Origin of the sequence: Pseudomonas sp. Yb2C2 (assembly GCF_052112325.1) — a bacterium.
Classification (GTDB): domain Bacteria; phylum Pseudomonadota; class Gammaproteobacteria; order Pseudomonadales; family Pseudomonadaceae; genus Aquipseudomonas; species Aquipseudomonas marginalis.
This window is the reverse complement of sequence record NZ_JAVAJK010000004.1, coordinates 167,797-225,467: the sequence shown is the minus strand read 5'-3', so window position 1 is coordinate 225,467 and position 57,671 is coordinate 167,797. Positions and strand designations below refer to the sequence as shown.

At 60.6% G+C, this 57,671-nt stretch carries 45 protein-coding genes and 1 pseudogene (2 of these 46 only partly in view); 23 read left to right on the top strand and 23 right to left on the bottom strand.

Annotated elements, in window-relative coordinates:
* From Q8X51_RS07290 to Q8X51_RS07280, 3 genes and pseudogenes are all read left to right on the top strand, one after another.
* A pseudogene (locus tag Q8X51_RS07290) lies at positions 1-852 on the top strand (HAMP domain-containing protein); its annotated part reaches 288 nt to the left of the window's first position; the annotation flags it as partial.
* Between the two features lie 117 nt (positions 853-969).
* On the top strand, positions 970-1,710 hold the full coding sequence (locus Q8X51_RS07285) for a methyl-accepting chemotaxis protein (RefSeq protein WP_407694969.1): 741 nt from the start codon (positions 970-972) through the stop codon (positions 1,708-1,710).
* A gap of 126 nt (positions 1,711-1,836) precedes the next feature.
* Positions 1,837-2,268 (top strand): hypothetical protein, encoded by a 432-nt coding sequence (locus Q8X51_RS07280; RefSeq protein WP_065924091.1) that lies wholly within the window; start codon positions 1,837-1,839, stop codon positions 2,266-2,268.
* On the opposite strand, the gene Q8X51_RS07275 is transcribed toward Q8X51_RS07280, so the two are convergent.
* Both Q8X51_RS07275 and cra read right to left on the bottom strand, forming a co-directional pair.
* Positions 2,215-2,991 (bottom strand): TatD family hydrolase, encoded by a 777-nt coding sequence (locus tag Q8X51_RS07275; protein WP_407693118.1) that lies wholly within the window; start codon positions 2,989-2,991, stop codon positions 2,215-2,217. The two genes, Q8X51_RS07280 and Q8X51_RS07275, sit on opposite strands and share 54 nt — an antisense overlap.
* 2 nt (positions 2,992-2,993) lie before the next feature.
* On the bottom strand, positions 2,994-3,989 hold the full coding sequence (cra, locus tag Q8X51_RS07270) for a catabolite repressor/activator (protein WP_065924093.1): 996 nt from the start codon (positions 3,987-3,989) through the stop codon (positions 2,994-2,996).
* 294 nt (positions 3,990-4,283) lie between these two features.
* Between cra and ptsP the strand changes: the two genes are divergently transcribed.
* Genes ptsP through Q8X51_RS07250 form a run of 4 tightly spaced genes read left to right on the top strand, consistent with a single transcriptional unit; the run spans position 4,284 to position 11,376 of the window.
* Entirely contained in the window at positions 4,284-7,142 is a 2,859-nt protein-coding gene (ptsP, locus tag Q8X51_RS07265) for a phosphoenolpyruvate--protein phosphotransferase (protein WP_137212604.1), read from the top strand.
* Positions 7,143-8,063 (top strand): 1-phosphofructokinase, encoded by a 921-nt coding sequence (pfkB, locus tag Q8X51_RS07260; RefSeq protein WP_407693119.1) that lies wholly within the window; start codon positions 7,143-7,145, stop codon positions 8,061-8,063. It begins immediately after the preceding gene.
* 11 nt (positions 8,064-8,074) lie between these two features.
* Positions 8,075-9,790: a PTS fructose-like transporter subunit IIB gene (locus Q8X51_RS07255; RefSeq protein ID WP_323145749.1), complete on the top strand. Its 1,716-nt coding sequence runs from the start codon at positions 8,075-8,077 to the stop codon at positions 9,788-9,790.
* Positions 9,791-9,834: 44 nt separating this feature from the next.
* Positions 9,835-11,376 (top strand): alkaline phosphatase D family protein, encoded by a 1,542-nt coding sequence (locus Q8X51_RS07250; RefSeq protein WP_407693120.1) that lies wholly within the window; start codon positions 9,835-9,837, stop codon positions 11,374-11,376.
* 289 nt (positions 11,377-11,665) lie between these two features.
* Here the strand turns inward: Q8X51_RS07250 and Q8X51_RS07245 are convergent, their stop codons facing one another.
* Positions 11,666-14,191: a PepSY domain-containing protein gene (locus Q8X51_RS07245; protein ID WP_407693121.1), complete on the bottom strand. Its 2,526-nt coding sequence runs from the start codon at positions 14,189-14,191 to the stop codon at positions 11,666-11,668.
* A gap of 132 nt (positions 14,192-14,323) precedes the next feature.
* Positions 14,324-16,627, bottom strand: a complete 2,304-nt coding sequence (locus Q8X51_RS07240) for a TonB-dependent receptor (protein ID WP_407693122.1) — start codon at positions 16,625-16,627, stop codon at positions 14,324-14,326.
* Between the two features lie 206 nt (positions 16,628-16,833).
* On the opposite strand from Q8X51_RS07240, the gene Q8X51_RS07235 reads away from it, so the two are divergent.
* A complete protein-coding gene (locus tag Q8X51_RS07235; RefSeq protein ID WP_065947104.1) occupies positions 16,834-17,514 on the top strand; it encodes a Fe2+-dependent dioxygenase in 681 nt (226 codons plus the stop codon).
* A 1-nt stretch (position 17,515) separates the two neighbouring features.
* Complete coding sequence (locus Q8X51_RS07230) at positions 17,516-18,265, top strand: tetratricopeptide repeat protein (RefSeq protein ID WP_074843877.1); 750 nt, start codon at positions 17,516-17,518, stop codon at positions 18,263-18,265.
* Positions 18,266-18,314: 49 nt separating this feature from the next.
* On the opposite strand, the gene Q8X51_RS07225 is transcribed toward Q8X51_RS07230, so the two are convergent.
* From Q8X51_RS07225 to Q8X51_RS07205, 5 genes are all read right to left on the bottom strand, one after another.
* Entirely contained in the window at positions 18,315-19,478 is a 1,164-nt protein-coding gene (locus Q8X51_RS07225) for a type III PLP-dependent enzyme (RefSeq protein ID WP_014716890.1), read from the bottom strand.
* Between the two features lie 472 nt (positions 19,479-19,950).
* A complete protein-coding gene (locus Q8X51_RS07220) occupies positions 19,951-21,108 on the bottom strand; it encodes an osmoprotectant ABC transporter ATP-binding protein OsmV (RefSeq protein WP_053131666.1) in 1,158 nt (385 codons plus the stop codon).
* Positions 21,105-21,758 (bottom strand): ABC transporter permease, encoded by a 654-nt coding sequence (locus Q8X51_RS07215; protein ID WP_027604864.1) that lies wholly within the window; start codon positions 21,756-21,758, stop codon positions 21,105-21,107. Before Q8X51_RS07215 ends, Q8X51_RS07220 begins: the two co-directional genes overlap by 4 nt.
* 12 nt (positions 21,759-21,770) lie before the next feature.
* Complete coding sequence (locus Q8X51_RS07210) at positions 21,771-22,664, bottom strand: glycine betaine ABC transporter substrate-binding protein (RefSeq protein ID WP_074843879.1); 894 nt, start codon at positions 22,662-22,664, stop codon at positions 21,771-21,773.
* A 20-nt stretch (positions 22,665-22,684) separates the two neighbouring features.
* Positions 22,685-23,437 (bottom strand): ABC transporter permease, encoded by a 753-nt coding sequence (locus Q8X51_RS07205; RefSeq protein WP_244653856.1) that lies wholly within the window; start codon positions 23,435-23,437, stop codon positions 22,685-22,687.
* 295 nt (positions 23,438-23,732) lie between these two features.
* Between Q8X51_RS07205 and Q8X51_RS07200 the strand changes: the two genes are divergently transcribed.
* Both Q8X51_RS07200 and Q8X51_RS07195 read left to right on the top strand, forming a co-directional pair.
* Positions 23,733-25,316, top strand: coding sequence for a peptide chain release factor 3 (locus Q8X51_RS07200; protein ID WP_137212595.1), 1,584 nt, complete (start codon positions 23,733-23,735; stop codon positions 25,314-25,316).
* Between the two features lie 132 nt (positions 25,317-25,448).
* On the top strand, positions 25,449-25,694 hold the full coding sequence (locus Q8X51_RS07195) for a hypothetical protein (RefSeq protein WP_065924323.1): 246 nt from the start codon (positions 25,449-25,451) through the stop codon (positions 25,692-25,694).
* Between the two features lie 208 nt (positions 25,695-25,902).
* On the opposite strand, the gene Q8X51_RS07190 is transcribed toward Q8X51_RS07195, so the two are convergent.
* The 11 genes from Q8X51_RS07190 to Q8X51_RS07140 all read right to left on the bottom strand — a co-directional run bounded on the left by Q8X51_RS07190 (position 25,903) and on the right by Q8X51_RS07140 (position 42,806).
* The gene (locus tag Q8X51_RS07190) at positions 25,903-26,874 is read right to left on the bottom strand and encodes a peptide ABC transporter ATP-binding protein (RefSeq protein ID WP_017138288.1); all 972 of its coding nucleotides are present in this window, start codon (positions 26,872-26,874) and stop codon (positions 25,903-25,905) included.
* Positions 26,874-27,842: an ABC transporter ATP-binding protein gene (locus tag Q8X51_RS07185; protein WP_065938502.1), complete on the bottom strand. Its 969-nt coding sequence runs from the start codon at positions 27,840-27,842 to the stop codon at positions 26,874-26,876. Before Q8X51_RS07185 ends, Q8X51_RS07190 begins: the two co-directional genes overlap by 1 nt.
* A 10-nt stretch (positions 27,843-27,852) precedes the next feature.
* Positions 27,853-28,764 carry an ABC transporter permease subunit gene (locus Q8X51_RS07180; RefSeq protein ID WP_027604858.1) on the bottom strand — a complete coding sequence of 304 codons (912 nt, stop codon included), beginning with the start codon at positions 28,762-28,764 and terminating at the stop codon, positions 27,853-27,855.
* Between the two features lie 10 nt (positions 28,765-28,774).
* The gene (locus Q8X51_RS07175) at positions 28,775-29,785 is read right to left on the bottom strand and encodes an ABC transporter permease subunit (protein ID WP_003215992.1); all 1,011 of its coding nucleotides are present in this window, start codon (positions 29,783-29,785) and stop codon (positions 28,775-28,777) included.
* 76 nt (positions 29,786-29,861) lie between these two features.
* The gene (locus tag Q8X51_RS07170; RefSeq protein ID WP_027604857.1) at positions 29,862-31,457 is read right to left on the bottom strand and encodes an ABC transporter substrate-binding protein; all 1,596 of its coding nucleotides are present in this window, start codon (positions 31,455-31,457) and stop codon (positions 29,862-29,864) included.
* A gap of 80 nt (positions 31,458-31,537) precedes the next feature.
* On the bottom strand, positions 31,538-32,935 hold the full coding sequence (locus Q8X51_RS07165) for an OprD family porin (protein ID WP_407693123.1): 1,398 nt from the start codon (positions 32,933-32,935) through the stop codon (positions 31,538-31,540).
* A gap of 171 nt (positions 32,936-33,106) precedes the next feature.
* A complete protein-coding gene (locus Q8X51_RS07160; RefSeq protein WP_407693124.1) occupies positions 33,107-34,711 on the bottom strand; it encodes an ABC transporter substrate-binding protein in 1,605 nt (534 codons plus the stop codon).
* Between the two features lie 304 nt (positions 34,712-35,015).
* A complete protein-coding gene (locus Q8X51_RS07155; RefSeq protein ID WP_027604854.1) occupies positions 35,016-36,644 on the bottom strand; it encodes an ABC transporter substrate-binding protein in 1,629 nt (542 codons plus the stop codon).
* 258 nt (positions 36,645-36,902) lie between these two features.
* The gene (locus Q8X51_RS07150) at positions 36,903-38,504 is read right to left on the bottom strand and encodes an ABC transporter substrate-binding protein (protein WP_074843883.1); all 1,602 of its coding nucleotides are present in this window, start codon (positions 38,502-38,504) and stop codon (positions 36,903-36,905) included.
* A 95-nt stretch (positions 38,505-38,599) separates the two neighbouring features.
* Entirely contained in the window at positions 38,600-41,905 is a 3,306-nt protein-coding gene (locus Q8X51_RS07145; RefSeq protein ID WP_407693125.1) for a dermonecrotic toxin domain-containing protein, read from the bottom strand.
* A gap of 190 nt (positions 41,906-42,095) precedes the next feature.
* The gene (locus Q8X51_RS07140) at positions 42,096-42,806 is read right to left on the bottom strand and encodes an SIMPL domain-containing protein (protein ID WP_065924316.1); all 711 of its coding nucleotides are present in this window, start codon (positions 42,804-42,806) and stop codon (positions 42,096-42,098) included.
* 248 nt (positions 42,807-43,054) lie between these two features.
* On the opposite strand from Q8X51_RS07140, the gene Q8X51_RS07135 reads away from it, so the two are divergent.
* The 3 genes from Q8X51_RS07135 to Q8X51_RS07125 all read left to right on the top strand — a co-directional run bounded on the left by Q8X51_RS07135 (position 43,055) and on the right by Q8X51_RS07125 (position 46,692).
* On the top strand, positions 43,055-44,317 hold the full coding sequence (locus Q8X51_RS07135) for an ATP-binding protein (protein ID WP_027604851.1): 1,263 nt from the start codon (positions 43,055-43,057) through the stop codon (positions 44,315-44,317).
* Positions 44,310-44,870, top strand: a complete 561-nt coding sequence (locus tag Q8X51_RS07130; RefSeq protein WP_010565532.1) for a response regulator transcription factor — start codon at positions 44,310-44,312, stop codon at positions 44,868-44,870. The genes Q8X51_RS07135 and Q8X51_RS07130 overlap by 8 nt, the downstream gene beginning before the upstream one ends.
* Before the next feature lie 97 nt (positions 44,871-44,967).
* Positions 44,968-46,692 carry an ABC transporter ATP-binding protein/permease gene (locus tag Q8X51_RS07125; RefSeq protein ID WP_065924315.1) on the top strand — a complete coding sequence of 575 codons (1,725 nt, stop codon included), beginning with the start codon at positions 44,968-44,970 and terminating at the stop codon, positions 46,690-46,692.
* Between the two features lie 114 nt (positions 46,693-46,806).
* On the opposite strand, the gene Q8X51_RS07120 is transcribed toward Q8X51_RS07125, so the two are convergent.
* A complete protein-coding gene (locus Q8X51_RS07120) occupies positions 46,807-47,244 on the bottom strand; it encodes a YhcB family protein (protein ID WP_003171734.1) in 438 nt (145 codons plus the stop codon).
* Between the two features lie 147 nt (positions 47,245-47,391).
* Here Q8X51_RS07120 and Q8X51_RS07115 point away from each other — a divergent pair, with 147 nt between their 5' ends.
* The 3 genes from Q8X51_RS07115 to zapE all read left to right on the top strand — a co-directional run bounded on the left by Q8X51_RS07115 (position 47,392) and on the right by zapE (position 50,575).
* A complete protein-coding gene (locus Q8X51_RS07115; protein ID WP_065924314.1) occupies positions 47,392-48,021 on the top strand; it encodes an alpha/beta hydrolase in 630 nt (209 codons plus the stop codon).
* A gap of 24 nt (positions 48,022-48,045) precedes the next feature.
* Positions 48,046-49,401: a tryptophan--tRNA ligase gene (locus Q8X51_RS07110; RefSeq protein ID WP_065924313.1), complete on the top strand. Its 1,356-nt coding sequence runs from the start codon at positions 48,046-48,048 to the stop codon at positions 49,399-49,401.
* Positions 49,402-49,480: 79 nt separating this feature from the next.
* Positions 49,481-50,575, top strand: coding sequence for a cell division protein ZapE (gene zapE / locus Q8X51_RS07105; protein ID WP_053131627.1), 1,095 nt, complete (start codon positions 49,481-49,483; stop codon positions 50,573-50,575).
* 130 nt (positions 50,576-50,705) lie between these two features.
* Here the strand turns inward: zapE and Q8X51_RS07100 are convergent, their stop codons facing one another.
* Positions 50,706-51,626, bottom strand: a complete 921-nt coding sequence (locus Q8X51_RS07100) for a GlxA family transcriptional regulator (RefSeq protein ID WP_169899207.1) — start codon at positions 51,624-51,626, stop codon at positions 50,706-50,708.
* 220 nt (positions 51,627-51,846) lie between these two features.
* On the opposite strand from Q8X51_RS07100, the gene Q8X51_RS07095 reads away from it, so the two are divergent.
* On the top strand, positions 51,847-52,983 hold the full coding sequence (locus Q8X51_RS07095) for an acyl-CoA dehydrogenase family protein (protein ID WP_065924312.1): 1,137 nt from the start codon (positions 51,847-51,849) through the stop codon (positions 52,981-52,983).
* Positions 52,984-53,043: 60 nt separating this feature from the next.
* Here Q8X51_RS07095 and Q8X51_RS07090 read toward each other — a convergent pair whose 3' ends face one another.
* Positions 53,044-54,084, bottom strand: a complete 1,041-nt coding sequence (locus tag Q8X51_RS07090) for an NADP(H)-dependent aldo-keto reductase (protein ID WP_065924311.1) — start codon at positions 54,082-54,084, stop codon at positions 53,044-53,046.
* A gap of 248 nt (positions 54,085-54,332) precedes the next feature.
* On the opposite strand from Q8X51_RS07090, the gene rplM reads away from it, so the two are divergent.
* The 5 genes from rplM to Q8X51_RS07065 form a co-directional block, all read left to right on the top strand.
* Positions 54,333-54,761: a 50S ribosomal protein L13 gene (gene rplM, locus Q8X51_RS07085; RefSeq protein WP_003171742.1), complete on the top strand. Its 429-nt coding sequence runs from the start codon at positions 54,333-54,335 to the stop codon at positions 54,759-54,761.
* Positions 54,762-54,775: 14 nt separating this feature from the next.
* Positions 54,776-55,168 (top strand): 30S ribosomal protein S9, encoded by a 393-nt coding sequence (gene rpsI / locus Q8X51_RS07080; RefSeq protein ID WP_003171743.1) that lies wholly within the window; start codon positions 54,776-54,778, stop codon positions 55,166-55,168.
* Positions 55,169-55,434: 266 nt separating this feature from the next.
* Positions 55,435-56,028, top strand: coding sequence for a ubiquinol-cytochrome c reductase iron-sulfur subunit (petA, locus tag Q8X51_RS07075; protein ID WP_027604843.1), 594 nt, complete (start codon positions 55,435-55,437; stop codon positions 56,026-56,028).
* Positions 56,028-57,239 carry a cytochrome b gene (locus Q8X51_RS07070; RefSeq protein WP_003171746.1) on the top strand — a complete coding sequence of 404 codons (1,212 nt, stop codon included), beginning with the start codon at positions 56,028-56,030 and terminating at the stop codon, positions 57,237-57,239. The genes petA and Q8X51_RS07070 overlap by 1 nt, the downstream gene beginning before the upstream one ends.
* On the top strand, positions 57,239-57,671 hold the 5' portion of the coding sequence (locus tag Q8X51_RS07065; protein ID WP_027604842.1) for a cytochrome c1. It continues 347 nt past the right edge of the window; the window shows 433 of its 780 coding nt (coding positions 1-433); its start codon is at positions 57,239-57,241; its stop codon lies off the right edge, out of view. The genes Q8X51_RS07070 and Q8X51_RS07065 overlap by 1 nt, the downstream gene beginning before the upstream one ends.

Here is a 57,671-nt window from a genome sequence, read left to right as displayed (position 1 = left end):
CAACGCCTCAACCCGATGGCTGCCGAACCTGAGCAAATCGCTGCCTTTGAAGGTAAGCGTGACGAACTGATCACGGCCTTCCAGGCCCAGCAACAGGAAAGCTCGCTGCAGAGCAAAAGTGCGTTGATCGGCAAGTTGCTCAACAAGGCACAGATGCTCAGCCAGATCATTGCCAGCCAGTCCGGCTTGAGCCGCGACCCCCAGAGTGACTTGCGCCAGCTCAGCGAGCTGATCACCAGTGTCACCCCGCAGGTCACCCAGACCCTGGGAGAAGGCCGGGCGATGGGGGCCTACTCCCTGGGCCAGGGTTTTCTCAACTCATCTTCCAGTACCCGCTTCGACGAACTGCTGCAACAGTTGGAAAAGCTCCAGGCCGAATACGCCTTGAAATTGCAGGACGTCCTGGGCTCCAGCAACGCCGCGCACGCGGCGCTCGACAGCCTGGCCAAGGCCAGCAACGCCAGCCTCAAGCACGGCAGTGAATTGTTTGAAGAGCAGGTGGTGATGGCCGAAACCCTTGACGCGCCGTGGCAGGGTTTCTATGACAGCGTCAGCCAATTGATGGAGCACACCTATCAGCTCGATGACGCCACCCTGACGTTCCTCGGGCAGCAGCTGGAGCAGCGCCTGGCGCAGAACCGTACGCACATGGTGGTGCTGGTCTCGGCGCTGACGGCGGTGTTTTTGCTGATCTTCTACCTGTATGCAGGGTTCTACGCGTCTACTCGCACCACGTTACGGCGCCTGGGGGCGATGATGGACAAGGTGGCCGCCGGCGACATGACCGTTACCTTTGTTGCCCAAAGCCGCGATGAGTTGGGCGACCTCGGCCAAGTGTTCAACGGCACCGTGGCGAAAATCCATGATTTGATCGAGCGCGTCGGGCATACCGTCAGCCAGGTCGAGTTGCAGGCCGGCCAAGTGGAAACGGTCTCGGCCCGGAGCAATCAGGCGGTCTCTGGCCAGCGCATGCAGATTGAGCAGGTGGCGACGGCCATGAACCAAATGTCCTCCACCGCCCAGGAAGTGGCGCGCAGTGCCGCGGCGGCGGTCAGCAGTGCCCACAGCGTCAACGATGAAACCGTCAATGGCCGTGGCCTGGTGCAATCCCAGCAGGGCAGCATTGCGCGGCTGGCCTCGGAGATCGACCAGTCGGTTAGGGTGATCAACCAGTTGGCCACCGACAGCCAGTCCATCAGCAGCGTCCTGGAGGTGATCAAGAGCATCGCCGAGCAGACCAACCTGCTGGCACTCAATGCGGCCATCGAGGCCGCACGGGCGGGTGAGCAGGGACGCGGCTTTGCCGTGGTGGCCGACGAGGTGCGAACCCTGGCCCGGCGGACCCAGCATTCCACCGAAAAAATCGAGCAAATGATCAGCCGCCTGCACAGCGGCGTGGCCGCAGCCGTGAAGGCCATGGGCACCAGCCATGAAATGGCCAGCGGCACTGTGGAACAGTCGGACAAGGTCCAGCAAGCCCTGGAAAATATCCTCGGTGCCGTGGGCATGATCGTCGATCAGAATCAGCAGATCGCCGCAGCGGTGGAGCAGCAGACCGCCGTCGCCCATGACATCGACCAGAATATCGTCGAAATCAATCGTGCCGGCGAGCATGCCGCCCAAGGCGCGCATCAGACTGAAGCGGCGAGCCGGCAGCTGTCGATACAGGTGATCGAGTTGAAGCAACTGATCGGGGCCTTTCGTGTGTAAGGCGGTGGTGTAGGATTGGTCTTGGGTTGGTGTAGTGCCTGTCCTGATTTCCTGAAGTACCTTTTTTGCGCGGGTGAATGAGTGAAAATTTGTGTCACTCAATCAAGGTCCAAGGGAGGCATGACAATGACCACTGCAGTCGGCGTCAAGGGGCACTGCGCCCATTGCGACATCACGTTCGAACTCAAGCCTTGGCAGTTAAATGCCATCGCCATTGAAGAACCCTTTGATTGCCCGTATTGCCAGCGCGTCCTGGAGCTGAACTGCCCCCGGCAGTTGCGACATTTCAAGGCGCTGGACCATTGGGCGCTGGTACGCCCGAGCATGGCCGTGCTGACGTGCGTGGTGCTGATCGTGGCGCTGGTGACGGAGTGGATTGGCCTGATCAGTGTGGTCGGGCAGCTCAACGTGTCATTGATGGTGCTGCTGGTGCACTTCCTGGTGCTGCGCTATGTCCGTCATCGGCAGCGAATGACCTTGAACCTGCAAGCGGTGACCCCGGTACTACCAATTGAACAGCTCGCACGCATTGCGTGTGCTCGCCTCGGCCAGCGCTAGGGGGCTGGTGCCCATGCGCTCGGCCAGGGCGGTGCAGATCGCCGGCAGGTGCTGCGGGCTGTTGCGCTGGCCCGGGTACATGGCCGGCGCCATGTCGGGGGCGTCGGTTTCCAGTACGACCGCGTTCAACGGCAGCTGTGCCAGCACTTTATGCATGCGCAGGGCCTGGGGCCATGTGGCTGCGCCGCCCAGGCCGAGCTTGAACCCGAGCTTGATGTATTCGTGGGCTTCTTCCCGGCTGCCGGCAAACGCGTGGATGATGCCGCCCCGTGGCAGGCGGATGCGCTTGAGCGTGGCGATCACGGCCGCGTGGGCGCGGCGTACGTGGAGCAGCGCCGGCAGTTGGAAGTCCACCGCCAGTTTGAGCTGGGCTTCGAACAGGCCTTGCTGGCCTTCGCGATCCAGCTGTTCAACAAAGTAATCCAGGCCGATCTCACCTACCGCGCAGAGCTGTCGATGGCCGTGGAGGCGGGTCAACCAGTCTCCCAACTCCGTCAGGTCGGCGGGCTTGTGCTCATCAAGGTACACCGGATGCAGGCCAAAGGCCGCGAACAAGCCGGCATCCGCCTGCACCAGATCCCACAGCCGCTGCCAGTTCTGCTGATACACCCCCAACACCACCATGCGCCGCACGCCCAACTCACGGCTGTGGGCGAGGACTTCCCGGCGATCGCTGTCGAAGTCCGGGAAGTCCAGGTGGGTGTGGGTGTCGATCAGCTCCACGTTCAGGCCTCGTGGATACGCTGCTTGAAGGTCCGGCCGATGGCGTGCACGCCCGGTTGGTACTGTTCTTCTTCAATGGCGGCCAGGGCCAGGCGCAGGGCGGTGTCGGCAATCAGCTGATGTTGCTGGGCCATGGCGTTGACCGGCAGCGGCAGGAAGTCCAGCAACTGGGTGTCACCAAACGTGCCCAGGCGCAGCGGGCGTGACTTGAGCGGGAAGTCATGCAGTGCGTCGAACACGCCTTGCAGCAGCACGTAGGACGTGGTCACCAAGGCGTCAGGCAAGTGCCCCAGTTGATGCAGAAGTTGCTCCATCAGCTGTCGGCCACAGTCGCGGCTGAAGGCTTCGCCGTGTTCGACGATGACCTCGCCGGTGAAACCGTCAAGCGCTTCACGGAAGCCAGCCGCACGCTCCTGGCTGATGCTCAGCTCGGGCCGCGCGCCAATCAGCACGATCTGCTTGGGCAACGGTTGCAGCAAGCTGCTGGTCAGTTGCTGGCAGGCCTGGCGGTCGTCGCTGACCACCGAGCAGAACTGGTCCGCCCCCATCACCCGGTCGATGGCAATCACCGGCAAACCCTTGGCTTGCAGCTCGCGGTAACTGTCATCGCTGGCCGGCAGGCAGCTGGCGACGAACAGCGCGTCGCAACGGCGGGCGCGGAACAGTTGCAGCAGTTGGCGCTCGCTCTCGGCTTCATCGTCTGAACTGGCGATCAGCAACTGATAGCCGCGGGCCCGTGCACCTTGCTCCAGCAGCTTGGCGATGCGTGCGTAACTGGGGTTTTCCAGATCCGGGAGGATGAACCCCAGGGTACGGGTATGCCGGCTGCGCAGCCCGGCGGCCTGGGGGTTGGGCGTAAAGCCATGGGCTTCAACCACAGCACGCACGCGCTCGACGGTCGCGCTGCTGATGCGTTGCTGTGCGGCTTTGCCATTGATGACATAGCTGGCGGTGGTCACGGACACACCGGCCAGACGTGCGATATCACTGAGTTTCAAACCGGGATTTCCTTGTTTTTTGGAGCTCGCCCCGACATTTTGTCCAATCGTAACCGATTCCTGCACACGACTAATGTCTCAGCTCAAGTGCCGAGTGGTCCTTCAAGGATGCGCAATTAACGCGTAACCTGCCATAAATTCTAGATTAAACGTTTCAGCCAGCGTATTTTTACGACGTTAGCCACTGAGTGCCTACTGCCAATTGACTACTCAGTCAGCTGTCCCGGAACACCATTACACTGTTTTATTCAAAACAATACCTAGTGCGTCCATCGCACTAACTAGGAGAACGGCATGCTTGAGCTCACTGTAGAGCAGATTTCCATGGGCCAGGTGGCTGTGGATAAATCTGCTGCCCTGCACCTGCTCGCTGACAAACTGGTGGCTGATGGGCTGGTCGCCGAGGGGTATCTCAGCGGCTTGCAAGCCCGTGAAGCCCAAGGCTCGACCTTTCTTGGCCAAGGTATTGCCATCCCCCATGGCACCCCCGAAACCCGCGACCAGGTGTTTTCCACTGGCGTGCGCCTGTTGCAGTTCCCCGAAGGCGTGGACTGGGGCGATGGGCAGATTGTGTACCTGGCCATTGGTATTGCCGCCAAATCCGACGAACACCTGCGCCTGCTGCAACTGCTCACCCGCGCCCTCGGTGAAACCGACCTGGGCCAGGCGCTGCGTCGCGCCGGCACGGCTGAAGCCTTGCTGAAACTGCTGCAGGGCGCACCCCAGGAGCTGGCGCTGGACGCGCAGATGATCAGCCTGGGCGTGTCTGCCGATGACTTCGAAGAGCTTGTCTGGAGAGGCGCACGCCTGCTGCGCCAGGCCGATTGCGTCAGCAATGGGTTTGCCGCAGTGCTGCAACAGGTCGATGCGTTGCCCCTGGGTGATGGCCTGTGGTGGCTGCACAGCGAGCAGACGGTCAAGCGCCCGGGCCTGGCGTTTGTTACGCCCGACAAGCCCATGCGCTATCTCGGCCAGCCCCTTAACGGCCTGTTCTGCCTGGCCAGCCTGGGTGAAGCCCATCAGGCCTTGCTTGAACGCTTGTGCGCCTTGTTGATTGAAGGCCGTGGCCAGGAATTGGGGCGCGCCACCAGCAGCCGCGCGGTGCTCGAAGTGCTCGGCGGTGAGCTGCCACCTGACTGGCCCAGCGCCCGCATCACCCTGGCTAACGCCCACGGCCTGCACGCACGGCCGGCGAAGATCCTCGCGCAATTGGCCAAAAGTTTTGAAGGCGACATCCGCGTGCGCATCGTTGACGGCCCGGTAGGCGCCGTGTCGGTGAAGAGCCTGAGCAAGCTGCTGAGCCTTGGCGCCCGGCGTGGCCAGGTGCTGGAATTTGTTGCTGAACCGACGATTGCCGGCGATGCGTTGCCCGCGCTGCTGGCCGCCGTCGAAGAGGGCCTGGGCGAAGAGGTCGAGCCACTGCCGACCGTGAGCGCACAGCCCGAAGCCCTTGATATTGCGCCAGTGATCAGCGCGCCACAGGCCGGCAGCCAGCTCCAGGCCATCGCCGCGGCGCCGGGCATTGCCATTGGCCCTGCACATATCCAGATTCAACAGGTGTTCGATTACCCCTTGCGCGGCGAGTCCTCGGCCATTGAGCGCCAGCGCCTGCAAGATGCCCTGGCCGATGTGCGCCGGGATATCCAGGGCCTGATCGAACGCAGCCAGGCCAAAGCCATCCGCGAGATTTTCATCACCCACCAGGAAATGCTCGACGACCCGGAACTCACCGACGAAGTCGACACCCGTCTCAAGCAAGGTGAAAGCGCACAAGCGGCGTGGATGAGCGTGATCGAAGCCGCCGCCAAGCAGCAGGAATCGTTGCAGGATGCCTTGCTTGCCGAGCGCGCCGCCGACCTGCGCGACATCGGTCGCCGGGTGCTGGCGCAATTGTGCGGCGTTGAAACCGCCCAGGAACCGAGCGAGGCCTACATCCTGGTGATGGACGAAGTCGGCCCTTCCGACGTCGCGCGCCTGGACCCGGCCCGCGTCGCCGGCATCCTCACCGCCCGCGGCGGCGCGACGGCCCACAGCGCTATTGTCGCGCGGGCCCTCGGTATTCCCGCGTTGGTCGGTGCCGGCCCGGCGGTATTGCTGCTGGCCGCCGGCACGCCGTTGTTGCTGGATGGCCAGCGCGGTCGCCTGCATGTAGACCCCGATGCAGCCACCCTGCAACGTGCCACCGTCGAGCGCGATACCCGTGAGCAACGCTTGCAGGCCGCCTCGGCCCAGCGCCACGAACCGGCGCTGACCCGTGATGGTCACGCCGTGGAAGTGTTCGCCAATATCGGCGAAAGCGCCGGTGTGGCCAGCGCCGTGGAGCAGGGCGCCGAAGGCATTGGTTTGCTGCGCACCGAACTGATTTTCATGGCCCACCCCCAAGCCCCGGACGAAGCCACCCAGGAAGCCGAGTACCGCCGTGTGCTCGACGGCCTCGGTGGCCGCCCGCTGGTGGTGCGCACCCTCGATGTGGGCGGCGACAAACCGCTGCCGTATTGGCCGATTGCCGAGGAAGAAAACCCCTTCCTCGGCGTACGCGGTATTCGCCTGACCCTGCAACGCCCGCAGATCATGGAAGCGCAATTGCGCGCACTGCTGCGCTCGGCGGATAACCGCCCGTTGCGCATCATGTTCCCCATGGTCGGCAGCGTGGATGAATGGCGTGCCGCCCGCGACATGACCGAACGCCTGCGCCTGGAAATCCCGGTGGCCGACCTGCAACTGGGGATCATGATCGAAGTGCCGTCCGCCGCACTGTTGGCGCCGGTGCTGGCCAAGGAAGTGGACTTCTTCAGTGTCGGCACCAACGACCTGACCCAGTACACCCTGGCCATCGACCGTGGCCACCCGACCTTGTCGGCCCAGGCCGATGGCCTGCACCCGGCGGTATTGCAACTGATCGACATCACCGTGCGTGCGGCCCATGCCCATGGCAAATGGGTCGGCGTGTGCGGCGAACTGGCGGCGGACCCGCTGGCGGTGCCGGTGCTGGTCGGCCTGGGTGTGGATGAGTTGAGCGTGTCGGCCCGCAGCATTCCCGAAGTGAAGGCGCGGGTGCGTGAATTCAGTCTGAGCGAGGCCCAGGGCCTGGCGCAAAAAGCACTGGCGGTGGGTTCGCCCGCCGAAGTGCGTGCCCTTGTGGAGGCCGTGTAGATGGCAAGGATTCTGACCCTGACGCTGAACCCGGCGTTGGACCTGACGGTACGCCTGGCGCGCCTGGAACCGGGTGAAGTCAACCGCAGCGAAACCCTGCTCACCCATGCCGCCGGCAAGGGCGTGAATGTGGCGCAAGTCTTGGCCGACCTGGGCCATCAAGTGACCGTGGGCGGTTTTCTCGGCGAGGACAATCCCCAAGCCTTCGAGGCGCTGATTGCACAACGTGGTTTTGCCGACGCGTTTATCCGCGTGCCCGGCGAAACCCGCAGCAATATCAAGATTGCCGAGCAAAACGGCCGGGTCACCGACATCAATGCGCCGGGGCCGTTGGTCAGTGAGCAGGCGCAGCAAGCGTTGCTCGACCAATTGACGCGCATTGCGCCGGGCCATGATGCGGTGGTCGTCGCCGGCAGCTTGCCGTGTGGCGTCAGCCCGCAGTGGTTGCAGGGGCTGTTGGAACACCTGAAGCGTCTGGGCTTGAAAGTCGCCCTGGACACCAGCGGCGAGGCGCTGCGTGCCGGTCTCAAGGCGGCCCCGTGGTTGATCAAACCCAATACCGAAGAGCTCGCCGATGCCCTGGGCAATGCCACCAACGTCATCAGCCAACTGCATCAGCAGGGTGTTGAACATGTGGTCGTCTCCGACGGTGCCGCGGGCGTGAGCTGGTACAGCCGGGCCACCACCCTGCATGCCACGCCGCCCAAGGTGACGGTGGCCAGTACGGTAGGTGCCGGCGATTCGCTGCTGGCCGGGATGCTCCATGGTTTGCTTGAGTCTGAAGCGCCTGAACAAACCCTGCGTCGCGCCACGGCAATTGCCGCCATGGCGGTGACACAGATCGGTTTCGGCATCCGCGACGCCGCGCAGTTGGCGCGTCTTGAAAGCGGCGTCGCTGTACGCCCGCTGACAGAACAATAAGAGGGATTGTCATGAAGTTAGCCATTGTTACTGCCTGCCCCAACGGCATGGTCACCAGTGTGCTGTGCGCCCGCTTGTTGGACGCCGCCGCTCAACGCCAGGGCTGGAGCACCAGCGTCGAGGTGGTGGATGTACAGCGCCCGGAGCGCCAGTTGTCCCAGGCCACCATCGACGCCGCCGAATGGGTGTTGCTGGTCAGCAGCACGGCGGTGGATATGCAGCGGTTTGTCGGCAAGCGGGTGTTCCAGAGCACACCGGCCCAGGCGCTGGCGGATGTCGAGGCGGTGTTGCGCCGGGGCGCTGAAGAAGCCCAAGAGTATGTCGTCAGCCAGGCAGCGGCTGCGTCGAAGCATGCCCCGCGCATCGTCGCGATTACCGCATGCCCGACCGGCGTGGCCCATACCTTCATGGCCGCCGAAGCCTTGCAACAGACCGCCAAGCGCCTGGGCTATGACTTGCAGGTCGAGACCCAGGGCTCGGTCGGTGCGCGTACGCCGTTGAGCCCCGAGGCCATCGCCAATGCCGACGTGGTGCTGCTGGCGGCCGACATCGAAGTGGCCACCGAGCGTTTCGCCGGCAAGAAGATCTACCGTTGCGGCACCGGTATTGCGCTCAAGCAATCCGAGGCCATCCTCAACAAGGCCCTGGCCGAAGGCGCGGTGGAAAGTGCGGGCAGCGGTGCCGTGGCCAAGAAAGAAAAAACCGGCGTCTACAAACACCTGCTGACCGGTGTGTCGTTCATGTTGCCGATGGTGGTGGCGGGCGGTTTGCTGATCGCCTTGTCATTCGTGTTCGGCATCCATGCGTTTGAGCAGGAAGGCACGTTGGCGGCCGCGCTGAAAACCGTCGGCGACCGCGCCTTTATGCTGATGGTGCCGTTGCTGGCGGGTTACATCGCTTACTCGATTGCCGACCGTCCGGGCATTGCCCCCGGCATGATTGGTGGCCTGCTGGCGGGTACGCTGGGGGCCGGTTTTATCGGCGGGATCTTCGCCGGGTTTCTCGCCGGTTATTGCGTCAAGCTGATCACCCGTGTGGTGAAGTTGCCGCAGAGCCTGGAAGCACTCAAGCCGATCCTGATCATTCCGCTGCTGGCAAGCCTGTTCACGGGCCTGGCGATGATCTACCTGGTGGGACCGCCGGTGGCGCGCATGCTCACGGGCCTGACCGATTTTCTCGCGACCATGGGCACCACCAATGCGGTGCTGCTGGGCATCCTGTTGGGCGGCATGATGTGTGTCGACCTGGGCGGGCCGATCAACAAGGCGGCGTATGCGTTTTCCGTCGGCTTGCTGGCGGCACAGAGCGGCGCACCGATGGCCGCGACCATGGCGGCGGGCATGGTGCCGCCAATCGGCATGGGCATCGCCACGTTCCTGGCGCGACGCAAGTTCGCCCAGACCGAACGCGAGGCCGGCAAGGCCGCGATGATCCTGGGCATGTGCTTTATCTCCGAGGGCGCGATCCCGTTTGCCGCCAAGGACCCGCTGCGCGTGATCCCGGCCAGCATCGCCGGTGGCGCGTTGACCGGGGCGCTGTCGATGTACTTCGGCTGCAAACTGGCGGCGCCCCACGGCGGCCTGTTTGTGCTGGTGATCCCGAATGCGATGAACCATGCGCTGCTGTACCTGCTGGCAATCGTTGCCGGTAGCCTGCTGACCGGTTTGGTGTATGCGCTGATCAAGCGTCCGGAAGTGGTGGAGCTTGCTGTCGCACCGGTGTCATAAGCGCATGCTTTAGTGGCCCTTTTGATACTCAAGAGGGCACCTGCATGAGCCACTTCGATCTCGGCCGTCGCCGTGTGATGCAAGCCGTCGGCGCCGGTCTGCTGCTGCCGGGCCTGGCCCCGGCGGTGATCGCGTCGATCAAGGACCGGCCGCAACTCACCGACGGCGTGCAGTCCGGCGACCTGCTCGGTGATCGCGCGATGATCTGGAGCCGCAGCGACCGCCCGGCGCGCATGGTGGTGGAGTGGGACACCCGCAGCGTGTTCAGCAACCCGCGCAAATTCGTCTCGTCCCTGGCCGACAACCGCACCGACTTTACCGCCCGCGTCGAACTCACCGGGCTGCCCGCCGACCAGGCGATTTTCTACCGCGTGCACTTTGAGGACGCCCAGACCGGCGTCGCCAGCGAGCCGTGGTTCGGCCACCTGCGCAGCGTGCCGCAACAACGCCGCGACATCCGGTTTGTGTGGAGCGGCGACACCGTCGGCCAAGGCTTTGGCATCAACCCGGACATCGGCGGTATGCGCATCTACGAAGCCATGCGCCTGCGCCTGCCGGACTTCTTTATCCACAGCGGCGACACCATCTACGCCGACGGCCCGGTGCCCGCGCAGTTGCCCACCGAGGGCGGGCGCATCTGGCGCAATATCACCACCGAAGCCAAGAGCAAGGTCGCCGAAACCCTCGACGAGTATCGCGGCAACTACCGCTACAACCTGCTGGACGAAAACGTGCGTCGCTTCAATGCCGAGGTGCCGCAGATCTGGCAGTGGGATGACCATGAAGTGGTGAATAACTGGTCGCCCGGCAAGCAACTTGACGAGCGCTACCAGACCAAGGACATCAACACCTTGGTGAGCCGCGCACGCCAGGCCTGGCTTGAGTATTCACCCATGCGCCGGCAAAGCGCAGACGGCGGCGGGCGGATTTATCGCACGCTCAGTTATGGCCCGTTGCTGGATGTATTCGTGCTCGACATGCGCAGCTATCGCGGCCCCAACGATGACAACCTGGGCGGTGAAAAACCCTTCCTCGGCCGCGAGCAGTTGGACTGGCTCAAGCGCGAACTCAAGGTCTCCCAGGCGCAGTGGAAGGTGATCGCCGCCGACATGCCCATCGGCCTCGGCGTGCCCGACGGCGAAGTCAGCCCCGGCGTGCCGCGCTGGGAAGCCATCGCCAATAATGATCCAGGCCCGGCGCAAGGCCGCGAGCTGGAAATCGCCGAATTACTCGGCTTTCTGCGCGCGCAAAAGGTACGCAACCATGTGTGGTTGACGGCGGATGTGCATTACTGCGCGGCCCATCACTACCACCCGGATCGGGCGGCGTTCCAGGATTTCGAGCCGTTCTGGGAGTTTGTCGCCGGGCCTCTGAATGCGGGCAGCTTCGGTCCGAATCCCTTGGATAAAACCTTTGGCCCTGAGGTGGTGTTCGAGAAGGCCCCGCCTGCGCAGAACACCTCGCCGTTTGCCGGGTTTCAGTTTTTTGGCGAAGTGCAGATTGACGGGCAGACAGCGGAGTTGACCGTGATTTTGCGCGACCTGGATGGGGTCTCGGTATTCGAACAGAAGCTGCAACCGGTCTGACCTGAAATGCAATGCAAATGTGGGAGGGGGCTTGTCCTAATGCCAGTCAGTTAAGGAGGAACACTGTAACTGTGGTGAGCGGGCTTGCCCCGCGTTGGGCTGCGCAGCAGCCCCAAAACACAGCCCCGGACCTGCCTGGCACACTGCAGCGCTCTTATTGGGGCTGCTGCGCAGCCCAACGCGGGCGGTGCGACGATTCGACAAGCCCGCTCGCCACAGGTTACTGTTTGCCCGTTCTATCTCTTAACTGATCGGCATTAGGACAAGCCCCCTCCCACATTGGATCACATCAGTAGACATCCCGGCGGTAGCGCCCCTGTTCGATCAAGCGCTCCACTGCTTCACTCCCGAGGATGTCGACCAGCGCCTGGTCCACGCCCGTCGCCATCCCCTGCAAGCTGCCGCACACATAAATCGCCGCGCCGTCCGCGAGCCATTTACGCAGGACATCGGCGGATTCACGCAGGCGATCCTGCACGTAGATTTTCTCCTCCTGATCCCGGGAAAACGCCAGGTCCAGCAGGGCCAGGTCACCACTGGCCAGCCAGCCTTGCAGCTCGTCCCGGCACAGGTAGTCGTGGGCGATGGTGCGTTCGCCGAACAGCAGCCAGTTGCGCTGCTGGCCATCGGCAATGCGCGCCTTGAGCAAGCTGCGCAAACCGGCCAGGCCGGTGCCGTTACCCAGCAGGATCAATGGCACCGGCGCCTCCGGCAGGTGGAAGCCACTGTTACGGCGCAAGCGCAGGCTGATCGCCGAACCAATGGCCGCATGCTCGGTGAGCCAGCCCGAGCCCACACCCAGGCTGCCGTCGGGGTGGCGTTCCTGGCGCACGATCAATTCCAGCAAGCCGTCGCTGGCGATCGAGGCGATGGAGTATTCGCGCATGCCCAGGGGCGCGAGCGCGTTCACCAGCGCTTGAGCGTGCAGGCCGACCAGGTGCGCCCGGTTGTCCGGCAGTTGGCGGGTCGCAAGGGCCTGGTTGAGTGTGTGTGGCAGGCCGTCGATCAGCACGCCGTCGGTGCCGATCAGCCCCAGGCCTTCGAGGAAGTGCTCGATGGCCCACGGGCAATTGCGCGGCAGGATTTCCACCAGGTCGCCGGCCAGCCAGTTTTGTTTCGATGGCGATGTGAGGCCCAGCAGGTAGACGTCCGAGCTGGCGCTGCCGGGGTTGAGCAGGGTGCGCTGGCTCAGCGTCCAGTTTTCATACTGGGCGGTCGGCCAGGCGGCGGCGGGTGCCTGGCCCGTCAGCTGTCCAAGCTGTTGTTGCCAGTGCAGCAGGGCGGCACTGTCGCCGCTGTCCACTTCCACCGGCGCGAACAGTGGGTTACCGCCCTGGTGGGTCAGCCAGAAATGCAGGCGCCGGGCAAAGCCACAGAAGTGTTGGTACTGGCGATCACCCAGGGCCAGTACCGAGTAGTTCAGGCCTTTGAGTGACAGATCCTGGCCGAGCACGCTGCGCTCGAAACTGCGGGCGCTGTCGGGCGCTTCGCCGTCGCCGAAGGTGCTGACTACGAACAGCGCATTTTCCGACTGGCGCAAGTCGTCCTGGCTGACACTGCCCAGAGGCTGCACCTTCACCGGCAGGCCGGCCGCCTGCAATTGCCCGGCGGTCTGCCAGGCCAGTTGCTCGGCAAACCCGCTCTGGCTGGCAAAGCCGATCAGCCAGGCCGGGGCATCACTGTGGTTGGCACTGAGGCCTTTGCGCGCGTCGCGCACCTGGCGCTTTTTGCGGCGACGGTCCAGGTACAGCAGCCAGCCGGTGATGAAGAACAGCGGCATGAGCAGCGAGCTGACAGTGAGGATAATGCGCCCCGCCAGGCCGAAATAACTGCCGGTGTGCAGCGCGTAGATGCTGGTGAGTAACTGCGACTTGAAAGTTTTGCCGGCGTACGTGTCATGGGATTTGACCTCGCCGGTGGCCGGGTCCAGGTTGATCTGGTTCAGTGCGCGGTCGTGGGGGGAGTCTTTGAGCAGGTAATAGACGATGGCGGGTTGCCCGGCGACGGCTGGCATGCGGATGTTATAGGCACTCAAGCCTGGGCCGGCGTTGCTGTAGATGCTGCTCCAGATCGCGTCGTAGTTGGCCACCGGTGCCGGGCCTGCGGGCGGTGGGCCGCGCTTGCGCATCCGTTCATTCTGCGGCGCGTCGGACAGCAGTTTGGTCAGGCCCTGGCTGTACCAGTCGTAGGACCAGGACAGGCCGGTCAGCGCCGCCAGCAGGTAGGCCAGCAGGCACCAGGTGCCGAACACCGAATGCAAATCCCAGTTGAAGCTGCGGCCCTTTTTGCGCCAGTCCAGCGTCAGCCAGGCACGCCAGTTGGCGACCTGGCGCGGCCAGCGCAGGTACAGGCCGGACAGGCAGAAGAACACCAGGATCAGCGTGCAGGCGCCGGTGAGCTGCCGGCCGGTTTCGCCCATGGCCAGGAAACGGTGCAGTTGCAGGATAAAGCCGAGTACATCCTGGCCGACCGCGTCGCCCATGTAGTCGCCGGTGTAGGGGTCGAAATAGCGCATCTGGCCACGGCGCTCGCCCGGCGGCGGGGTGAAGAACACGCGGGCGGCATTGCCGCTTTCGCTTTCCACCCACAGCATGGACACGGCCTTGCCTTCGGTGGCTTCCAGCTTGCGCACCAGCTCGGCGGGCGGCAGCACGCCGGCTTCGCGTTTCTCCACGCTCAACACGCTCGGGTTGAGCGCCCGCAGAATCTCATCCTGAAACGAGACCGCAGCCCCGGTGATCCCCATCAAGGCCAGCACCAGCCCGGCAGTGATGCCGAAGAACCAGTGCAACTGGAACAGGGTTTTCTTCAACACGTCGGACCGCCTCGTCTATCTGAATATGTAGGGCACGGCGCGCATTATGCCGTGGGTTGTCGAGAAACATTCTGTTTGACATGCAAAAGCCCCACGCATCCGATGCGTGGGGCTTTGTGGGCTGCTGACCGTTTAGAAGTGGAAGCTTGTGGACAGCAGCGCCGTGCGGCCCGCCGCCTGGTTGGCGAAGTGCGAGGCGTAGGCTTTGTCGTAATAGGTCTTGTCTGTCAGGTTCTGCACGTTCAATTGCAGGTCGACGTTTTTGCTCAGCTTATAGCTGGCCATGGCGTCGTAGCGGGTGTAGGAGGGCACATACACGGTGTTGGCCGCATCGCCGTAAACCTGATCGACGTAGAACGCGCCACCGCCGATGGTCAGCTTCGGGGTCACGTTATAGGTGGTCCACAGGCTGAACGAGTTCTCCGGCGTGTTGGGCATTTGGTTGCCTTTGTTGGAACCGGCCTGGACGACGCCCTGGCGGTTGCCGTTTTTGCCTGGGTCAACCAGTTCGGCTTTCAGGTAGCTGTAGCCGGCGAATACTTGCCACTGTTCGGTGATCTTGCCGCTGGCGGACAGTTCCAGGCCATCGACCCGCGACTCGCCTGCCGTTTCGTAGGTGTTGGAGTCCACCAGGATGCGGGTGTTTTTCTTCTCGGTACGGAACACTGCGGCAGACAGGGACAGACGGTTGTGGAACAGGTCCCACTTGGTGCCCAGCTCGTAGTTGACGGTTTCTTCGGGCTTGAGGTCGCTGGTGTTGATGCCGGTAGGAATCGCATTGCTGTCGACTCCTTCGCCCACCAGTCCACCTGCCGGTGAGGCCGAGGTCGCGTAGGAGGTGTAGATGCTGCCGTTCTCCAAAGGCTTCCAGACCAGGCCGGCCTGCCAGTTGAAGAACTGGCTGTCGTCCTTGACCTTGCTGCGCGCCCTGACCGTCGAGGTTGGTACGGCGTTGGTGTTGGCTTCGGTGTCGAAGGTGTCGTAGCGCAGGCCGACGTTCAGCAGCCATTTCGGATCGAGTTCGATGGTGTCGAAGACGTAGGCGGCACGGCTGGTGGCCTTGGTGTTGGTGCCGTTGTAATTGCGCGCGATGCTGCCGGTCCAGGCGTCGTCCGGATTCGGGTTGCTCAGCGAGGTGCACTGTCCACCGCGGCCGCCGCCGGCCACGGTGCACGTCGGGTTGCTGTTCGGTGTGACGGTGTAACCGCTGACGCGGGTTTCTTCGCCGGTGAATTCCAGGCCGGTGGAGTAGCTGTGCTTGAAGCCAAGCGCCTGGAAATTGCCGAACAGATCTGTCTGGTTGGTGGTGGTCGTGGTGGTGGAGACGCGAGTGTTCGCGCGACGCCACACGGTGCCGAAACGGTTGACGTTGCGTTGGCTATCGTCCGGCTGCGTGAGCACGTAGTCCTGGCCGGTGCTGCCATGGCGCAGGGTGTTTTTCAGCGTCATGTCGTCGTTCAGGTCGTGCTCGATGGAGAACGTGCTGATGTCCGCGCGGGTCTTGCGGAAGTCGCGGTCCTTGAGACCGTAGAAGTTATTGCTGTCGCCGCCGTCGGTGGGTTTGTCGTGCACGTGAGTGGTGGCGGTCGAAGAGCTGTAGCCATACGGAATGCCCGAGTCCGGCAGGTCATTGCTTTCCATATGGTAGTAGCTGAGGTTGACGCGGGTCGGCGTGCCCAGGCCGAAGGTCAGCGATGGGGCCACGCCCCAGCGGTCGTAATTGACCGCGTCACGGCCAGCCACGTTCTGTTCGTGGCTCATCAGGTTCAGGCGGAACGCGGCGCTGTCGTCGAGGAACTGACGGTTCACGTCGAGTATATAGCGGCGGGTCTGGTCGGAACCGTAAGTGAAGCCGCCGTTGGTGAAGTCCCGGGCTTGCGGGGTCTTGCTCACCAGGTTGAGGCTGCCACCGGCCGAGCCACGACCGCCGAAGGAGGAGTTCGGGCCTTTGCTGACTTCGATGGACTCGATGTCGAAAATCTCACGGCTCTGGCCGCCGGTGTCGCGCACGCCGTCCAGGTAGGTGTCGCCCTGGGCGTCGAAACCACGGATGAATGGACGGTCGCCCTGCGGGTTGCCGCCTTCGCCGGCGCCGAAGGTAATCCCCGGTACGGTGCGCAGGGCATCCTGCAGCGAGGTGGCGGCGGTGTCCTTGAGGACTTGTTGTGGCACCACGGTCACCGAGCGCGGCGTGTCCACCAACGGCGCGGTGTATTTTTGCGACGAGGCTTTTTCGACCTGGTACGCGGTGTTGTCCTGTTCTTCGCCGGTGATGCTGGTGGCGCCGAGGGCGATGCTGTTGCGCTGGCCTTTTTGTTCAGTGTCTTCGGCCGCCTGCGCCAGATGGGCGACAGAGCTGGCGCTGAGCGCAACGCCGATGGCCGAAGCCAGCATACGGGGTGAGCCAACAGGTGTTTTTGTGGTGGTGCGCGACATGACGTGTCCTTTCCCCAAGGAGGTGAGGCGGCGGAATATAGGGCGAACAAGACTTTCTATCAATTGCGATACATTACTATTCGCACTGAATTTACATTCTTTACACTTTTGCCTTACGGTTTTTACGTTCTCGTTCGTCTCCGGCGTTTTACAGGGAGGATAAGAATCAATACCATTGGCGCCTCTTTGCCTACAGGTATTGCCCCATGCTGCTGCACATTCCCGGCCTGTTCTCTCGCGAGGAAGTGCAGCGCATCCGCCACGCCCTGGAAACCGCCGATTGGGCCGATGGCAAAATCACCGCCGGGCACCAGTCCGCCAAAGCCAAGCACAACCTGCAATTGCCCGAAGGCCACCCGCTGGCCAAGGAGATCGGCGCGGCAATGCTCGAACGGTTGTGGAAAAATCCTCTGTTTATGTCAGCGGCGTTACCGCACAAGGTCTTCCCGCCGCTGCTCAATTGCTACACGGCTGGTGGCAGCTTCGATTTCCATATCGACAATGCCGTGCGCCAGGCCAGGGGCAGCCATGAACGGGTGCGCACGGACCTGTCGTCCACGCTGTTCTTCAGCGACCCGGACGACTATGACGGCGGCGAACTGGAGATCCAGGACACTTTCGGCCTGCAGCGCGTGAAGTTGCCGGCCGGCGATATGGTGCTGTATCCAGGCTCCAGCCTGCACAAAGTCAACGCCGTGACCCGAGGTGCGCGCTATGCCGCGTTTTTCTGGACCCAAAGCCTGGTGCGTGAAGACAGCCAGCGTACGCTGCTGTTCGAGATGGACGGCGCCATCCAGCAATTGAGCCGTGATGTCCCCGACCACCCAGGGCTGATCCAGCTCACCGGCACCTATCACAACCTGTTGCGTCGCTGGGTCGAGGTCTGACATGGGCTTTTTATTGCGCCGCGAAGAAGTGCTCAACGTTGAGCAATTGCAGGGCATGCTCGACGACTCGCCGGTGCGCGCGGCCCAGGCGATTCTGATCGCGGCCAAGGAGGGCGTGGTGGATGCCCAGGCCTTGCTCGGGCAAATCCTGCTGGAAGGCCGCGGTATTGCGCGCGACGAAGCGCTGGCGCTGCGGTGGTTCCAGATTGCGGCGCGGGGCGGGCATTTAATGGCGCGCAATATGGCCGGGCGTTGCCTTGAGCATGGCTGGGGGTGTGCCATCGACGAAGCGGCGGCTGCGCGGGAATATCGTTTGGCGGCAGACGCGGGATTGGATTGGGGCCAGTACAACTATGCCAATCTGCTGGCGACGGGCCGGGGTGTTGCCGAGAACCCGCAGCACGCGCTGGCCCTGTATCGGCAAGCCGCAGAACAGGGGCATGCCAAGTCGATGAACCTGCTGGGGCGCTACCTGGAAGACGCTCAGGTTTGCCCGAGGGACCTGGAGGCGGCTGTGGAGTGGTATCGACGCTCAGCCGAGGCCGGGGATTTTCGCGGGCAGTTCAGTTACGCGGCGGTGTTGGCCGACAGGGGCCAGGTCGAGGCGGCGCTGGAGTGGTTGCGCAAGGCGCTGGCGGGCGGAAATCTCAAGTTCCTGCGAACAGCCCACAAGGCCTTGGCGGCGGCGAGTGATCCGCGGGTTCGAGCGCTGGCCGAGGCCTTCCGCCAACGGGCCGCGAGCCTTGCCTGAGGCATAAAAAAACCCATGACATGTCATGGGCTTCTTGTGTGCGGCCGTCTTACACGTAGAACGACTTCAACGGCGGAAAGCCATTGAACTCAACCGCGCTGTAGCTGGTGGTATAGGCACCGGTCGACAGCCAGTACAAGCGATCACCGATCGCCAGGTTCAGCGGCAGGCCGTACTTGTAGTTTTCGTACATGATGTCGGCGCTGTCGCAGGTCGGGCCGGCGATGACCACTTCTTCCATCTCGCCTTTCTTCTCGGTCCAGATCGGGAACTTGATGGCTTCGTCCATGGTTTCGATCAGGCCGGAGAACTTGCCCACATCCGTGTACACCCAACGCTCGACGGCGGTACGGGATTTACGTGCAACCAATACCACTTCACTGACCAGGATGCCGGCGTTGGCGATCAGCGAACGGCCTGGCTCGAGGATGATTTCCGGCAGGTCATCGCCGAAGTCTTCCTTGAGGAAGCGGATGATTTCTTCGGCGTAGGTTTCCAGGCTGTTGGTGCGGGTGATGTAGTTGGCCGGGAAGCCGCCGCCCATGTTGATCAGCTTGAGGTGGATGCCGTCTTCTTCCTTCAGGCGCTCGAAGATCACCTTGACCTTGGCGATTGCCGCGTCCCACACGCTGATGTCGCGTTGCTGCGAGCCAACGTGGAACGAAATGCCGTAGGGCACCAGGCCGAGGTCACGAGCGAGGATCAGCAGGTCCATGGCCATGTCGGTCTGGCAGCCGAATTTGCGCGACAGAGGCCAGTCAGCCGTGGTCGAGCCTTCGGTGAGGATACGTACATACACTTTCGACCCCGGCGCGGCCTTGGCGATATTGCGCAGGTCGGCTTCGGAGTCGGTGGAGAACAGGCGCACGCCCTTCTCGTAGAAGTAGCGGATGTCCTTGGATTTCTTGATGGTGTTGCCGTAGCTGATACGGTCGGCGCTGACGCCGCGGTCCATGACCTTGTCCAGCTCGTAGATCGAGGCGATATCGAAGCTCGAGCCTTTGTCTTTCAACAGGTCGATGATCTCGACGGCCGGGTTGGCCTTGACCGCGTAATACACCTTGGCGAATTCGAAACCGGCGCGCAGGTCATCGTAGGCCTGGCTGATCATCGCGGTGTCGATCACCACGAACGGGGTTTCCTGTTTGTCGGCGAACGCCTTCATTTTGTCAAAAGTGGCGCGCGCGAAATAATCTTCGACGTTGATCGACATGCTGGGAACTCCTAAGGGCAAACTAAATTGATCAATGGGTGCAAATGAACGTCCTCCGTATCCCCACTTTGGTTCGCCTACTTCCCAAGGCATGTCGCCGAAAGCAAAAAGGCCATGGGAATAGTCGCTTCCCTTGGCCTTGCTGTCTCGTCGTCAGTACTTGAGCCGGATGGATCGTTTCCAGCATGGACGTTCGGCGCGAACTTTAGGACGTGAGGGGCCATAGATCAACTAAAAATGTCGCGTTTTTGCACGCGTTCGTCGCGCGATGGCGTGCAGCTACTTATGTAACCGACAGGTGTGACGGATTGATGTTCCCCTCTGAGTGGTAATCGAGGCGATTTCCCTGACTCACCGAAGGGGAAATGTGGGAGGGGGCTTGCTCCCGATGGCGGTGTGTCAGTCACTTCATCTGTCACTGATCTACCGCTATCGGGAGCAAGCCCCCTCCCACATTTTTTACCGCGTTGTGTCAGGCCAGTGCGGTCTCGGCAGGCGACACGATGCTGGTCTTGCCTCCACGGGACTTACCGGAACTCAGGTACTCGGCAATCGACTCCTGGGTCACTTCACCCAGGAACACCCGTTCCGCATCCATCACCGGCAACCACGAGCGGTTGAACTCGTACATGCGCGACAACAGGATGCGCAAATGCTCGTCATACGCCGCCGTGGCGTTGAACTCGCGCAGGTACTGGCCGCAAGTGCCGGTCTGACGGTGCAGGTCGCGACGTCGTACATAGCCCAGCGCTTTGTTCTCGGCACAGGTGACGACCACATAACGGCGGTCGGTTTCGTCCATCAGCTCCAGGGCCTCGGCCACCGGAGTCTCTGGGCTCACCGATGGGGCGTTGTCCGCCGCATCTTCAGCCTTCACCAGCAACAGGCGCTTGAGGGTGCTGTCCTGGCCCACGAAGTTGCTGACGAACTCGTCGGCCGGATGGGCCAGCAGGGTGTCCGGGTGGTCGATCTGCAGCAGCTTGCCAGCGCGGAAGATGGCGATCTTGTCACCCAGCTTGATGGCTTCGTCGATGTCGTGGCTGACCATGATCACGGTCTTGTTCAGCGCACGTTGCATCTCGAAGAACTCGTTCTGGATCATCTCGCGGTTGATCGGGTCGACCGCGCCGAACGGCTCATCCATCAGCAGCAGCGGGGCGTCGGCCGCCAGTGCGCGGATCACACCGATACGCTGCTGCTGGCCGCCGGACAATTCACGCGGGTAGCGGTGCAGATACTGCTTGGGTTCCAGCTTGATCATGCTCATCAACTCGCGGGCGCGGTCGTGGCATTTCTGCTTGTCCCAGCCCAGCAGCTTGGGAACGACCACGATATTTTCCTCGATGGTCATGTTCGGGAACAGGCCGATCTGCTGGATCACGTAGCCGATGTTGCGACGCAAGGTCACTTCATCGAGGTCGGTGGTGTCTTCGCCGTTGATCAGGATCTTGCCCGAGGTCGGCTTGATCAGGCGGTTGATCATTTTCAGCGTGGTGCTCTTGCCGCAGCCCGAAGGGCCGAGGAATACGCAAATCTCGCCTTCGTTGACGGTCAGGCTTACGTCGTTCACGGCCGAAACAGTTTTGCCGTTGCTTTGAAAAGTCTTGGTCAGGTTTTGAAGTTCGATCATTTGAGCAGTCCTTTTGGAGTCAGCGAGCGTTGCAGCCATTGCAGAAGCAGGTCGGCGAAGATGGCCAGGAGACTGACCAGCACGGCGCCAACGATCAGCATCGACATGTCGCTGCGGCTGATGGAAGCCAGAATAAGTACACCCAGGCCACCGGCACCGATGGTGGCGGCGATGGTCATAACGCCGATGTTCATCACCACGGCGGTACGCACACCGGCGAGGATCACCGGCACGGCGATGGGCAACTCGACCATGCGCAGGCGCTGGCCGAAGGTCATGCCGATGCCTTTGGCGGCTTCGCGAATACCCGGTTCAACGCCGGTGAGGGCCAGGTAGGTGTTACGCATGATCGGCAGCAGGGAGTAGAGGAACACGGCGGTGATCGCCGGCATCGGCCCCAGGCCCTGGCCGAATTTTGAGTAGAACGGCAGCAGCAGGCCGAACAGGGCGATGGACGGTACGGTCAGCAGCACCGTGGCGCTGGCTTGCAGGGGGCCGGCGAGGGTCGGGAAGCGGGTCATCAGCACGCCGAGGGGCACGCCGACGACAATCGCCAGGATGACCGCGATACCGACTAGGGTGATGTGCTGCCAGGTCAGGTGCAGGACCTGGGCCCAATCAAGATGGGAAAAGGCGTTCAGGAATTCCATGTCTTCTCCTTCTTAGTTGATCGGATGTTGGCGCAGGAAATCGGCGGCAACAGCGGAGGGGCTTTCATGGTCGACGTCGACCCGCGCGTTCAGCTGACGCATGGTTTCGTCGTCGAACAGATTGGCCAGCGGCTTGAGCTCAGCAGCCAATTGCGGGTGCTTGTCGAGGTATTCCTGACGTACCACCGGCGCGGCGGTGTAGTCCGGGAAGTAGTGCATGTCATCCGCCAGCAGCTTGAGCTTGAAGGCGTTCAGACGACCGTCAGTGGTGTAGACCAGGCCCGCAAACACCTGGCCATTACGCAGGGCGGTGTAGACCAGACCGGCGTCCATCTGCCGGGTGTTTTTGCGCGTGAGGTTCATGTCGTACAGCTTGACCATGCCGGCCAGGCCGTCGGAGCGGTTGGCGAACTCGGTGTCCAGGGCCACCAGGCGGTGTTCCTTGGTATCTGCCGCCATGGCCTTGGTGAGGTCGCTGATGCTGTTGATCTCGGGATGTTCTTCAGCGACTTTCTCCGGCAGTGCCAGGGCGTAGGTGTTACTGAAGCGCGACGGCGACAGCCAGACCAGGCCTTTTTTCGCGTCGAGTTCTTTCACTCGGGCGTAGGACTGTTCGCTGTCGAGCTTCTCATCGACATGGTTGTAGGCCACGAGCGACACGCCGGTGTATTCCCAGATCAGGTCCAGTTGCCCGCTTTCCTGGGCACTGCGCGCCAGGTTGCTGCCCAGGCCGCCGGTCACCCGGGTGTCATAGCCCTTGGTGCGCAGGTACTGGGAGGTGATTTCGGCCAGCAGGGTCTGTTCGGTGAACACCCGCGCGCCAATGCGGATCACGGGTTTTTCGGCAGCTTGCGCAAAACCTGCAAACAGCAGGACGCAGCTCAGTATCAAGGTGATTTTTTTCATGTGTATTCCTTTGCCAAGCCTTAAGACGGACGCAACCCGCGTTCCAGCCAGAGGCGGCTGGCCATGGTCACCAGGCCGTCGAGCAGCAACGCCAGCAACGCGGTGCATGCGGCACCCAGCAGCAATTGCGGCTGATTGTTCAGGGCGATGCCGGGGAAAATCAGGCTGCCCAGGCTGTTGGCACCAATCAGGAACGCCAGCGGCGCGGTACCCACGTTGATCGCCAGGGCCACGCGCACACCGCCGATGATGATCGGCACGGCGTTGGGCAATTCGACGCGAAACAGCACCTGGCGCGGGGTCATGCCGATGCCGGTGGCGGCTTCTTTCAGCGAGCCTTGAACGTTTTTGAGGCCTTCGTAGGTGTTGCGCACGATGGGCAACAAGGAGGCGAGGAACAGCGCGAAGATGGCCGGGCCACTGCCGATGCCGAGGACGCCGAGGGCGATGGCCAGTACGGCCAGGGGCGGGACGGTGTTGCCGATGTTGAAGATCTGCATGAAGCGTTCTGCGCGCCCGACCATGTTTGGTCGGCTAAGCAGGATACCGGCGGGGATGCCCACGACGAGGGCGGCCAGCATGGAGACTAGAACCAGGATCAAATGAGCTTGCAGGTAAAACAACAAATCGTCGCGGTACAGTTCGATCGTGTTGATGCCGATCCAGTGGACCAGCAGGGCCAGGAGAGCGACGACAACCACTCCTCCTATCAGCCCTTTGCCATAGCGAATAGCCACAGGCGGACTCCTTTTTTCTTTTGTCGGCGAACACATTTCCGAGCGGCAGTGCCGTTCCTGGCTGTCGGCAAATGTGGTCGCGAAAAGCAGCTCGCCAATACCGGCAACGCGGTATCAAATCGAGCCATGAGCGCAGCCTCGTCAGGCTAACTTGCTGATTTATCAGCCCCTGTTACGAGTGCGGTAGCAGGGGAGTGGACGTCTCTACCTTTTAAAAGGTTCCATACTTGGCAGCATTTAGCCACCCCCAATGGGGTGAACGGTGGTCCGGCACCTGCGGTTTGCGCTATACTCGCCGCCCTTTTTTGACTCACCTGCCAGGCGATTTCCCATGACCCACCAGGCCGCCGAAGTCGCGAAACGCCGCACTTTCGCCATTATTTCCCACCCCGATGCCGGTAAAACCACCATCACCGAGAAGCTCCTGCTGATGGGCAAGGCGATCGCAGTGGCCGGCACGGTGAAATCGCGCAAATCCGACCGCCATGCCACCTCCGACTGGATGGAAATGGAAAAACAACGGGGTATTTCCATTACCACGTCGGTCATGCAGTTCCCGTATCGCGACCACATGGTCAACCTGCTCGACACTCCGGGCCACGAAGACTTCTCCGAAGACACCTACCGCACCCTGACTGCGGTGGACTCGGCACTGATGGTCCTCGACGGCGGTAAAGGCGTCGAGCCACGTACCATTGCGCTGATGGACGTATGCCGGCTGCGTGATACGCCGATTGTCAGCTTCATCAACAAACTCGACCGTGATATCCGCGACCCGATCGAATTGCTGGATGAAATCGAAGCCGTCCTGAAGATCAAGGCTGCGCCGATCACCTGGCCGATCGGTTGCTATCGCGACTTCAAGGGCGTGTACCACCTGGCCGATGACTACATCATTGTCTACACCGCCGGCCATGGTCACGAACGTACCGATGTGAAAATCATCGAGAAGCTCGACTCCGACGAAGCCCGCGCCCACCTGGGTGACGAGTACGACCGCTTTGTCGACCAACTGGAACTGGTGCAGGGCGCCTGTCACGAGTTCAACCAGCAGGAATTCCTCGACGGCCAGCTGACCCCGGTGTTCTTCGGGACCGCCCTGGGCAACTTCGGTGTCGACCATGTGCTCGACGCTGTCGTGAACTGGGCGCCAAAGCCCCTTGCCCGTGTCGCCAACGAGCGCACCGTGGAACCGGTGGAAGAAAAATTCACCGGCTTCGTGTTCAAGATCCAGGCGAACATGGACCCCAAGCACCGCGACCGTATTGCTTTCATGCGCATCTGCTCGGGCCGCTACGAAAAAGGCATGAAGATGCGCCACGTGCGCACCGGCAAGGACGTGCGCATCGGCGACGCCCTGACGTTCTTCTCCTCCGAGCGTGAACAGCTCGAAGAAGCCTACGCCGGCGACATCATCGGCCTGCACAACCACGGCACCATCCAGATCGGCGACACCTTCACCGAAGGCGAAGCGCTGGGCTTCACCGGTATCCCGCACTTCGCCCCGGAACTGTTCCGCCGCGTGCGCCTGCGTGACCCGCTGAAATCCAAGCAATTGCGCCAAGGCCTGCAGCAACTGGCGGAAGAGGGCGCCACCCAGGTGTTCTTCCCCGAGCGCAGCAACGACATCATCCTCGGCGCCGTGGGTGTGCTGCAGTTCGATGTGGTCGCCAGCCGCTTGAAAGAGGAATACAAGGTCGAATGCTCCTACGAGCCGATCACCGTGTACTCCGCGCGCTGGATCGATTGCAGCGATAAGAAGAAGTTGGAAGAGTTCTCCAACAAGGCTGTGGAAAACCTTGCAGTCGACGGCGGTGGTCACCTGACCTACCTGGCCCCGACCCGGGTCAACCTGGCGCTGATGGAAGAGCGCTGGCCGGATGTGAAATTCCGCGCGACCCGCGAGCACCACTAAGGTCTGAGCGCCGAAAACAAAATGTGGTAGGGGGCTTGCCCCCTCCCCACATTTTTTCTCCACAAGGCGTTAGATTGGCGAGAACCCGGCATCGGGTCTAGCGTTTATCTACCGACTGCAAAGGAGATCACCGTGCGAAATGCTCAACGCGTCATTCCCCTGGTGTTGCTGGCCGTCCTGGGGCTGACGTCCCTTCCGGCACTGGCGGGCGCAGGAGCGCCGCAGTGGAAAGACACCGGCCCGGTCACCAAGAAAAAGCAGAACGAGGTCAACTCCGGCAGTTGGCAACCCCAGGCCCAGCCTGCGCCCAAGGAAGATGCAGAAAACCCCTATAACGAAGGGGAAGACAGCGAAACCTATGACGACGGCGACAGTTAACCGTGGCCAAAAGAAAGCCCCTCCCACCAAGCTGATGCGCAACCTGACGGGAAGGGCTGTAGAACGCTGTATCACTGCTTACACATTTTTAATCTGATGTTCCGTAGCAGCTGCCGAGCCTTGGCGAGGCTGCGTTCGCGGTGTGTCTGACATACCGCTGACGCAGCCTCGCCAAGGCTCGGCAGCTGCTACGTGGCAGATGTTTTACTCAAGCAACGAACTGCTCCGCGTAGTGGCAAGCCACCTGACGGTTATCCAGCGCGCGCAACTGCGGTTCCTCGCTGCTGCAACGTGCCGTCGCATACGGGCAACGCTTGTGGAACGCGCAGCCAGGCGGCGGGTTCAGTGGGTTGGGCAACTCGCCAACGATTTTGATCTTCGGTTTGTTCGGATCCGGATGAATGGTCGGGGTGGCCGAGAGGAGCGCCTGGGTGTACGGATGCAGGGGGCGGGCGTAGATGTCTTCCTTGGGGCCCACTTCCACCGGGCGACCGAGGTACATCACCATCACATCGTCGGCGACGTGCTGCACCACCGCCAGGTTGTGGGAGATGAACACGTAGGCGGTGTTGAATTCCTGCTGCAGGTCCATGAACAGGTTGAGCACCTGGGCCTGGATCGACACGTCCAGCGCCGAAGTGGGTTCATCCGCCACCAGCACTTTCGGTTGCAGCATCATTGCGCGCGCCAGGGCAATGCGCTGACGCTGGCCACCGGAGAACATGTGCGGGTAGCGCTGGTAATGCTCAGGGCGCAGGCCCACTTGCTTCATCATCGCCTGCACTTTCTCGCGGCGTTCGGCGGCGGACAGGTTGGTGTTGATCAGCAGCGGCTCGCCCAGTTGATCACCAACCTTCTGGCGTGGGTTCAACGAGGCATACGGGCTCTGGAACACCATCTGCACGTCTTTGCGCAATTGCTTGCGCTGGGCCTTGTCGGCACCGGCGACTTCCTGGCCGGCGATTTTCAACGAGCCCGAGGATGGCTCTTCAATCAGCGTCAGCGCACGGGCCAGGGTGGATTTGCCGCAACCTGACTCGCCTACAACCGCGAGGGTCTTGCCGGCTTCCAGTTCAAACGACACACCATTAAGCGCGCGTACCAGCGCATGGCCCTTGAACAGGCCACGGGATACTTCGTAATGCCGGGTCAGGTCGCGGGCAGTAAGAACGACGGCCATTACGCCACCTCCTGGTTCAAGGGGTAGAAGCAGCGCGCAAGGCTGTTGCTTTTCGGATCAAGGCCGGGCCGCTGGGCACGGCAGCTTTCCTGCACATACGGGCAGCGTGGCGACAGCAGGCAACCCTGCGGGCGGTCATAGCGGCCGGGCACGATACCCGGCAGCGTGGCCAGGCGCGTGGCGCCGAGGCTGTGCTCGGGGATCGCCTTGAGCAGCGCTTCGCTGTACGGGTGCGCCGGGATATCGAACAACTGCGGCACCTGGCCGACTTCCACGGCTTGTCCGGCGTACATCACGCACACGCGCTGGGCGGTTTCAGCCACCACTGCCAGGTCGTGGGTGATCAGTACCAGGCCCATGTTCTGCTCTTTTTGCAGGGCCAGGAGCAGGTCCATGATCTGCGCTTGAATGGTGACGTCCAATGCCGTGGTCGGTTCGTCGGCGATCAGCAACTTCGGCTCGCCGGCAATCGCCATGGCGATTGCCACACGCTGGCTCATACCGCCGGACAACTGGTGCGGGTAGGCGTCCATACGGCTGGCGGCGCCTGGGATCTCGACTTTTTCCAACAGCTCGATGGCGCGCTTGCGGGCTTGCTTGCCGGACATTTTCAGGTGCAGGCGCAGCACTTCTTCGATCTGGAAACCCACGGTGTAGCTAGGGTTCAGCGCGGTCATCGGGTCCTGGAACACCATCGCCAGGTCTTTGCCGACGATCTGGCGGCGCTGGCGGTTGCTCAGCTTGAGCATGTCCTTGCCGTCGAAGTTCAGGGCGTCGGCGGTTACGATGCCAGGGTGCTCGATCAGCCCCATCAGCGCCATCATGGTCACGGATTTACCCGAGCCCGACTCGCCAACGATGGCCAGGACTTCGCCCTTGTCGACGGCAATATCGAGGCCATCGACCACCGGCACGGCGGTCTTGTCGCCGAAGCGGACGTTGAGATTCTTGATTTCTAACAGTGACATGGGAATCTCCTCAGGCGGCGTTCTTGAGTTTCGGGTCCAGCGCGTCGCGCAGGCCGTCACCCATCAAGTTGATTGCCAGCACGCTGAGCAAAATGGTCAGGCCAGGCAGGCTCACCACCCACCAGGCGCGTTCGATGTAGTCACGGGCCGAAGCCAGCATGGTGCCCCACTCGGGGGTTGGCGGTTGTACGCCAAGGCCAAGGAAGCCCAGGGCCGCGGCATCGAGGATCGCCGAAGAGAAACTCAGGGTCGCCTGCACGATCAGCGGTGCCATGCAGTTAGGCAGCACGGTGATGAACATCAGGCGGGGCAGGCCGGCACCGGCGAGGCGGGCGGCAGTCACGTAGTCACGGTTCAGCTCGCCCATCACCGCAGCGCGGGTCAGACGTACGTAGGAAGGCAGCGACACGATGGCGATGGCGATCACGGTGTTGATCAGGCCAGGGCCGAGGATCGCGACAATGGCGACAGCCAGCAGCAGCGAGGGCAGGGCCAGCATGATGTCCATCAGGCGCATGATGGTCGGCCCAAGCAGGCGCGGGAAGAAACCGGCGAACAGACCCAGCAGGATGCCCGGGATCAGCGACATCACTACCGACGACAAGCCGATCAGCAACGAGAGGCGCGAGCCCTGGATCAGACGCGAGAGCAGGTCGCGGCCCAGTTCGTCGGTGCCGAGCAGGAACTGGATCTGCCCGCCTTCCAGCCACGACGGTGGGGTCAGCAGGAAATCGCGGTATTGCTCGCTCGGGTTATGCGGCGCTACCCAGGGGGCGAAGATCGCGCAGAACACGATCAGCAACATGAACAGCAGGCCGGCAACCGCGCCCTTGTTCTTGGAAAAGGCTTGCCAGAATTCTTTGTACGGCGACGGGTACAGCAGGCTTTGATCGACTGCTGACACTTGAGTAGGTGTGGTCATGGTCATGATCTCAGCGCTGGTGACGGATGCGTGGGTTGGCGAAGCCGTAGAGGATGTCCACCACGAAATTCACCAGGATCACCAGACAGGCGATCAGCAGGATGCCGTTTTGCACCACCGGGTAGTCCCGCGCGCCAATAGCTTCGATCAGCCATTTGCCGATGCCGGGCCACGAGAAGATGGTTTCGGTCAGGACCGCACCGGCCAGCAGGGTGCCGACTTGCAGGCCGACCACGGTGAGTACCGGGATCAACGCGTTACGCAGGCCGTGCACGAACACCACGCGCGCTGGCGACAGGCCTTTGGCCTTGGCGGTACGGATGTAGTCTTCGCGCAGCACCTCGAGCATGGATGAACGGGTCATCCGCGCGATCACTGCCAACGGGATGGTGCCGAGCACGATGGCCGGCAGGATCAGGTGGTGCAGCGCATCCCAGAACGCGTCCGGCTCGTCAGCCAGCAGGGTGTCGATCAGCATGAAGCCGGTGCGCGGCTCGATGTCGTAGAGCAGGTCTATTCGCCCGGAAACCGGGGTCCAGCCCAGGCTCACCGAGAAGAACATGATCAGGATCAGGCCCCACCAGAAGATCGGCATCGAATAGCCCGCCAGGGAGATGCCCATCACCCCATGGTCGAACAGGGATCCTCGCTTGAGTGCCGCGATCACCCCGGCCAACAGGCCCAGGATGCCGGCGAACAACAGGGCGGCCATGGACAGTTCCAGGGTCGCCGGGAAGAGGGCGGTGAACTCGGTCCACACGCTGGTGCGGGTACGCAGGGATTCGCCAAGGTCGCCGTGGGCGAGCTTGCCGACGTAGTCCAGGTATTGCGCGTACAGCGGCTTGTTAAGGCCAAGGCGTTCCATTGCCTGTGCGTGCATCTCGGGGTCGACGCGCCGCTCGCCCATCATGACTTCGACAGGGTCGCCAGGGATCATGCGTATCAACGCAAACGTGAGCAACGTGATGCCGAAAAACGTGGGGATCAATAACCCCAGTCGGCGGGCAATAAAACTAAACATCTTGTGGTGTACCTCAATCAGCCGGTTAGGCAGGTTCGGCACCGTCCTGGTGGGCGGTGCCGAGCGTTTCTCTTATTTACTTCACCTGGGTGGTGGCGAAGTTATTGTTCGTCAGAGGGCTTTGGGTATAACCCTCGACGTTCTTGCGCATGGCGGTGAACATTTTCGGGTACGCCATGGGAATCCACGGTTGGTCCTTGTCGAAAACCTCCAGGGCTTGTTGATAGAGTGCGGCCCGCTGCTGGGGTTCAGCGTCGGCGCGGGCCTTATCGATCAAGTCCTGAAACTCTTTGTTACACCAGCGGGCGTAGTTTTCGCCGTTTTTCGCTGCATCGCAACTCAGGTTCGGCGTAAGGAAGTTATCCGGATCGCCGTTGTCACCGGCCCAACCGGCGGAAACCATGTCGTGCTCGCCGGCTTTGGCGCGCTTGAGCATCTCGCCCCATTCCATGACCTTGATGTTCACTTTCAGGCCGATCTGCGCCAGATCCGCCTGCATGCGCTGGGCGCCGAGCATCGGGTTGGGGTTGGTCGGGCCACCGCCGTTACGGGTAAACAGGGTGAACTCGGTGCCTTCCGGTACACCGGCTTCCTTGAGCAGGGCGCGGGCCTTGTCCAGGTCGCGTTCAGGGTTTTTCAGCTTATCGTTGAAGCCCAGCAGGGTCGGCGGATACGGGCCGGTGGCGTCCACGGCGTTGCCTTTGCCATACAGGGATTCGTTGTAGCCTTTCTTGTCGAACGCGATGTTGATCGCGTGACGCACCCGCGCGTCGCTCATGTACTTGTGGGTGGTGTTCAGGGCGGTGTATGCGGTGGTCATCGCCGCCAGTTCGGCGACCTTCAGGTTTGGGTCTTTCTTGATGCTGGGAAGGTCGTCGGGCTTGGGATACAGCGCGATCTGGCATTCGTTGGCCTTGAGCTTCTGCAGGCGCACGTTGTTGTCGACCGCAATGGCCAGGATCAACGGATCGGCCGGAGGCTTGCCACGGAAGTACTCCGGGTTGGCCTTGAAGCGCACCTGAGCGTCCTTCTGGTAGCGTGTGAAAATGAACGGGCCGGTGCCGATCGGCTTGCTGTTGAGCTCTTCGGTCTTGCCGGCGGCGAGTAGCTTGTCGGCGTACTCGGCGGAGTGGATGGCGGTGAACGGCATCGCGACATCGGCCAGGAACGGTGCCTCAGGGCGGGTCAGAGTGAAGACCACGGTATGGTCATCGGTCTTTTCCACGCTCTTGAGCAGTTCCTTGAAGCCCATGCTTTCAAAGTACGGGTAGCCCACGCTGGATTTGTTGTGCCACGGGTGTTTCGGGTCCAGTTGGCGCTGGAAGCTCCAGAGCACGTCGTCGGCATTCATGTTGCGCGTGGGTTTGAAGTAGTCGGTGGTGTGGAACTTGACGTCGTCGCGCAGATGAAAGGTATAGGTCAGGCCGTCGTCACTGATTTCCCAGGAAGTGGCGAGCGCTGGCACGATCTCGGTGGTGCCGGGCTTGAAGTCCACCAGGCGGTTGAACATGGTTTCCGCGGCGGCGTCGGCGGTGACGGCGGTGGTGTACAGGACCGGGTCAAAACCCTCCGGGCTGGCTTCGGTGCAGACCACCAGGGGTTTGGCCGATACGCCGATAGCCACGCTTAACAGCGCAGCGGCAACGGCAGCTTGTAGCGGGAGCATTTTCATTCAGAGCCCTCTGCAATCGATGGGACCAGACAAGCGTAGACGGCAGGCTCGTCCTGAGCCTGCCGTCTACCTGGTGCTAGTTAAAGAATGTTGAACGGGATGGTGGTGACCAGACGGAACTCTTTGATGTTGCCGTCAGCCTGTTGTGCGCTGGCGCGGTGAGTCACGTAGGTGCCACGGATGGTGGTGGCCTTGAGTGGGCCGCTCTGAATCGCGTAGGAGGTGCCAACCCCGTATTCCTGGTGTTTCTCGCCGTCCATCAGGCGCAGGTCGCTACGCGAAGCGCCGGCTTCACCGTAGGCGGTACCGTTGTAGTGAGTACCGTCGATGCCCCAGCCGCGCGCCGAGTAGACGTTGAACTTCAGGCCCGGCACGCCGTATTCGGCCATGTTGATGCCGTAGGCGATCTGGAAGGACTTCTCGTTCGGGCTGTTGAAGTCGGAGGTCAGGGAGTTGGCCAGGTAGATGCCGTTGGTTTCGTGCAGGTAGTCGAAGTACTCGTCACCGTTAACTTCCTGGTACGAGAAGGTCAGGCTGTGGGCCTGGTGGGTCAGCCCCAGGGACAACGAGTAAGTGTCGTTGTCGATGTTGCCCATCTTCTTGCTGCCGGTATCGGTGGTTTTGTAGTAGTTCAGGCCGGTGGTCAGTGCCAGGGTCTGTGCATCACCCAATTCGTGGGTGGCACCGAAGTAGTACTGGTTCCAGAAGTCTTCGACGTTAGCGGCGAATACGCTGGTTTTCAGGCTCTTGAACGGCTGGTAGTTGAAGCCCAGGGTTTTGACCTTGTCGGTTTCCTGGCCATTGCCGTACTCGGAACGGAATTTCGACAGGCTTTGTTCGGTACGCGGCGAAACGCGATCAAAGATGCCGCCCTGGAACGACAAGTTGCTGAACTCTTCGCTGTTGAAGCTCACACCCTCGAAGCTCGAAGGCAAGGCACGGTTGCCGATGGTATCGACGATTCCGCTGCTGAAGTTCTGGCGACCGGCGGTCAAGGTGGTGTTGGACACGCGGAACTTGACGTTCGCCAGGCCCAGTTTGCTCCACTGGCCTACTGCATCGCCGTCGGAGTCAGCCAGGGTACGGTTGGAACCGCCCTTGATATCACGCTTGCTGCGGTCCAGGACCACCGCGTTGTAAGCCGCGACTTCGGTCGCCACACCTACGGTGCCTTGGGTGAAGCCCGAGGAGTAGTTGAGGATGGTGCCTTGTACCCAGTTTGTGCGGTTCGCGTCGGTGCGCGTCTGATTGTGTTTCTCGTAGGAGAAACGCTGGCCACGGAATTTCTTCTCGGTGGAGTACCAGTTACGGGTTGTACCGCCCAGGCTTTGACCGTCAATAAAGCCTTTGGCCTCGCTCTGGGCGCTGGCGCCGGCCAATGTGGTCGGAACGAAGTCCTGGCTGGCGGGTTCAGCATAGGCGGTGGCCGTGATGCTGCTGATGGCCAAGGCCAGAAGCGCTTTGCTGCTCAGTTTCATGGGTTGAAGCTCCTTTGGTTCTCTTTTTAATGCCGGTCTTTTTTGGTGATCCGGCTATTGGGTGTGTAACTCGATCAAGCTGTTGCAAACGTTTGCTGTAGGAAAAATCCCAACAAAAGGCTGCGCGTTTGCGAGAGAGCCAACTTCGCTCCCTGCAATCCGGTTATTTTCTTATGGGGTAATGCTGACGCCCGAGAACACGTTGCGGCCGAACGGGCTTACTTTGAAACCTTCGACTTTGGCGCTTAACGGCTGGTTGACCGTCGAGTGGGCGACGGGTGTGATCGGCACCTGCTGCTTGAGCAGTTGTTGCGCCTGTTTGTACAGAACAGTCCTTTGTTCGCGGTCGGTCACGACCTTGGCTTGCTTGATCAGCTTGTCGTACGCCGGGTCACACCACATGGAGTAGTTGTTCCCGCCGATGGCGTCGCAGCTGTAGAGGGTGCCCAGCCAGTTGTCCGGATCGCCGTTGTCGCCGGTCCAGCCGATCAGGCTGACATCGTGCTCACCGTTCTTGGTGCGCTTGATGTATTCGCCCCACTCGTAGCTGACGATCTTGACCTTGAGGCCGATCCTGGCCCAGTCGCTTTGCAGCATCTCGGCCATCAGCTTGGCGTTGGGGTTGTACGGCCGTTGCACCGGCATCGCCCACAGGGTGATCTCGGTACCTTCCTTCACGCCGGCGGCCTTGAGCAGTTCCTTGGCTTTTTCCGGGTTGTAGGCGGCGTCCTTGATGCTGTCGTCGTAGGACCATTGGGTCGGCGGCATGGCATTGACTGCCAACTGCCCCGCGCCCTGGTACACGGCGTTCAAGATGCTCTGCTTGTTCACCGCCATGTCCAGCGCCTGGCGCACTTCGAGCTGGTCGAACGGCTTGTGGCGCACGTTGTAGGCGATGTAGCCCAAGTTGAAGCCCGGCTTGGTCAGCAATTGCAGGTTCGAGTCGGCCTTGAGCGCGTCGACGTCGGCCGGGCGCGGGTGCAGGGTGACCTGGCATTCGCCGGCCTTGAGTTTTTGCACGCGTACCGAGGCGTCGGTGTTGATGGCAAAAATCAGTTGGTCCAGCTTGACCTTGCTCGGGTCCCAGTACTGTTTGTTGCCCACATAGCGGATCTGCGAGTCTTTCTGATAGCGCTGGAAGACAAAGGGACCAGTGCCGATCGGCTTCTGGTTGATATCGCTGGGCTTGCCTTCCCTGAGCAACTGCTCGGCGTATTCGGCCGACAGGATGGCGGCAAAGCTCATCGCGATGTTCTGCACGAACGCAGCGTCGACCGAGTTCAGCGTCATCACCACGGTATGAGGGTCGGTTTTCTCGACCTTGGCGATGTTCTTGTTCAGGCTCATCCCGTTGAAATACGGAAACTCGGTGGGGTAGGCCTTGCGAAACGGGTGGTCGGGGTCAAGCATGCGATTGAAGGTGAACAGCACGTCGTCGGCGTTGAAATCCCGCGTCGGCTTGAATTCCTTGTTGCTGTGGAATTTCACCCCTTCACGCAGGTGAAAGGTGTAGGTCAGGCCGTCTTCGGAAATATCCCACTTGGTCGCCAGTCCAGGTACGACGTTGGTCGCTCCCTTTTCAAACTCAACCAGGCGGTTGTACAGCGGCTCGGCCACATCGTTATCGGTGGCGGTGGTGTACTGCGCGGTGTCGAACCCTGCCGGGCTGCCTTCAGAGCAGAACACCAGGCTCTTCTTGTCGGCCGCCTGGCCCATCGTGGCTACAGCCAGCAGGCTGGTGCCAAAAATTGCGGATAGAACGGTGGTATGGCGCATGACGATCCCGATCCTTGTTTGTAGTTGTCATCAGCAAGCAATCACCCTGGCGTAGTGCCAGGGGGACATTACTGATCCCACACACAGCAAGTGCCTTTCCCAGGTTGGAGCCTCTGCTGTCCTACGACGGTATGGGTCGCGGACTGCGCAGTAAATGCGCCAAATTGGACTGACCTTGTAGGCAAAAGAGCTACTTGTCGCAGTTCGCAGCTGTAGGAAGCGGCGATTGCGAGCGTGGTCTATTTCCTACGGTCGAGGCGGATGCAATAACGGCGACGTTATGAAACGTCGCCGTCATTGGTCCTTACTTGCCGCTTACGCTCACGCCATAGAAGGAGTTCAGACCAAACGGGCTGATCTTGAAGTCCTGTACGGTGTTGCGCATGGGTTGATACACCGTCGAGTGCGCGATAGGTGTCATCGGGACTGCATCTTTGAGGATATGTTGCGCCTGCTTATACAGCTCGGTGCGTTTGGCGACGTCCGACGTAGCCTTGGCTTCTTTCACGACGCCGTCGAATTTCTTGTCGCACCACTTGGAGAAGTTGTTACCGGCCAGGGAGTCGCAGCCGAACAGCACGTTCAGCCAGTTGTCCGGGTCACCATTGTCGCCGCTCCAGCCAATGATCATGGCCTGGTTCTCGCCGCCTTTGGAGCGCTTGATGTACTCGCCCCACTCGTAGCTGGTGATCTTGACCTTCAGGCCGATCTTGGACCAGTCGTTTTGCAGCATTTCAGCCATCAGCTTGGCGTTCGGGTTGTACGGACGCTGAACCGGCATCGCCCACAGAACGATCTCGGTACCTTCCTTGACACCCGCTTCCTTGAGCAGCGCCTTGGCTTTCTCGGGATCGTACTTGGCGTCCTTGATAGTGGTGTCGTAGGACCATTGGGTTGGCGGCATGGCGTTGACCGCCAGTTGGCCTGCACCCTGGTAGACGGAGTCGATGATCTGCTGCTTGTTCACCGACATGTCCAGCGCCTGGCGTACGCGCAGGTCAGCCAGTGGGTTGGGCTGGTCGCTGCCCTTGACCTTGTCCATGACGTTGTAGGCGACATAGCCCAGGTTGAAGCCGGCCTGGTGCGGCAGTTTCAGGTCCTTGTCTTCACCCAGCGCCTTGAGGTCGGCCGGACGTGGGAACAAGGTGATCTGGCACTCGTTTTTCTTCAGCTTCTGGATACGCACCGACGGATCGGTGGTGATGGCGAAGATCAGGTTATCGATCTTCACGTCCTCAGGTTTCCAGTAGTCCTTGTTACCGGTGTAGCGAATGTTCGAGTCTTTCTGGTAGCTCTTGAATACGAACGGGCCAGTGCCGATTGGCTTCTGGTTGATGTCCTGAGGCGTGCCATTCTTCAGCAACTGGGCGGCATATTCGGCCGACTGGATCGACGCGAAGCTCATCGCCAGGTTCTGGATGAACGCGGCGTCCACGGTGCCAAGGGTGAACTTGACGGTGTGGGCATCGACCTTCTCGATGTTCTTGATGTTGGTGTCCATCCCCATGTCCGTGAAGTACGGGAACTCGGTGGGGTAGGCCTTACGGAATGGATCGTCTTTGTTGATCATCCGGTTGAAGGTGAACAGGACGTCGTCAGCCGAGAATTCACGAGTCGGCTTGAAGTACGGGGTGGTATGGAACTTGACGCCTTCGCGCAGGTGGAAGGTGTAGGTCAGGCCATCCGGGGACACGTCCCAGCTGGTGGCCAGGCCAGGAACAACGGCGGTGCCGCCTCGTTCAAACTGGCTCAGGCGGTTGAACATGGTTTCGGCCGAGGCATCGAAGTCTGTTCCGGTGGTGTACTGGCCTGGGTCGAAACCGGCCGGGCTCCCTTCGGAGCAGAACACCAGGTTAGTCGCCGCTTGGGCGAATGGGGCCGCGGCCATAAGGCCAGCGCTCACTAATAACGGAAGGACTGCGTGTTTAAGCATGTTGGCCTCATGATTTGTTGTCATTTTTGGTGGTGAGGGCGACCTCGTGAGTCGGCCTGCGGATACTTATGCAGGCGCCATACCCATTGCAAGATGCTGAACCGTTGCAAGGCGGAAAGAGTGGTACGAACGTACAGGAATGTCGCAATTATGAAAGTTTTGACATATTTGAGCTTATTTATAGGTTTTTTTCGGTGCAGGAGGTGCACCAGGAAGGGTCAACCGAGGCGTCTGGCGCACTCGGTTGGGGCATTGCTGTTACTTATCTAGACTCACGCCGTAGAACGGTGTCAGCCCAAAGGGGCTGATCTTGAAGTCCTTCACTTCCTTGCGCAGGGGTTGGAAAACCGTCGAGTTCGCAATTGGCGTTATAGGTACTTGTTCCTTAAGAATTTTTTGTGCCTGTTGATACCACTTGATGCGTTGTTCGCGGTCACTGCTGACCTTGGCCTGCTGCACCAGTTTGTCGTAGGCCGGGTTACACCATTTGGCGTAGTTGCTGCCCTTGACCGCGGCACAACTGTAGAGCACGCCGAGCCAGTTATCCGGGTCGCCGTTGTCGCCGGTCCAGCCATAAATCATCGCATCGTGCTCGCCATTTTTGGCGCGCTTGATGTATTCGCCCCACTCATAGCTGACGATATTGGCCTTGATGCCGACTTTTTCCCAATCCTGCTGGATCATCTGGGCCGACATGCGCGCGTTCGGGTTGGAAGCGCGCTGGACGGTCATTGCCCACAGGTTGATGGTGGTGCCCGGTGCAACCCCTGCTTCTTTTAGTAGCGCGCGGGCCTTGGTCGGATCGTGCGGGGCATCCTTGATGGAGGGGTCATAAGACCACTGCGCCGGTGGCAGTGCGTTCTGCGCCAATTGTCCGGCGCCCTGGTACACCGCCTTGATGATCGCTGGCTTGTCGATGGCCATGTCCAGGGCCTGGCGGACCTTGAGCTGGTCCAGCGGTGGGTGGGTCACGTTGTAGGCCAGGAAGCCCAGGTTGAAACCGGCTTGCTGCAGCACGCTCAGGTTGGGGTCCTGCTTCATCACCTCGATATCCGACGGGCGCGGGTAGCCGCTGACCTGGCATTCGCCGGCCTTGAGTTTTTGCAGGCGCGACGCAGCGTCCGGGGTGATGGCGAACACCAGGTTGTCGAGTTTCACATCCTCGGGCTTCCAGTACTGTTTATTGGCCACGTAGCGAATCTGCGAGTCCTTCTGGTAGCGCTTGAACACAAACGGCCCGGTGCCCACCGGCTTCTGGTTGATGTCTTCGGCCTTGCCTTCTTTCATTAGCTGGGCGGCATACTCGGCCGATTGCACGGAGGCGAAACTCATGGCCAGGTTCTGCACGAACGAGGCATCGACGTTGTTCAGGTTGAAACGCACGGTGTGCCCGTCGAGTTTGTCGACGCTCTTGATCGTGGTGTTCAGGCCCATGTCGGTGAAGTACGGCGATTCGGAAGGGTAGGCCTTGCGGAACGGGCTCTCGGCATCCAGCAGGCGATTGAAGGTAAACAGCACGTCATCCGCATTGAAGTCGCGGGTCGGCGTGAAGAAATCGGTGGTGTGGAACTTGACCCCGTCGCGCAGGTGGAAGGTGTAGGTCAGACCATCCTTGGACACCTCCCAGCTTGTAGCCAGGCCCGGTTCGACTTCAGTGCCGCCACGCTTGAATTGGGTCAGGCGGTTGAACACGGTTTCGGCGGACGCATCGAAGTCGGTGCCGCTGGTGTACTGGCTGGGGTCGAAGCCGGCGGGGCTGGCTTCGGAGCAGTAGACCAGGGTACTGGCCGCGTGGGCCGTCGGCATGAAGGCCAGCAGGCCGGCGGCGAGAAGCAGTGGTTTGAAGGCGATTCTTTCCATGGAGACCTCTGAAGTGGCAGTGAGGTAACGCTGCCCGAACGAAAACGGCGGTAACCGAGGTTACCGCCGTTCTGGTTTTTGAGGTAGCCGCAGGGCTAGTCCTGGTCGGTGATAATCGACGTGCTCAGGGTGAATGGCGCGCTTTTATCGATGGCGTATGGATTTGCCGCTTCTTCCAGGTCGTTGCTTTCTCGAATGTGGAACGTTCGCCCCGTGGCGGCGGCGGTATTGGGAATGGGGGCAGCATCTTTGTCCAGATCGAGCAATGTCATTTGGGCTCCGACGGTGACCTGCGCCTCTTTAGTTGTCGGGTCATAGGTGACGATGTAATGGGTGTCCTTGCCTTTGAAACCGACGTGTTCTTGGAGTTGATTCATTTTCAGCTCCACCGATGCTGGGGCGACACTGCCCTGATGAGCGACTTCGGATATGCGCGAGCGCATGTTCGCGTCGGGGATTGCCTCCTCGAACTGCTGCAAGCGCCTACGCAGTGTTTCGCCATCGGCAGTTCCTGTGGCATCCAGTTCAAAAGTGGTGTGCCCTTCGGGCTGCTTTATCCGAACGGTATAACGGTCACGGTTCAGGTCTTTTATAAAGTTTGGCGAATAGTCAGTTGAGCCATATTCGTTGGGTTGCGCCCTTTCGTCGGGGAAAACTTCGAAGTTGTTTTCCTCGACGGTCCAGGACACCGTGAGTTTTCTTTTGAGGACTCCCGCCTCTTCAAGGTTGTTCACCGATTGCTGGTAGGCAGTGTTGCTGTTGTATTTAAAGATCTCATCAAACTTATCGGCACCACTGGTCTTGGGGTCGCCCAGGATTTCGAAGCCGTCTGAAAGTTTTGGCTCTACTTTGAGGTCGTTGCTGGGGTTCGGCGAAGGCGCGCGCTGCCACGGCCACTTGGCTCCGCCATCGGTTTTCATGCGGACCCAGTCGCCCTCGCCGTTAGCGTGCACCGTCATTACCGGCTTACCCGTACCGGGGTCAATGATCTGTACATAGTCATTGCTCAGTTTGAAGTCGCTTTTTATCTCAAACACCTGGCGAATACCTGTCTCGTCGGTATAGCGGATAAACCATTGGTCCAGGCCGGTTGTTGCATCCTTGACCTGGTAAATGCCCTTCGCGTTGCGTACGGCCCTTTCAATGAGCTGCTCACCGTTCGGTACACCATATTGGGTAATGTTGCCCGCTTGGCTGGGCTGCAGGCGGTTACTGCCAGGCAGGGCTCGTGGGCGTTCAATCCACGGGGACTCGTCTGGGGTGGGCGTGAGCGGTTTTTCTCCAGGGGGAATGAAGGGGTCTTCAGCCGAGCCACTGGCGCCCACCGAGAACAGCGTATTCAGCAAGCCATCGAATGCCTTCGATGCACCGTCATTGCGTTCGGCCAGGGTATCGCCGGAGGCTTGTTTTTCCGCCCCAAGCGCCAATTCGGTCAACCCGGTAGCCACAGCGGCGACGGCCACCGGGGCGGCAATAGGCGCCAGCTTTGCCAGCAGGCCCGCCGCCACGGTAATGTCGTTAAGCCAAGTGTCCCGCGTCACCTCGCTGTTGGACTTGATCATTACGTCGGCATCACTGGTCATGCGCTCTTTACTGGCGGACGTCATCGCAGAGAAGACGTCACCCTTGAGGTGTGAGCCGTCACCATTGAACGTCGGGTCTGTCAGTTTTCCATTGGCGAGTTTTTCGAAAGTGCTGTCCAGACCTTCGGTTTTGCTGCCCACGTTGGTAAACCACAATACGGGCATGAACACTTTCGCCAGTTTTTCAATAGTGCCGTGCTCGTGGTCCTGGCGGGCGATCAGTGGGAAATGAGTCATCAAGGATTCGCGCTTTTTCGCGTCCTTGGTTTGGTCGATCACCCATTGATCCAGTTTTTCCAGGGAATCGAACCGCAGAAATGCGGGTTCCGAGCCAGGGATGTAGAGGACCTGGCGGCCACCGTCGGCAGCGCTGAAGCGCACAATATCGTTGGACAAGAAGCCTTTGATATTGAAGGCGTGGGCCTGGACTGCACCTTTTACAGGGGCCTCGGCCTTGAGCTGTTCGACGTTGATCGGTGCATTTTCGTCGAGCGGAAGATTGGACGCCGCGCCCATGACCAAGCGGTAGTCCTCCCGCGTGAACCGATGCTCGGGCGCTTGCAGCGCTTGCTCGGCCGGCGGCCTGGCGGCGGCTGTCTTCAGTTGTTTTCGGGCCTGGTAGGCAAACTCGCCTTTGATCGCCGTCTGGTAGTCATTGCTGTGGGTGTTCCAGAAGTCGTCGATTTTTTGTGTCATGACCGATTGGAAGTCGGTTTTCCAACTCGTATGCATAAGCACCGAAGGGGCCAGCGGGAATTGGTTATGCGCACCGTACCCCCCGGTTTCACTTTTACCGGGGCCGTCTATATATAAACCGGCTTGCGAGTCCAGATTGCCGGGGATCCAGTCGTTTTCAGAGAAGTTTTTCAGCAGTGCATCCGGCAGGCGCAGAGAGGCGGTCGGCTCCTCGCCCTTATGCTCCCAGCCGGTAGCTGTTGAAGCGCTTTGCGAGCCATTGAAACGGTTCAAGTAAAGTGTATCGGCATCCACATGTTTGCCCGTCAGGTTGAAAATGACGGACTCCGCCCATTGTTTTGCTTGTGCACGTACGTTTGGCAGTGTCTCGGCAACCTCCACTGCCAGATGCTTGTAGGCCAATGCCTGAGGTGCATGGGTGTAGAACGTTTCGGCACTGAGCTTGAGTTGTTCAAGGGCTTGCGCCGAGCGCTGGTTGGCGGGGCGTACGGGATCATCCGGCGGGATGGGGTCGAAGGCTTTGTTGTGTTCCAGTCGCCTGATTTGTGTCCGCGCCTCGGCCAGTGATGTGGGAAGGCGCTCGCCCTGGAAGTTGGCTACCAGCCCTGCGCGTACTTGAATGTAGTCTTCGCCAAAGCGTACCTGCAACTTCTCAACAGTTCCCGGCGCAATGATTTTGGCCGCCTCAAGAAGCGGGCGGCTGACTTGGCCCCAACCGGAGTTGTCCGTGAGGGAGAACGTTTTCATGTTTCCGTCCGCCATGGCAGTCAGAGTGCCTGTGCGGGGGTTGACGGTTAAAAGCGTGTTCTGGTCGATCTTCTGGTCGCGCATCCAACCTTGAACCACTGGGTGCTGCAACTGCGCCCGATAGACTTCGAGCCACTGGCCCAAATTGCTCTCGGGGGGGACTTTTATAAGCCCGGGATTGTTGCCCAGTACTTTGCTTTGCACCGCTGCCAGGTATTCGTTAAGCAGCGCTGTTTCGTGAGGGGAGGTGGACGGGCCAGGCGTATCTTGTGACGCCCGCGTGACGGCTGATTCGCTGTTGTTTATCGGCCCGCTTGAAACAGGGTCGATGTATTGCCGAATAGGGGAGGTGGTTTTGCTTGAAGGTGCGTACATGGTTTCAGTTCTCGTGAAGTGAATAAGTACTGCCACAGCACTCCCTGTTAGCGTGGGCACTCTTTGCGTAACGAAAACCGGGTGCTTGATTCCGCCGAATATGCCGCTGGATATGACGAGGTCGTGTGGAACAAGCGCAAAAAAAGGCGCAAACCGTGAGGGCTGCGCCTTTGTTTTGTCGAAACCGGGGTTATTGCAACACTTCGATCACCCCATCGGCACTCATGCTCACCTGGCTGGTACCGGCTTCTACTTCTGGTGCCGGCGCCGAATCCATCATGGCGGCTTTCATCATCATCCCTCCACGTGCATAGGGCTGTGGATAACCATTGGTGTTGAAGTTCAGGTTGACGATCTTGTAGCCCTTGCCGCCCAGCGCATCGGTGGCCAGTTGCGCGCGTGCTTTAAACGCGGCGACCGCGTCCTTGAGCAGGGCGTCTTCGCTGGCCTTGCGCGTGGTGTCGGCGATGGCGAAGTCCATGTTTTCCATTTTCAGGGTATTGAGCAACTCGCCGGTGAGTTTGGACAGCGCCGGGAAGTCCGCGCTTTCCAGGCGCAGTTCGGCGCGCTCGCGCCAGCCGGTGATCTTCTGGTTCTTGTTGTCGTAGATCGGGTAGCTGTTACGGCTGCCCTGGCGCAAGATCACGCCTTGGACTTCGCGCGCCTGGCCCAGGGCCGTGTTCATGGTGGTGGTGATTTCGGCGGCGAGCTTGGCCGGGTCGGTGTTCTGGGACTCGGTGTAGAGGGTGACGATCATCTTGTCGCGGGCCACTTCCTGGCTGACCTCGGCGCGCAGGGAAATCTGGTTGTAATTCAGTGCATCGGCGGCCAGTGCCGGAAGGCTGGCCAGGGCGCTGGCGCTGAGGGTGAGAACAACTGCACTGCGAGTGAAACGAGACATGGAAGCTCCTTAGGGTGTTCGTATCGGTATGACTGTAGACGGTGGTGTCGGGTTCTTCGGGTTTACGAATTAGAAAAAAAGCTTCAAGCGGCAAGCTGCAAGTTAGCGGCGAAGAGGTTTCTTGCAGCTTTTGACTTGGGGCTTGCTGCTGCGGCGCCCATGCGTCAAAGAGCCACACACCCAATGCCCGAGGCGCCGCTTCGTTTATACTCCTGCCGATCCGCCTGCAGCGCTCATCGGGAGAGCTCATGCTCGCCGCCGTAAAACTGACTTCCGCCACCCGCCAGAACCTCTGGCGCCTGACGTTCATTCGTACCCTGGTACTGGCCGCGCAGGCTGGTTCGGTCGGGCTCGCCTATTGGTTCGACCTGTTGCCGCTGCCGTGGCTGCAATTGGGCGTGACCTTGGGTTTCTCCATCGTGCTGTGTGTGTTTACCGCCATTCGGTTGCGCACCACTTGGCCGGTGACGGAGCTGGAATACGCCCTGCAATTGGCCTGCGACCTGTTTATCCACAGTGTGTTGCTGTATTTCTCCGGCGGTTCCACCAACCCGTTCGTATCTTATTACCTAGTGCCACTGACCATCGCTGCGGTGACCTTGCCGTGGCGCTACTCGGTGGTGCTGTCGGGTATCGCCCTGACCCTGTACACCCTGCTGCTGGCGCGGTTCTATCCGTTGCAAACGTTCCCCATCGCCCGCGAAAACCTGCAGATCTACGGGATGTGGCTGAGCTTTGCCCTGTCTGCCGCCGTGATCACTTTTTTTGCTGCGCGCATGGCCGAAGAGCTGCGCCGCCAGGAAGAACTGCGCGCCATTCGCCGCGAAGAAGGCCTGCGTGACCAGCAACTGCTCGCCGTCGCCACCCAGGCTGCTGGCGCGGCTCACGAATTGGGCACGCCGCTGGCGACCATGAGCGTGCTGCTCAACGAAATGACCCAGGACCATCACGACCCGGCGCTGCAAGAGGATCTCGGCGTGCTGCGCGAACAGGTCAAGCAATGCAAGCAAACCTTGCAGCAACTGGTACGCGCGGCTGAAGCCAATCGCCGCCTGGCGGTCGAGATGCAGGACGTGACCCAGTGGCTCGACGAAGCCCTGAACCGCTGGCACCTGATGCGCCCCGAAGCCAGCTACCGTTTCCATCTGCTGGGGCAGGGGACCGTGCCGCGCCTGGCGCCACCGCCGGACCTGACTCAAGCTTTGCTCAACCTGCTGAACAACGCCGCCGACGCCTGCCCCGAAGGCCTGGAAGTCCGGCTGGATTGGGATGTGGATGACCTGACGATCAGCATTCGCGACCATGGTGCAGGCGTGCCGCTGGCCATCGCCGAGCAGATCGGCAAACCTTTCTTTACCACCAAGGGCAAAGGCTTCGGCCTGGGCCTGTTTTTGAGCAAGGCCAGCGTGACCCGCGCGGGCGGCTCAGTGAAGCTCTATAGTCATGAGGAAGGCGGTACGCTCACCGAGCTGCGCCTGCCCCGTGTCGCACGAGGAGATATCGATGAGTGACGAGATCCAAGTCGAAGGCGAAGAACTGCCGCACCTGTTGCTGGTAGATGATGACGCCACGTTTACCCGCGTGATGGCGCGCGCCATGAGCCGTCGCGGTTTTCGCGTGAGCACTGCCGGCTCCGCCGAAGAAGGCCTGGCCATCGCCCAGGCCGACTTGCCGGACTACGCCGCGCTCGACCTGAAAATGGATGGCGACTCCGGCCTGGTGCTGTTGCCCAAACTGCTGGAACTCGACCCGGAAATGCGCGTGGTGATCCTCACCGGTTACTCCAGCATCGCCACTGCCGTCGAAGCCATCAAGCGCGGTGCCTGCAACTACCTGTGCAAGCCGGCGGATGCCGATGACGTACTGGCTGCGTTGCTGTCCGAGCACGCCGACCTCGACACCCTGGTGCCGGAAAACCCGATGTCGGTGGACCGCCTGCAGTGGGAACACATCCAGCGCGTCCTCACCGAACACGAAGGCAATATCTCCGCCACTGCCCGCGCCCTGGGCATGCACCGGCGCACCCTGCAACGCAAACTGCAGAAGCGTCCGGTACGCCGCTGAACCTAAGCTGAACAGCCTGCTTCAGGCCGCACGGAACCCTGAACCGATCACCTATGATCGGTTCAAACGCCTGCCTTCCTCCCTACGAGCCTGAACGATGAATCAGAACGCTGAGTACTCTGCGGTCAATGACGCTGTGCGTGGGCAATTTTTTCGCCGAACCTGGGCGATGATCACGCCTTATTGGCGAAGTGAAGAGAAGGGCAAGGCCTGGTTGTTGCTCGCCGTGGTGATTGGCCTGTCGCTGTTCAGCGTGGCCATTTCCGTGTGGCTCAACCACTGGTACAAGGACTTCTACAACGCCCTGGAAAACAAGGACACCGCCGCCTTCTGGCAACAGATCGTTTACTTCTGCGGTATCGCCACGGTGGCGATTCTCGGCGCGGTCTACCGTCTCTACCTCACTCAGATGCTGACCATTCGCTGGCGTGCATGGCTCACCGAAAAGTATTTTGCCCGCTGGCTTGGCAACAAGAACTACTACCAGCTGGAGCAGGGCGGCTACACCGATAACCCGGACCAGCGGATTTCCGAAGACCTCAACAGCTTTACCCTCAACACCCTGAGTCTTGGCCTTGGGCTGCTGCGCAATGTGGTCAGCCTGGTGTCGTTCTCCATCATCCTGTGGGGCGTGTCGGGCAGTATTGAAGTGTTCGGTATCACCATCCCCGGCTACATGTTCTGGTGTGCATTGGTCTATGCCGGTGTCGGCAGTTGGCTGACCCATCTGATCGGTCGTCGTTTGATCGGCTTGAGCAACCAGCAGCAACGCTTCGAAGCGGACTTGCGTTTCTCCATGGTGCGGGTGCGGGAGAATGCCGAGAGCATCGCCCTGTACAACGGCGAACCTAATGAGCATCAGCGGTTGAGCGCGCGGTTCGGGAAGGTCTGGCATAACTACTGGGACATCATGAAGGTGTCCAAGCGCCTGACGTTCTTCACTGCCGGCTATGAACAGATTGCGATCGTCTTTGCGTTTATCGTGGCTGCCCCGCGCTACTTTTCCGGCAAGATCGAACTGGGCGAACTGATGCAAATCAACTCGGCGTTCGGCAACGTGCAGGGCAACTTCAGCTGGTTTATCAGCGCGTACGCCGACCTGGCCGGCTGGCGCGCGACCAGCGATCGTCTACTGAGTTTTCAGCAGGCCATGCGTGAAAACGAGCAACGCCCAGCTGCCATCGACGTCAGCGCAGAGGGCGAGCGTCTTGTGGTGCAAGGGCTGGGCTTGAACCTGGTGGATGGTCGCCACCTGCTGACCGACGCCAACATGATCGTTGAGCCGGGCCAGCGCGTCATGCTCAGCGGCCGTTCCGGCAGCGGCAAAAGTACCTTGCTGCGCGCCATGGGACATCTCTGGCCGGCTGGTCACGGCAGCATTCGCCTGCCGGCCAGGCGTTACCTGTTCCTGCCGCAGAAGCCCTATCTGCCGATCGGCACACTCAAGGCGGTGTTGAGTTATCCACAGGACGACAGCGTCTATTCGGCAGAACGTTATGCACAGGTCCTGGAAACCTGTCGCCTGCCGCACCTGGTGGGTCGCCTGGATGAAGCCAACCATTGGCAACGCATGCTCTCGCCCGGCGAGCAACAGCGCCTGGCCTTTGCCCGAGCCTTGTTGTTCGCGCCGCAATGGCTCTATATGGACGAAGCGACATCGGCCATGGATGAAGAGGATGAGGCGACGTTGTATCAGGCGTTGATTGATGAATTGCCTGGGTTGAGCATTGTCAGCGTCGGCCATCGCAGCAGCCTCAAGCGCTTCCATGGGCGGCATGTGCGGATCGAGGGTGGGTGGCTTCAAGAGCAACCTGTGGCCTGAGGCCGGACATTGGTCAATGTGGGAGAGGGCAAGCCCCCCTCCCGCAAGAGCGAGGCCAACAAAAAGCCCGGTTGATCAGCGATCAACCGGGCTTTTCTATTGCTTGAAAATAACTTACTTCTTCAAGCCGTAATGCTCATCCAGCATGCCTGGGGCGTTTGGCGTTTTTGGCGCGTAGTCCCGTGGCGGCTCCTGGTTTTCCCGGGGGGGAGTGAGGCGTTCCCGTGGAGTTTGCGGTGCATCGGAATGCAGCGCGGCCAGCAGGCGCTGGCGGGTGATGTCGTCGAGGGCCAGGCGGTTTGCGCCATCGGCGAGGTGATCCTGTACTTCCTGGTAGCTCTGGGTGAGTTTCTTGACCAGGGTCGCGGTGCTGTTGAAGTGGGTAACAACCTCGTTCTGATAACTGTCAAAACGTTCCTGAATGTCATCCAACTGACGCTGCGTGCGGTTAGGCGCGGCATTCGGCAGCAGGCGGGCAACCAGGAATCCAATGGCGACACCGGCAACCAAGGCGAGAGTCGGCAACAACCAAACTAAGAGCGAGTGTTCCACGAGTCCTTCCTCTATAAACGGCTTTGCTTTACGTTAACGGCTCAAACCTGCGCTGTATACCGCGATTAAGCTCGCAATGATGCCATGCACAGACTTTTAGCTAGACGAGTCGACCCTTTGAGAGGTCACGGAGTTCATTCCTTGCTCATGCGTGAAACCCCCGTTTTGATCGATGGCCCGGTAGGCCAATTGGAAGCCCTGTACCTGGATCACCCCGAGCCACGTGGCCTGGCGCTGATCTGCCACCCTAATCCGGTGCAGGGCGGGACCATGCTCAATAAAGTCGTTTCGACCCTGCAACGCACGGCTCGCGATGCCGGGTTGATTACTTTGCGTTTCAATTACCGTGGCGTCGGCGCGAGTGCCGGCACCCACGACATGAGCACCGGTGAAGTGGACGATGCCGAAGCGGCTGCCACCTGGCTGCGTGAAAAGCACCCCGACCTGCCGATCACCCTGCTCGGTTTTTCCTTTGGCGGCTACGTGGCGGCCAGCCTCGGCGGCCGCCTGGAAGCCAAAGGCGAAAAGCTCGCGCACCTGTTCATGGTCGCCGCGGCGGTGATGCGCCTGCGCGATACCGATGTGCTGCCCCACAGCTGCCCGTTGACCCTGATCCAGCCGGAAACCGACGAAGTGGTCGACCCGCAAACCGTCTACGACTGGTCCGCCGCCTTGAAACGCCCCCATGAGCTGCTGAAAGTGGCAGAATGCGGGCACTTTTTTCATGGCAAGCTCACCGATCTCAAGGATCTGGTGCTGCCGCGCCTCTCGAATTGATAGCAGTCTGATAAGCGATTACCCATGACGACTCGTACCCGTATCCTCACCGGCATCACCACCACCGGCACGCCGCACCTGGGCAACTACGCTGGTGCGATCCGCCCGGCGATCCTGGCCAGCCAGGATGCCAATGCCGACTCCTTCTACTTCCTGGCCGACTACCACGCCCTGATCAAATGCGATGACCCGCAGCGCATCCAGCGCTCGCGTATGGAAATCGCCGCGACCTGGCTGGCCGGTGGCCTGGATGTGAACCGGGTGACCTTCTATCGTCAGTCCGACATCCCGGAAATCCCCGAGCTGACCTGGCTGCTGACCTGCGTCGCCGCCAAGGGGCTGCTCAACCGCGCCCATGCCTACAAGGCCTCGGTGGACAAGAACGTGGAGACCGGCGAAGACCCGGATGCGGGCATCACCATGGGCCTGTACAGCTACCCGGTGCTGATGGCGGCGGACATCCTGATGTTCAACGCGCACAAAGTGCCGGTGGGCCGCGACCAGATCCAGCACGTGGAAATGGCCCGCGACATCGGCCAGCGCTTCAATCACCTGTTCGGCAACGGTAAAGAATTCTTCACCATGCCCGAGGCGTTGATCGAGGAAAGCGTTGCCACCTTGCCGGGCCTGGATGGCCGCAAGATGTCCAAGAGCTACGACAACACCATCCCGTTGTTCACCAGCGCCAAGGACATGAAAGACGCCATCTCGCGCATCGTCACCGACTCGCGCGCCCCTGGCGAAGCCAAGGACCCGGATAACTCACACCTGTTCACCCTGTACCAGGCGTTTGCGAGCAAGGCCCAGGAAGAAGAATTCCGCGCCGAACTGCTGCAAGGCCTGGGCTGGGGCGAGGCGAAGAACCGTCTGTTCCAGCTGCTTGATGGTCAGCTCGGCGAAGCGCGCGAGCGTTACCACCAGTTGATGTCGCGCCCTTCGGACATGGAAGACCTGTTGCAGGTCGGCGCCAGGAAAGCCCGTGCCGTCGCCGCGCCATTCCTGGCCGAGTTGCGTGAAGCGGTGGGCCTGCGTTCGTTCGTCGAACAGGCAGCAGCGCCGGTCGCGGTCAAGAAGAAGGCCGCGAAGGCCGCGCGTTTCGTGAGCTTCCGTGAAGACGACGGCAGCTTCCGCTTCCGCTTGTTGGCCGCCGATGGCGAGCAATTGCTGCTGTCGCGCAATTTTGCCGATGGTAAAGCGGCCGGCGCAGTCACCAAGCAACTGCAAAGTGGTGCTGCGCTGGACGTACGCAGCGAGGCCCTGAGCTTCAGCGTATGGCTGGACGGTGCCGCAGTGGCCGACAGCGCCGAGTTCGCCGATGCCGCATCCCGTGATGCCGCCATTGCAGCCCTGCGCATTGCGTTGACCCCAATCGAGGATTAACCCGACCAAGGGTTGATTGCCATTATCCAGGGCCGTCGTTACAGTGACGGCCCGTTTTTGTTGCCTTGCTAACGAAATTATGACGCCCCTAGAACGATACCAAGCTGATCTGAAACGCCCTGAATTCTTCCATGACGCGGCCCAGGAAACGGCGGTGCGTCATTTGCAGCGCCTGTACGACGACCTGGTTGCGGCCTCGCAAAGCAAGCCGGGGATGCTCAGCAAGCTGTTCGGCAAGAAAGACCACACGCCGGTCAAGGGCCTGTATTTCTGGGGCGGCGTGGGCCGGGGCAAGACCTACCTGGTCGATACGTTCTTTGAAGCGCTGCCGTTCAAGGAAAAGGTACGGACACACTTCCACCGCTTCATGAAGCGCGTGCACGAAGAGATGAAGACCTTGCCGGGCGAGAAAAACCCGCTGACCATCATCGCCAAGCGTTTCTCCGATGAAGCGCGGGTCATTTGCTTCGATGAGTTCTTCGTCTCCGATATCACCGATGCCATGATCCTCGGCACCCTGATGGAAGAGCTGTTCAAGAACGGCGTGACCCTGGTCGCGACCTCGAACATCGTGCCCGACGGCCTGTACAAGGACGGCCTGCAGCGCGCGCGCTTCCTGCCGGCCATTGCGCTGATCAAGCAGAACACCGAGATCGTCAACGTCGACAGCGGCGTCGACTACCGTCTGCGTCACCTCGAACAGGCGGAGTTGTTCCATTTTCCGCTGAACGAAGCGGCGCACGAAAGCCTGCGCAAAAGCTTCCGCGCCCTCACGCCGGAATGCACCCAGGCGGTGGAAAACGACAAGCTGATGATCGAGAACCGCGAAATCATCGCCCTGCGTACCTGCGATGACGTGGCCTGGTTCGAATTCCGCCAACTGTGCGACGGCCCACGCAGTCAGAACGACTACATCGAACTGGGCAAGATCTTCCACGCAGTGATCCTCAGCGGCGTGGAGCAGATGAGCGTCACCACCGACGACATCGCACGACGGTTTATCAACATGGTCGACGAGTTCTACGACCGTAACGTCAAGTTGATCATCTCGGCCGAAGTCGAGCTCAAGGATCTTTATACCGGTGGCCGCTTGAATTTCGAGTTCCAACGCACCCTGAGCCGCTTGCTGGAAATGCAGTCCCACGAGTTCCTGTCGCGCGGTCACAAACCTTAAGATCAATGCAGATCAAATGTGGGAGGGGGCTTGCTCCCAATCGCGGAGTGTCAGTCACTGTAGAAGTTGACAGATCCATCGCAATCGGGAGCAAGCCCCCTCCCACATTTACCCTGTGTATACCCCTATTTTATGCGGCTTGCTGAAACTGTTGCCGATATTGGTTCGGTGACAGCTCCGTGTGCTGCCTGAACAACCGCGCAAAGAAACTCGCATCGTCGTAACCCACCTCATAACTGATGGTCTTGATGCTCTTGCGGCTGCCCGAGAGCAGGCCCTTGGCCGTCTCGATACGCAGCCGTTGCAGGTAATGCAGCGGCTTGTCGCCGGTGGCGGTCTGGAAGCGGCGCATGAAGTTGCGGATGCTCATGCCGTGTTCCCGGGCGACGTCTTCGAAGCGGAATTTGTCGGCGAAGTGCTCTTCGAGCCAATGCTGGATCTGCAGGATGATCACGTCCTGGTGCAGCTTCTGGCCGCCAAAACCGATACGTCCCGGCGAGTAGCTGCGCTGCACTTCGTAGAGGATGTCGCGGGCCACGGCCTGGGCGATGTTGGCGCCGCAGAAGCGTTCGATCAGGTAGATATACAGGTCGCACGCCGAGGTGGTGCCGCCGGCGCAATACAGGTTGTCGGCGTCGGTGAGGTGCTTGTCCTGGTTGAGCTGGACCTTGGGGAAGCGTTCGCCGAACGCGTTGAAGAAACGCCAGTAGGTGGTCGCCTCCTTGCCATCGAGCAGGCCGGCTTCGGCCAGCCAGAACACCCCGGTGGCTTCGCCGCAGAGTACCGCGCCCCGTGCATGCTGTTCGCGCAGCCACGGCAGCACTTGCGGGTAGCGCGCGCACAGGGCATCGAAGTCATCCCAGAAGGCTGGTAGCACGATAATGTCGGCGTCTTCCAGGCCGCCGTCCACCGGCATGATCACGTCACTGAAGCTGCGCACCGATTTTCCGTCGGGGCTCACCAGGCGTGTTTCGAACGCTGGGGTCAGGCCCAGGCCTTGCTGTTTGCCATAACGCAGGCTGGCGAGATGGAAGAAGTCCTTGGCTTGCATCAGGGTCGAAGCGAATACCCGATCAATGGCCAAAATGCTGACGCGCCGCAATGGCGTGGAGATTTGGTTAGACATAATTTCATTTATTCTTATAGGGGAAAGTGGTCACCAGACGGCTGGATCGTCTTATTTTTTGTCGCATGTGTCCAGTGTCCTGTGACGCCATCGGGGCATAGGCTCTGTGGGCTCGTCCTTGTCCGACAATCCACGCAGGTGACCCATGATTCCGAGAACCTTGTTCAGCCCGGAGCACGAACTCTTCCGCCAGAGCGTGCGCACCTTTCTTGAAAAAGACGCTGCACCGTTTCACGGGCAATGGGAGAAGCAGGGCTACATCGACCGTAACCTGTGGAGCAAGGCGGGGGAGGCGGGGATGCTGTGTTCCCATCTGCCGGAGGAATACGGCGGGCTGGGCGCGGACTTTCTCTACAGCGCAGTAGTGATCGAAGAGATCAGTCGCCTGGGCCTGACCGGCATCGGCTTTTCCCTGCATTCGGACATTGTCGCGCCCTACATCCTGCATTACGGCAGTGAAGCGCTGAAGCACAAGTACCTGCCCAAGTTGATCTCCGGTGAGATGGTCACGGCCATCGCCATGACCGAGCCGGGTGCCGGGTCCGACTTGCAAGGGGTCAAGACCACCGCGGTGCTGGACGGTGATGAGTATGTGATCAATGGCTCCAAGACCTTTATCACCAACGGGTACCTGGCTGAGCTGGTGATCGTGGTCGCCAAGACCGATCCCAAGGCCGGTGCCAAGGGCACCAGCCTGTTTCTGGTGGAGTCCGATACGCCCGGCTTCGCCAAGGGCAAGCGCCTGGAGAAGGTCGGCATGAAGGCCCAGGACACCTCGGAGCTGTTCTTCCAGGACGTGCGGGTGCCCAAGGAAAACCTGCTGGGCCAGGCCGGCATGGGCTTCGCCTACTTGATGCAGGAATTGCCCCAGGAGCGTCTGACTGTCGCGATTGGCGCGCTGTCGTCTGCCGAGGCGGCGTTGCAGTGGACCCTGGAATACACCCGTGAGCGCAAGGCGTTCGGCAAGGCGATTGCCGACTTCCAGAACACCCGTTTCAAGCTGGCGGAGATGGCCACGGAGATTCAGATCGGCCGCGTATTCGTCGACAAATGCATGGCGCTGCACCTGGAAGGCAAGCTGGATGTGCCCACTGCCGCGATGGCCAAGTACTGGGCCACGGACCTGCAATGCAAGGTGCTGGATGAGTGCGTGCAGTTGCACGGCGGCTACGGCTTCATGTGGGAATACCCGATTGCGCGGGCGTGGGCGGATGCGCGGGTGCAGCGGATTTATGCGGGGACCAACGAGATCATGAAGGAGATCATTGCGCGGGCGCTTTGATTTTTGCTGGTCTTGAATGCGTCATCGGGGGCAGGCCCCCGATAGCGCTCTACAGATCAATCAAGGCGCAGGATTCGGATGATCCTTCTGAATCGCCTCAATCCCTTCCAGTACTTCCTTCGACAGCTTCAGATCAGCACTGGCGATGTTGCTGTCCAGTTGCTCCAGGTTCGTGGCGCCAATAATGTTGCTGGTCACGAACGGCTGTTGTGTCACAAACGCCAATGCCATCTGCGCCGGATCCAGGCCATGCTCCCGCGCCAGTGCCACATAACGGCTGCACGCCGCCTCCGACTGCGGGTTGAAGTAGCGGCTGAAGCGGCTGTACTCGGTCAGGCGCGCCTTGGCCGGGCGTGCGCCACCTTCGTACTTGCCACTGAGCATGCCGAACGCCAGGGGCGAGTAAGCCAGCAGGCCGCATTGCTCACGGATGGCCACTTCGGCCAAGCCCACTTCAAAGCTGCGGTTGAGCAGGTTGTAGGGGTTCTGGATCGATACCGCGCGGGTCCAGCCACGGGCTTCGGCCAGGGCCAGGAACTTCATGGTGCCCCACGGGGTTTCATTGGACAGGCCGATATGGCGGATCTTACCGGCCTTGACCTGCTCGTCCAGGGCTTCGAGGGTTTCCTCCAGCGGGGTGAGGTCGTCTTCGTCCTTGTGCTTGTAGCTCAGTTGGCCGAAGAAGTTGGTGCTGCGCTCCGGCCAGTGCAACTGGTAGAGGTCGATCCAGTCGGTTTGCAGGCGCTTGAGACTGGCGTCCAGTGCCTCGACGATGTGCTTGCGGTTGTGGCGCAGGTGGCCATCGCGGATGTAGTCGATAGTGTTGCCGGGGCCGGCGATCTTGCTGGCGAGGATCCAGTCGCCGCGGTCGCCGCGGCTTTTGAAGTAATTGCCGATATAGCGTTCGGTGGTGGCATAGGTGTCGGCCTTGGGCGGCACCGGGTACATTTCCGCGGTATCGAGGAAGTTGATCCCCGCCGCCTTGGCCCGTTCGATCTGCGCGAAGGCCTCTGCCTCGCTGTTCTGCTCGCCCCACGTCATGGTGCCCAGGGCTATCGCGCTCACGTTCAGATCCGTACGGCCCAGCTGTCGATAATCCATCGGGTACTCCTTCAGGGAAAACAATCATAAAAGCAGGTTGAATTTTTTTTCGCAATCTGCATAATTGCCCACCTCTTTCTGCAGTGGAAGTGATGCGCCGCCTGCCGAAGAATCTTGCCGTTGAACGGACGCGCCGACCCGAGCCCCCGATAGCGTCTGTATCCGGCTGCCTTTGACTTGTCAAAGTAAGCACTATTCAGTAAGATCCGCCGTCTAATTTACAGGGCGGCCCCTGAGGCTATTAAAGAATGACAACTTTTACTGCAAAACCGGAAACAGTTCAGCGCGACTGGTTTGTCGTCGACGCCGCTGGTCAGACCCTGGGTCGTCTGGCCACTGAAGTCGCCAGCCGTCTGCGTGGCAAGCACAAGCCTGAGTACACCCCTCACGTTGACACCGGTGACTACATCGTGATCATCAACGCTGAGCAGGTACGTGTTACCGGCAACAAAGCGCAAGACAAAATGTACTACCGTCACTCCGGTTTCCCAGGCGGTATCAAGTCTTCCAACTTTGAAGGCCTGATCTCCAAGAAGCCTGAAGCCCCGATCGAAATCGCGGTCAAAGGCATGCTGCCGAAGGGCCCACTGGGTCGCGATATGTTTCGCAAGCTGAAAGTCTATGCGGGCGCTGTACACCCTCATGCTGCTCAGCAGCCCCAAGAACTGAAGTTTTAACGGAATAGTTCATTATGTCGGCGACTCAAAATTACGGCACTGGCCGTCGCAAAACCGCAACCGCACGCGTTTTCCTGCGTCCGGGCACTGGTAACATCTCGATCAACAACCGCACTCTGGACAACTTCTTCGGTCGCGAAACTGCCCGCATGGTAGTTCGTCAGCCGCTGGAATTGACCGAGACTGTTGAAAAGTTCGACATCTACGTCACCGTTATCGGTGGCGGTGTAAGTGGTCAAGCTGGCGCAATCCGCCACGGTATCACTCGCGCTCTGATGCAGTACGACGAAACCCTGCGTGGCGCTCTGCGCAAAGCTGGCTTCGTGACTCGTGATGCCCGTGAAGTTGAACGTAAGAAAGTCGGTCTGCGTAAAGCGCGTAAGCGTCCGCAGTACTCGAAGCGTTAATTCGCTTTACGTTCCACAAAAACGCCCAGCCTCCTTACGGAGCTGGGCGTTTTTTATTGCCTGCGATTTATGCACATTTTTCACCGTGACAACTTGCCACATCCGTAGACCCCCTATACTACAAGGCCTGGAGGCGGAGCCCCGGGCAATTCCCTTGTCAGACGTGGGGCTTTTCATTACCATTCGGCAAAATTTTTATAAGTTCAGATTTAATACTTAGTAGACGCCTGATTTAACAGGCCAAAAAGCTGATGGGAGAGGACTGAATGAGCAATGACGGCGTGAATGCAGGCCGGCGTCGCTTCTTGGTAGCAGCCACATCCGTGGTGGGTGCTGCAGGAGCGGTGGGGGCTGCGGTCCCGTTCGTGGGGTCATGGTTTCCCAGTGCCAAGGCGAAAGCCGCAGGTGCACCGGTGAAGGTGAATATCAGCAAGATCGAACCAGGCCAGCAGATGATTGCTGAGTGGCGCGGCCAGCCGGTATTCATTGTTCGTCGTACGGAGGAAATCCTGGGAAATCTGAAAAAGATCGAAGGCCAGCTGTCTGACCCCAAATCTGAGAAATCCGACCAACCCGCCTACGCCAAAAACGAAGCACGTTCGATCAAGCCAGAGATTCTGCTGCTGGTCGGCCTGTGTACCCACTTGGGATGCTCACCCACCTTCCGCCCGGAAGTTGCCCCAGTCGATCTGGGTAAAGACTGGGTCGGTGGTTATTTCTGCCCCTGCCACGGCTCCCACTACGATCTGGCGGGTCGCGTCTACAAGTCCCAGCCCGCTCCCTTGAACCTGCCCGTGCCTCCGCATACCTACGAAACTGACGACCTCATTGTCATTGGCCTCGATAAGGAGAACGCGTGATGAGCAAGTTCATGGATTGGGTCGATGCACGCTTCCCCGCTACTAAAATGTGGGAAGACCATCTCAGCAAGTATTACGCCCCGAAGAACTTCAACTTCTTCTACTTCTTTGGCTCCCTGGCACTGCTGGTGCTGGTCAACCAGATCGTCACCGGTGTCTGGCTGACGATGAGCTACACCCCGTCGGCGGAGGAGGCGTTTGCTTCCGTCGAATACATCATGCGTGACGTCGAGTACGGCTCGATCCTGCGCCTGCTGCACTCCACCGGCGCTTCAGCGTTCTTTATCGTGGTCTACCTGCACATGTTCCGTGGCTTGCTCTACGGTTCGTACCAGAAGCCCCGCGAGCTGGTGTGGGTGTTCGGCATGCTGATCTACCTGGCGCTGATGGCGGAAGCCTTCATGGGCTACCTGCTGCCATGGGGCCAGATGTCGTACTGGGGCGCGCAGGTGATCATCTCGCTGTTCGGTGCCATTCCGGTCATCGGCAACGACCTGACCCAGTGGATCCGTGGTGACTACCTGATCTCCGGTATCACCCTGAACCGCTTCTTCGCCCTGCACGTCGTGGCGCTGCCGATTGTGATCCTGGGCCTGGTGGTGCTGCACATCCTGGCGCTGCACGAAGTGGGTTCCAACAACCCGGACGGCGTTGACATCAAGAAGCACAAGGACGAGAACGGCATCCCGCTGGATGGCATCCCGTTCCACCCGTACTACACCGTGAAAGACATTGTCGGCGTGGTCGTGTTCCTCTTCGTGTTCTGCTCGATCGTGTTCTTTTTCCCGGAGATGGGTGGTTATTTCCTCGAGAAGCCGAACTTCGAACAGGCGAACGCCTTCAAGACACCTGAGCACATTGCCCCGGTCTGGTACTTCACGCCGTTCTACGCGATCTTGCGGGCGATCCCCGACAAACTCATGGGCGTCATCGCCATGGGCGCGGCCATTGCGGTGCTGTTCGTGTTGCCGTGGCTCGACCGAAGCCCGGTCAAGTCCATGCGCTACAAAGGCTGGCTGAGCAAAATCTGGCTGTGGGTGTTCTGCATAGCATTCGTGATTCTGGGCGTGTTGGGCGTATTGGCGCCGACCCCTGAGCGTACGCTGCTGTCGCAGGTCTGCACCTTCCTGTACTTCGCCTACTTCATTCTGATGCCGTTCTACACCCGGCTCGAGAAGACCAAACCGGTTCCGGAAAGGGTGACTGGCTGATGAAAAAATTATTCGTTGCATTGATGCTTGCGGCGCTGCCGCTACTGTCCTTCGCTGCCGAACACGGCGGCCCGGAACTGGAAAAAGTCGATATCGACGTGTCTGACAAGGCGGCTATGCAAGACGGCGCGCGTACGTTCGCCAACTACTGCATGGGCTGCCACAGCGCCAAGTTCCAGCGTTACGAGCGGGTGGCCGATGACCTCGGTATCCCCCATGAAATGATGCTGGAGAAGCTGGTGTTCACCGGTGCCAAGATCGGCGACCACATGAATATCGGCATGAAGCCTGCCGACGCCAAGACCTGGTTCGGCGCAGCACCGCCTGACTTGACGCTGGTGGCACGTGTACGCGGCACCGACTGGCTCTACGGCTACCTGAAATCCTTCTACGAGGACCCGGCGCGCCCTTATGGCGTGAACAACCGTGTGT

Excerpts from the sequence above, each read along its gene's own strand:
- Q8X51_RS07285 (WP_407694969.1), top strand. The coding sequence starts at position 970 with ATGCAGATTGAGCAGGTGGCGACGGCCATGAACCAAATGTCCTCCACC.
- Q8X51_RS07280 (WP_065924091.1), top strand. The coding sequence starts at position 1,837 with ATGACCACTGCAGTCGGCGTCAAGGGGCACTGCGCCCATTGCGACATC.
- ptsP (WP_137212604.1), top strand. The coding sequence starts at position 4,284 with ATGCTTGAGCTCACTGTAGAGCAGATTTCCATGGGCCAGGTGGCTGTG.
- pfkB (WP_407693119.1), top strand. The coding sequence starts at position 7,143 with ATGGCAAGGATTCTGACCCTGACGCTGAACCCGGCGTTGGACCTGACG.
- Q8X51_RS07255 (WP_323145749.1), top strand. The coding sequence starts at position 8,075 with ATGAAGTTAGCCATTGTTACTGCCTGCCCCAACGGCATGGTCACCAGT.
- Q8X51_RS07250 (WP_407693120.1), top strand. The coding sequence starts at position 9,835 with ATGAGCCACTTCGATCTCGGCCGTCGCCGTGTGATGCAAGCCGTCGGC.
- Q8X51_RS07240 (WP_407693122.1), bottom strand. The coding sequence starts at position 16,627 with ATGTCGCGCACCACCACAAAAACACCTGTTGGCTCACCCCGTATGCTG.
- Q8X51_RS07235 (WP_065947104.1), top strand. The coding sequence starts at position 16,834 with ATGCTGCTGCACATTCCCGGCCTGTTCTCTCGCGAGGAAGTGCAGCGC.
- Q8X51_RS07230 (WP_074843877.1), top strand. The coding sequence starts at position 17,516 with ATGGGCTTTTTATTGCGCCGCGAAGAAGTGCTCAACGTTGAGCAATTG.
- Q8X51_RS07225 (WP_014716890.1), bottom strand. The coding sequence starts at position 19,478 with ATGTCGATCAACGTCGAAGATTATTTCGCGCGCGCCACTTTTGACAAA.
- Q8X51_RS07220 (WP_053131666.1), bottom strand. The coding sequence starts at position 21,108 with ATGATCGAACTTCAAAACCTGACCAAGACTTTTCAAAGCAACGGCAAA.
- Q8X51_RS07215 (WP_027604864.1), bottom strand. The coding sequence starts at position 21,758 with ATGGAATTCCTGAACGCCTTTTCCCATCTTGATTGGGCCCAGGTCCTG.
- Q8X51_RS07210 (WP_074843879.1), bottom strand. The coding sequence starts at position 22,664 with ATGAAAAAAATCACCTTGATACTGAGCTGCGTCCTGCTGTTTGCAGGT.
- Q8X51_RS07205 (WP_244653856.1), bottom strand. The coding sequence starts at position 23,437 with ATGTGTTCGCCGACAAAAGAAAAAAGGAGTCCGCCTGTGGCTATTCGC.
- Q8X51_RS07200 (WP_137212595.1), top strand. The coding sequence starts at position 23,733 with ATGACCCACCAGGCCGCCGAAGTCGCGAAACGCCGCACTTTCGCCATT.
- Q8X51_RS07190 (WP_017138288.1), bottom strand. The coding sequence starts at position 26,874 with ATGGCCGTCGTTCTTACTGCCCGCGACCTGACCCGGCATTACGAAGTA.
- Q8X51_RS07185 (WP_065938502.1), bottom strand. The coding sequence starts at position 27,842 with ATGTCACTGTTAGAAATCAAGAATCTCAACGTCCGCTTCGGCGACAAG.
- Q8X51_RS07180 (WP_027604858.1), bottom strand. The coding sequence starts at position 28,764 with ATGACCACACCTACTCAAGTGTCAGCAGTCGATCAAAGCCTGCTGTAC.
- Q8X51_RS07175 (WP_003215992.1), bottom strand. The coding sequence starts at position 29,785 with ATGTTTAGTTTTATTGCCCGCCGACTGGGGTTATTGATCCCCACGTTT.
- Q8X51_RS07170 (WP_027604857.1), bottom strand. The coding sequence starts at position 31,457 with ATGAAAATGCTCCCGCTACAAGCTGCCGTTGCCGCTGCGCTGTTAAGC.
- Q8X51_RS07165 (WP_407693123.1), bottom strand. The coding sequence starts at position 32,935 with ATGAAACTGAGCAGCAAAGCGCTTCTGGCCTTGGCCATCAGCAGCATC.
- Q8X51_RS07160 (WP_407693124.1), bottom strand. The coding sequence starts at position 34,711 with ATGCGCCATACCACCGTTCTATCCGCAATTTTTGGCACCAGCCTGCTG.
- Q8X51_RS07155 (WP_027604854.1), bottom strand. The coding sequence starts at position 36,644 with ATGCTTAAACACGCAGTCCTTCCGTTATTAGTGAGCGCTGGCCTTATG.
- Q8X51_RS07150 (WP_074843883.1), bottom strand. The coding sequence starts at position 38,504 with ATGGAAAGAATCGCCTTCAAACCACTGCTTCTCGCCGCCGGCCTGCTG.
- Q8X51_RS07145 (WP_407693125.1), bottom strand. The coding sequence starts at position 41,905 with ATGTACGCACCTTCAAGCAAAACCACCTCCCCTATTCGGCAATACATC.
- Q8X51_RS07140 (WP_065924316.1), bottom strand. The coding sequence starts at position 42,806 with ATGTCTCGTTTCACTCGCAGTGCAGTTGTTCTCACCCTCAGCGCCAGC.
- Q8X51_RS07135 (WP_027604851.1), top strand. The coding sequence starts at position 43,055 with ATGCTCGCCGCCGTAAAACTGACTTCCGCCACCCGCCAGAACCTCTGG.
- Q8X51_RS07130 (WP_010565532.1), top strand. The coding sequence starts at position 44,310 with ATGAGTGACGAGATCCAAGTCGAAGGCGAAGAACTGCCGCACCTGTTG.
- Q8X51_RS07125 (WP_065924315.1), top strand. The coding sequence starts at position 44,968 with ATGAATCAGAACGCTGAGTACTCTGCGGTCAATGACGCTGTGCGTGGG.
- Q8X51_RS07115 (WP_065924314.1), top strand. The coding sequence starts at position 47,392 with ATGCGTGAAACCCCCGTTTTGATCGATGGCCCGGTAGGCCAATTGGAA.
- Q8X51_RS07110 (WP_065924313.1), top strand. The coding sequence starts at position 48,046 with ATGACGACTCGTACCCGTATCCTCACCGGCATCACCACCACCGGCACG.
- zapE (WP_053131627.1), top strand. The coding sequence starts at position 49,481 with ATGACGCCCCTAGAACGATACCAAGCTGATCTGAAACGCCCTGAATTC.
- Q8X51_RS07100 (WP_169899207.1), bottom strand. The coding sequence starts at position 51,626 with ATGCAAGCCAAGGACTTCTTCCATCTCGCCAGCCTGCGTTATGGCAAA.
- Q8X51_RS07095 (WP_065924312.1), top strand. The coding sequence starts at position 51,847 with ATGATTCCGAGAACCTTGTTCAGCCCGGAGCACGAACTCTTCCGCCAG.
- Q8X51_RS07090 (WP_065924311.1), bottom strand. The coding sequence starts at position 54,084 with ATGGATTATCGACAGCTGGGCCGTACGGATCTGAACGTGAGCGCGATA.
- rplM (WP_003171742.1), top strand. The coding sequence starts at position 54,333 with ATGACAACTTTTACTGCAAAACCGGAAACAGTTCAGCGCGACTGGTTT.
- rpsI (WP_003171743.1), top strand. The coding sequence starts at position 54,776 with ATGTCGGCGACTCAAAATTACGGCACTGGCCGTCGCAAAACCGCAACC.
- petA (WP_027604843.1), top strand. The coding sequence starts at position 55,435 with ATGAGCAATGACGGCGTGAATGCAGGCCGGCGTCGCTTCTTGGTAGCA.
- Q8X51_RS07070 (WP_003171746.1), top strand. The coding sequence starts at position 56,028 with ATGAGCAAGTTCATGGATTGGGTCGATGCACGCTTCCCCGCTACTAAA.